The organism is Acinetobacter sp. SA01 (assembly GCF_011319235.1).
GTDB lineage: Bacteria > Pseudomonadota > Gammaproteobacteria > Pseudomonadales > Moraxellaceae > Acinetobacter.
Window position 1 is genome coordinate 1 of record NZ_WXXM01000016.1, and the last position, 57,671, is coordinate 57,671.

52 protein-coding genes and 1 pseudogene (1 of these 53 running past the window's edge) are annotated in these 57,671 nt (G+C 41.7%); 30 read left to right on the top strand and 23 right to left on the bottom strand.

Translation table 11 applies throughout. The features are described 5' to 3' along the window. The 3 genes and pseudogenes from GTU69_RS13205 to rimI form a co-directional block, all read left to right on the top strand. Positions 1 to 91: pseudogene (locus tag GTU69_RS13205) on the top strand (elongation factor Tu); the annotation flags it as partial. A gap of 373 nt (positions 92 to 464) precedes the next feature. Next, positions 465 to 1,346: a metal-dependent hydrolase gene (locus tag GTU69_RS13210; protein WP_166171122.1), complete on the top strand. Its 882-nt coding sequence runs from the start codon at positions 465 to 467 to the stop codon at positions 1,344 to 1,346. Positions 1,347 to 1,448: 102 nt separating this feature from the next. Further along, on the top strand, positions 1,449 to 1,907 hold the full coding sequence (gene rimI, locus GTU69_RS13215; protein ID WP_166171124.1) for a ribosomal protein S18-alanine N-acetyltransferase: 459 nt from the start codon (positions 1,449 to 1,451) through the stop codon (positions 1,905 to 1,907). Between the two features lie 11 nt (positions 1,908 to 1,918). Here rimI and GTU69_RS13220 read toward each other — a convergent pair whose 3' ends face one another. The 3 genes from GTU69_RS13220 to trxB form a co-directional block, all read right to left on the bottom strand. Next, positions 1,919 to 2,734, bottom strand: a complete 816-nt coding sequence (locus GTU69_RS13220; protein ID WP_166171126.1) for an arginyltransferase — start codon at positions 2,732 to 2,734, stop codon at positions 1,919 to 1,921. Between the two features lie 19 nt (positions 2,735 to 2,753). Next, the gene (gene aat / locus GTU69_RS13225) at positions 2,754 to 3,485 is read right to left on the bottom strand and encodes a leucyl/phenylalanyl-tRNA--protein transferase (RefSeq protein WP_166171128.1); all 732 of its coding nucleotides are present in this window, start codon (positions 3,483 to 3,485) and stop codon (positions 2,754 to 2,756) included. Positions 3,486 to 3,599: 114 nt separating this feature from the next. Then, a complete protein-coding gene (trxB, locus tag GTU69_RS13230; RefSeq protein ID WP_166171130.1) occupies positions 3,600 to 4,556 on the bottom strand; it encodes a thioredoxin-disulfide reductase in 957 nt (318 codons plus the stop codon). 285 nt (positions 4,557 to 4,841) lie between these two features. On the opposite strand from trxB, the gene GTU69_RS13235 reads away from it, so the two are divergent. Continuing rightward, positions 4,842 to 7,928, top strand: a complete 3,087-nt coding sequence (locus tag GTU69_RS13235) for a DNA translocase FtsK (protein WP_166171235.1) — start codon at positions 4,842 to 4,844, stop codon at positions 7,926 to 7,928. Between the two features lie 153 nt (positions 7,929 to 8,081). Beyond that, positions 8,082 to 8,984 (top strand): AEC family transporter, encoded by a 903-nt coding sequence (locus GTU69_RS13240; RefSeq protein ID WP_166171132.1) that lies wholly within the window; start codon positions 8,082 to 8,084, stop codon positions 8,982 to 8,984. Between the two features lie 80 nt (positions 8,985 to 9,064). On the opposite strand, the gene GTU69_RS13245 is transcribed toward GTU69_RS13240, so the two are convergent. The 6 genes from GTU69_RS13245 to GTU69_RS13270 all read right to left on the bottom strand — a co-directional run bounded on the left by GTU69_RS13245 (position 9,065) and on the right by GTU69_RS13270 (position 13,597). Beyond that, the gene (locus tag GTU69_RS13245) at positions 9,065 to 9,352 is read right to left on the bottom strand and encodes a PA4642 family protein (RefSeq protein WP_086196432.1); all 288 of its coding nucleotides are present in this window, start codon (positions 9,350 to 9,352) and stop codon (positions 9,065 to 9,067) included. Between the two features lie 241 nt (positions 9,353 to 9,593). Beyond that, positions 9,594 to 9,866, bottom strand: coding sequence for a cell division topological specificity factor MinE (gene minE / locus GTU69_RS13250; protein ID WP_086196431.1), 273 nt, complete (start codon positions 9,864 to 9,866; stop codon positions 9,594 to 9,596). A 3-nt stretch (positions 9,867 to 9,869) separates the two neighbouring features. Continuing rightward, entirely contained in the window at positions 9,870 to 10,682 is an 813-nt protein-coding gene (minD, locus tag GTU69_RS13255) for a septum site-determining protein MinD (RefSeq protein ID WP_086196430.1), read from the bottom strand. A gap of 66 nt (positions 10,683 to 10,748) precedes the next feature. Then, positions 10,749 to 11,480 (bottom strand): septum site-determining protein MinC, encoded by a 732-nt coding sequence (minC, locus tag GTU69_RS13260; protein ID WP_166171134.1) that lies wholly within the window; start codon positions 11,478 to 11,480, stop codon positions 10,749 to 10,751. 122 nt (positions 11,481 to 11,602) lie between these two features. After that, a complete protein-coding gene (locus GTU69_RS13265) occupies positions 11,603 to 12,655 on the bottom strand; it encodes a preprotein translocase subunit SecA (protein WP_166171136.1) in 1,053 nt (350 codons plus the stop codon). Positions 12,656 to 12,673: 18 nt separating this feature from the next. Further along, positions 12,674 to 13,597: an acyltransferase gene (locus GTU69_RS13270; protein ID WP_166171138.1), complete on the bottom strand. Its 924-nt coding sequence runs from the start codon at positions 13,595 to 13,597 to the stop codon at positions 12,674 to 12,676. 248 nt (positions 13,598 to 13,845) lie between these two features. Here GTU69_RS13270 and GTU69_RS13275 point away from each other — a divergent pair, with 248 nt between their 5' ends. The 9 genes from GTU69_RS13275 (at position 13,846) to GTU69_RS13315 (ending at position 23,439) form a co-directional block, all read left to right on the top strand. Next, positions 13,846 to 14,499 (top strand): OmpA family protein, encoded by a 654-nt coding sequence (locus tag GTU69_RS13275; protein ID WP_086196426.1) that lies wholly within the window; start codon positions 13,846 to 13,848, stop codon positions 14,497 to 14,499. A 135-nt stretch (positions 14,500 to 14,634) separates the two neighbouring features. Next, on the top strand, positions 14,635 to 16,674 hold the full coding sequence (locus GTU69_RS13280; RefSeq protein WP_166171140.1) for a UvrD-helicase domain-containing protein: 2,040 nt from the start codon (positions 14,635 to 14,637) through the stop codon (positions 16,672 to 16,674). Between the two features lie 51 nt (positions 16,675 to 16,725). Beyond that, positions 16,726 to 17,178 carry a dUTP diphosphatase gene (gene dut, locus GTU69_RS13285; protein WP_166171142.1) on the top strand — a complete coding sequence of 151 codons (453 nt, stop codon included), beginning with the start codon at positions 16,726 to 16,728 and terminating at the stop codon, positions 17,176 to 17,178. A gap of 464 nt (positions 17,179 to 17,642) precedes the next feature. Continuing rightward, positions 17,643 to 19,067, top strand: coding sequence for a phosphomannomutase/phosphoglucomutase (locus GTU69_RS13290; RefSeq protein WP_166171237.1), 1,425 nt, complete (start codon positions 17,643 to 17,645; stop codon positions 19,065 to 19,067). A gap of 10 nt (positions 19,068 to 19,077) precedes the next feature. Continuing rightward, positions 19,078 to 19,977, top strand: a complete 900-nt coding sequence (argB, locus tag GTU69_RS13295; RefSeq protein ID WP_166171144.1) for an acetylglutamate kinase — start codon at positions 19,078 to 19,080, stop codon at positions 19,975 to 19,977. 194 nt (positions 19,978 to 20,171) lie between these two features. Continuing rightward, positions 20,172 to 21,020: a class II glutamine amidotransferase gene (locus GTU69_RS13300; RefSeq protein WP_086196422.1), complete on the top strand. Its 849-nt coding sequence runs from the start codon at positions 20,172 to 20,174 to the stop codon at positions 21,018 to 21,020. 417 nt (positions 21,021 to 21,437) lie between these two features. Continuing rightward, complete coding sequence (locus tag GTU69_RS13305) at positions 21,438 to 21,893, top strand: bacteriohemerythrin (protein ID WP_086196421.1); 456 nt, start codon at positions 21,438 to 21,440, stop codon at positions 21,891 to 21,893. Positions 21,894 to 22,033: 140 nt separating this feature from the next. Beyond that, positions 22,034 to 23,116, top strand: a complete 1,083-nt coding sequence (locus GTU69_RS13310; protein ID WP_166171146.1) for a hypothetical protein — start codon at positions 22,034 to 22,036, stop codon at positions 23,114 to 23,116. After that, entirely contained in the window at positions 23,116 to 23,439 is a 324-nt protein-coding gene (locus GTU69_RS13315; RefSeq protein ID WP_166171147.1) for an RnfH family protein, read from the top strand. The genes GTU69_RS13310 and GTU69_RS13315 overlap by 1 nt, the downstream gene beginning before the upstream one ends. A 45-nt stretch (positions 23,440 to 23,484) precedes the next feature. Here the strand turns inward: GTU69_RS13315 and bamE are convergent, their stop codons facing one another. After that, the gene (gene bamE / locus GTU69_RS13320) at positions 23,485 to 23,883 is read right to left on the bottom strand and encodes an outer membrane protein assembly factor BamE (RefSeq protein ID WP_166171149.1); all 399 of its coding nucleotides are present in this window, start codon (positions 23,881 to 23,883) and stop codon (positions 23,485 to 23,487) included. Between the two features lie 112 nt (positions 23,884 to 23,995). Between bamE and fur the strand changes: the two genes are divergently transcribed. Beyond that, positions 23,996 to 24,433: a ferric iron uptake transcriptional regulator gene (gene fur / locus GTU69_RS13325; protein ID WP_131274151.1), complete on the top strand. Its 438-nt coding sequence runs from the start codon at positions 23,996 to 23,998 to the stop codon at positions 24,431 to 24,433. A gap of 70 nt (positions 24,434 to 24,503) precedes the next feature. Here the strand turns inward: fur and GTU69_RS13330 are convergent, their stop codons facing one another. Both GTU69_RS13330 and GTU69_RS13335 read right to left on the bottom strand, forming a co-directional pair. Further along, the gene (locus tag GTU69_RS13330; RefSeq protein ID WP_131274150.1) at positions 24,504 to 25,625 is read right to left on the bottom strand and encodes a PilT/PilU family type 4a pilus ATPase; all 1,122 of its coding nucleotides are present in this window, start codon (positions 25,623 to 25,625) and stop codon (positions 24,504 to 24,506) included. A gap of 26 nt (positions 25,626 to 25,651) precedes the next feature. Continuing rightward, positions 25,652 to 26,689, bottom strand: coding sequence for a type IV pilus twitching motility protein PilT (locus GTU69_RS13335; protein ID WP_166171151.1), 1,038 nt, complete (start codon positions 26,687 to 26,689; stop codon positions 25,652 to 25,654). A gap of 122 nt (positions 26,690 to 26,811) precedes the next feature. On the opposite strand from GTU69_RS13335, the gene GTU69_RS13340 reads away from it, so the two are divergent. After that, positions 26,812 to 27,498, top strand: coding sequence for a YggS family pyridoxal phosphate-dependent enzyme (locus GTU69_RS13340; protein ID WP_166171153.1), 687 nt, complete (start codon positions 26,812 to 26,814; stop codon positions 27,496 to 27,498). Positions 27,499 to 27,658: 160 nt separating this feature from the next. Further along, positions 27,659 to 28,456, top strand: a complete 798-nt coding sequence (locus GTU69_RS13345) for a thioesterase family protein (RefSeq protein ID WP_166171155.1) — start codon at positions 27,659 to 27,661, stop codon at positions 28,454 to 28,456. A gap of 67 nt (positions 28,457 to 28,523) precedes the next feature. Here the strand turns inward: GTU69_RS13345 and GTU69_RS13350 are convergent, their stop codons facing one another. Both GTU69_RS13350 and GTU69_RS13355 read right to left on the bottom strand, forming a co-directional pair. After that, the gene (locus tag GTU69_RS13350) at positions 28,524 to 32,120 is read right to left on the bottom strand and encodes an SbcC/MukB-like Walker B domain-containing protein (protein ID WP_166171157.1); all 3,597 of its coding nucleotides are present in this window, start codon (positions 32,118 to 32,120) and stop codon (positions 28,524 to 28,526) included. 9 nt (positions 32,121 to 32,129) lie between these two features. Further along, positions 32,130 to 33,383 carry an exonuclease SbcCD subunit D gene (locus GTU69_RS13355; RefSeq protein ID WP_166171159.1) on the bottom strand — a complete coding sequence of 418 codons (1,254 nt, stop codon included), beginning with the start codon at positions 33,381 to 33,383 and terminating at the stop codon, positions 32,130 to 32,132. Between the two features lie 548 nt (positions 33,384 to 33,931). Here GTU69_RS13355 and GTU69_RS13360 point away from each other — a divergent pair. Continuing rightward, complete coding sequence (locus GTU69_RS13360; protein WP_166171161.1) at positions 33,932 to 34,912, top strand: diguanylate cyclase; 981 nt, start codon at positions 33,932 to 33,934, stop codon at positions 34,910 to 34,912. A gap of 44 nt (positions 34,913 to 34,956) precedes the next feature. On the opposite strand, the gene GTU69_RS13365 is transcribed toward GTU69_RS13360, so the two are convergent. Beyond that, positions 34,957 to 35,928, bottom strand: coding sequence for an MBL fold metallo-hydrolase (locus GTU69_RS13365; RefSeq protein WP_166171163.1), 972 nt, complete (start codon positions 35,926 to 35,928; stop codon positions 34,957 to 34,959). Positions 35,929 to 36,270: 342 nt separating this feature from the next. Between GTU69_RS13365 and GTU69_RS13370 the strand changes: the two genes are divergently transcribed. Beyond that, positions 36,271 to 37,434 (top strand): toll/interleukin-1 receptor domain-containing protein, encoded by a 1,164-nt coding sequence (locus GTU69_RS13370; protein ID WP_166171165.1) that lies wholly within the window; start codon positions 36,271 to 36,273, stop codon positions 37,432 to 37,434. 61 nt (positions 37,435 to 37,495) lie between these two features. Here the strand turns inward: GTU69_RS13370 and metG are convergent, their stop codons facing one another. Next, the gene (gene metG / locus GTU69_RS13375) at positions 37,496 to 39,553 is read right to left on the bottom strand and encodes a methionine--tRNA ligase (protein WP_166171167.1); all 2,058 of its coding nucleotides are present in this window, start codon (positions 39,551 to 39,553) and stop codon (positions 37,496 to 37,498) included. Between the two features lie 307 nt (positions 39,554 to 39,860). Here metG and GTU69_RS13380 point away from each other — a divergent pair, with 307 nt between their 5' ends. Together GTU69_RS13380 and GTU69_RS13385 are read left to right on the top strand one after the other, a co-directional pair. After that, positions 39,861 to 40,583: a hypothetical protein gene (locus tag GTU69_RS13380; RefSeq protein WP_166171191.1), complete on the top strand. Its 723-nt coding sequence runs from the start codon at positions 39,861 to 39,863 to the stop codon at positions 40,581 to 40,583. Positions 40,584 to 40,852: 269 nt separating this feature from the next. Continuing rightward, positions 40,853 to 41,656 (top strand): hypothetical protein, encoded by an 804-nt coding sequence (locus tag GTU69_RS13385; RefSeq protein ID WP_166171193.1) that lies wholly within the window; start codon positions 40,853 to 40,855, stop codon positions 41,654 to 41,656. A 277-nt stretch (positions 41,657 to 41,933) separates the two neighbouring features. Here the strand turns inward: GTU69_RS13385 and GTU69_RS13390 are convergent, their stop codons facing one another. After that, positions 41,934 to 42,128, bottom strand: coding sequence for a hypothetical protein (locus GTU69_RS13390; protein WP_166171195.1), 195 nt, complete (start codon positions 42,126 to 42,128; stop codon positions 41,934 to 41,936). Between the two features lie 560 nt (positions 42,129 to 42,688). Here GTU69_RS13390 and sbmA point away from each other — a divergent pair. The 3 genes from sbmA to GTU69_RS13405 all read left to right on the top strand — a co-directional run bounded on the left by sbmA (position 42,689) and on the right by GTU69_RS13405 (position 46,390). Next, positions 42,689 to 43,885, top strand: a complete 1,197-nt coding sequence (gene sbmA, locus GTU69_RS13395) for a peptide antibiotic transporter SbmA (protein ID WP_166171197.1) — start codon at positions 42,689 to 42,691, stop codon at positions 43,883 to 43,885. A gap of 119 nt (positions 43,886 to 44,004) precedes the next feature. Beyond that, a complete protein-coding gene (locus GTU69_RS13400; protein ID WP_166171199.1) occupies positions 44,005 to 45,075 on the top strand; it encodes a DUF1176 domain-containing protein in 1,071 nt (356 codons plus the stop codon). Positions 45,076 to 45,400: 325 nt separating this feature from the next. Continuing rightward, positions 45,401 to 46,390, top strand: a complete 990-nt coding sequence (locus GTU69_RS13405; protein WP_166171201.1) for a hypothetical protein — start codon at positions 45,401 to 45,403, stop codon at positions 46,388 to 46,390. A 90-nt stretch (positions 46,391 to 46,480) separates the two neighbouring features. Here the strand turns inward: GTU69_RS13405 and GTU69_RS13410 are convergent, their stop codons facing one another. Continuing rightward, positions 46,481 to 47,059: a DJ-1/PfpI family protein gene (locus GTU69_RS13410; protein WP_166171203.1), complete on the bottom strand. Its 579-nt coding sequence runs from the start codon at positions 47,057 to 47,059 to the stop codon at positions 46,481 to 46,483. A 233-nt stretch (positions 47,060 to 47,292) separates the two neighbouring features. Here GTU69_RS13410 and GTU69_RS13415 point away from each other — a divergent pair, with 233 nt between their 5' ends. Beyond that, a complete protein-coding gene (locus GTU69_RS13415; protein ID WP_166171205.1) occupies positions 47,293 to 47,811 on the top strand; it encodes a hypothetical protein in 519 nt (172 codons plus the stop codon). Positions 47,812 to 47,941: 130 nt separating this feature from the next. On the opposite strand, the gene GTU69_RS13420 is transcribed toward GTU69_RS13415, so the two are convergent. From GTU69_RS13420 to gatC, 5 genes are all read right to left on the bottom strand, one after another. Then, positions 47,942 to 48,673 carry a carbonic anhydrase family protein gene (locus GTU69_RS13420; protein WP_166171207.1) on the bottom strand — a complete coding sequence of 244 codons (732 nt, stop codon included), beginning with the start codon at positions 48,671 to 48,673 and terminating at the stop codon, positions 47,942 to 47,944. Between the two features lie 487 nt (positions 48,674 to 49,160). Further along, a complete protein-coding gene (locus GTU69_RS13425; RefSeq protein WP_166171209.1) occupies positions 49,161 to 50,021 on the bottom strand; it encodes a hypothetical protein in 861 nt (286 codons plus the stop codon). 64 nt (positions 50,022 to 50,085) lie between these two features. Continuing rightward, positions 50,086 to 51,561, bottom strand: coding sequence for an Asp-tRNA(Asn)/Glu-tRNA(Gln) amidotransferase subunit GatB (gatB, locus tag GTU69_RS13430; protein ID WP_166171211.1), 1,476 nt, complete (start codon positions 51,559 to 51,561; stop codon positions 50,086 to 50,088). Next, positions 51,561 to 53,039, bottom strand: a complete 1,479-nt coding sequence (gatA, locus tag GTU69_RS13435) for an Asp-tRNA(Asn)/Glu-tRNA(Gln) amidotransferase subunit GatA (RefSeq protein WP_166171213.1) — start codon at positions 53,037 to 53,039, stop codon at positions 51,561 to 51,563. The genes gatB and gatA overlap by 1 nt, the downstream gene beginning before the upstream one ends. 52 nt (positions 53,040 to 53,091) lie before the next feature. Next, positions 53,092 to 53,406 carry an Asp-tRNA(Asn)/Glu-tRNA(Gln) amidotransferase subunit GatC gene (gatC, locus tag GTU69_RS13440; protein ID WP_166171215.1) on the bottom strand — a complete coding sequence of 105 codons (315 nt, stop codon included), beginning with the start codon at positions 53,404 to 53,406 and terminating at the stop codon, positions 53,092 to 53,094. Between the two features lie 132 nt (positions 53,407 to 53,538). Between gatC and GTU69_RS13445 the strand changes: the two genes are divergently transcribed. The 5 genes in view from GTU69_RS13445 to rng are tightly spaced (at most 42 nt apart) and all read left to right on the top strand, a layout consistent with a single transcriptional unit that may run on beyond the window. Then, on the top strand, positions 53,539 to 54,585 hold the full coding sequence (locus tag GTU69_RS13445) for a rod shape-determining protein (RefSeq protein WP_086196910.1): 1,047 nt from the start codon (positions 53,539 to 53,541) through the stop codon (positions 54,583 to 54,585). A 15-nt stretch (positions 54,586 to 54,600) separates the two neighbouring features. Further along, complete coding sequence (gene mreC / locus GTU69_RS13450; protein ID WP_086196909.1) at positions 54,601 to 55,458, top strand: rod shape-determining protein MreC; 858 nt, start codon at positions 54,601 to 54,603, stop codon at positions 55,456 to 55,458. Further along, positions 55,445 to 55,936, top strand: a complete 492-nt coding sequence (gene mreD, locus GTU69_RS13455) for a rod shape-determining protein MreD (protein WP_086196908.1) — start codon at positions 55,445 to 55,447, stop codon at positions 55,934 to 55,936. The genes mreC and mreD overlap by 14 nt, the downstream gene beginning before the upstream one ends. After that, positions 55,924 to 56,490, top strand: a complete 567-nt coding sequence (locus GTU69_RS13460; RefSeq protein ID WP_166171217.1) for a Maf-like protein — start codon at positions 55,924 to 55,926, stop codon at positions 56,488 to 56,490. Before mreD ends, GTU69_RS13460 begins: the two co-directional genes overlap by 13 nt. 42 nt (positions 56,491 to 56,532) lie before the next feature. Beyond that, positions 56,533 to 57,671: the 5' portion of a ribonuclease G gene (rng, locus tag GTU69_RS13465; RefSeq protein ID WP_166171219.1), read on the top strand. Its footprint extends 316 nt past the window's final position; only the first 1,139 of its 1,455 coding nucleotides appear in the window; it begins with the start codon at positions 56,533 to 56,535; its stop codon lies beyond the right edge, outside the window.

Here is a 57,671-nt window from a genome sequence, read left to right on the forward strand (position 1 = left end):
CCCAATCGCAATGGACCCAGGTCTACGTTTTGCGATCCGTGAAGGTGGTCGTACAGTTGGTGCTGGTGTTGTTGCTAAAGTAACTGCATAAGTATTGATTGTGTGAAAAAAGCGTCCCTCTGGGACGCTTTTTTTATGGTTTTTATTTTATTAATTCGTTTTTTAAAATTTATCTTGTATAACCTTACCTTATTTCTTGTATCGAAGAAGTGATTTGACGCATTGTTTTTTCCTGCGTCGAAAAAATAATTTCACTTATCATCAGTTTTTCTCTTGCGTCGGAACAAAGCAGTGCTTGTTCCCTTGCGTCAAGATAAAGCAGTGCTTTATTTTTCCTCATGTCCTAAACTGATATTTTCCTGACCCTATCTGCACTTATAGCAAGTTTTTAAACACGTAATATAACAATCAAGAAAAACAAAAGTGAATCTAGTTATATCGTTGCTAGATAGGAGTAAAGCATCATGAATGCAAAGGTCAATATGAGCAATCGTGCCGGTGCGAGTTTTCCTGTACGCCGCATGAACTTTGATTTTGAACATGTCCCGGAATACTGGATGAATGGTTCAGCCGGGTTGACACACTTTATGACAGCGCTATCAGCGTTGTTTCCTGCAGGCGAAAAATTTTTTATCGACAGTGTTCGTGCCGTACGTCATCATCCTGCCTTAAAAAACAATGTAGAGTTACAAAAGGAAATCTCTGCCTTTATTGGCCAGGAAGCCATGCATACCCAGGAACATGTGGCTTTTAATGCATCAGCACAAAGATATGGGCATGATGTGGAGACCTTAGATCACTATACTGATAAAGTGATTCAGACCACACGTAAATTGATGGCGAAAATAGCTAAACCTGTGGGTATTACTCAGGAAATGGTGGATTTGACTGCAACCACGGCACTTGAGCATTTTACTGCGACCATAGCATCGCAGCTTTTAAGCAATGCCCATATCCAGGAACTCATGACCGATGAAACCATGAAAACGATGTGGATGTGGCATGCAATTGAAGAAAATGAACATAAAGCAGTGGCATATGATGTATTCGAAGAAGTCTTTGGTAAGGGATTGAAGTCATATGCTCTGCGCACTTCTTCATTGGCGATTGCAATGGCCACTTTATTTATCGTACAAAGTTATTTCCTTGCACGTCTTTTAAAACAGGATCAACAGTTTAACCTTGATTCACTGCAGGAGATTTATAGCTATGCCTATAGTCCATCTAAAGGCGTGATTACCGGTATGGGCAAGGAAATGTTGTTGTATTTCAAGCCAGGTTTCCATCCGAATGATGTCGATACCCATGGTTTACTGGAAAAATGGAAGGCTAAATTAGCCTTTTAAGCTGAAAAATGAGAGAGCGATAATGATCGCTCTTTTTTTTACTCGATTTTTATCGCAAAGTTTTTATAATGCGAGGGTTAATTTTATATAAGATGAACGAAGATGATTCGTTTGATGCAAGCTGCGGATGTATCGACTGTAGCAAAGATTGAAAGATTGGTCCAAAGCCATCCCTGGACTGTTAAACAGTTTGAAGAAGCTGTCAGTAGTTATCAGAGCACAGTGATTGAACAAAATGGTCAGGTGGTTGGATTTTGTATTTTACAACCTGTGCTGGATGAAGCGAATTTGCTGTTGATGGCGATTGATCCATCTCAGCAGGGCAAAGGTCTAGGTTTTAAGCTACTGGATGCATCGCTTGCTATGCTGAAAAATAATCCCGTACAAATTTTTCTGGAAGTACGGGAGTCTAACACTCCTGCAATCAAGTTGTATGAAAAAGCAGATTTTCATCAAATCGATTTACGTAAAAATTATTATCCAAAGCCGGATGGATCAAAAGAGCATGCCATCATTATGGTGAAAGCATGCACAGATGATTTTGCAAGTTTGTTTAAATAGGAATGGTGATATTACTTGATGATGGGGTTGTTCCAGCCCGAAGGTAATGTCGTCATAAGGGAGTTGCCCAATTGCTGAATTTCTTCAGGGTTCAGCAAGCGGTTTAAGCGTCGCCATTGCCCATCAATCAACAGTTCCAAAGGTACATATTGCGATTTATAGTTCATTTTATCGGAATGCGGAACCCAATAACCGAGATAGACATAAGGCAAACTTAAAGCTCTGACATGTTCAATCTGTTTGAGTACGGCAAAAACCCCTAGTGAACGGCGACTTTCATCAGGATCAAAGAAGGTATAGACCGCAGAAATTCCATCATCTAGCGGATCGCAGCTAGAAACAGCCAGCAGTTTGTCATCTTTCCAGAATTCGATAAAGAAACTGTCCGTACAGCTATGTACTAAAAATTTTTCGAATTGGTCCAGACTTGGTGGGAACATATCACCATCAGCATGACGTTCATTGATATAGCGTTCATAGAGCTGATAATGAATGTTGGAAGCATCGGCTGTGCGGGTAATTTTGACCGTCAGATCCTGATTACGTTTCCATGCCTTCTTTTGCGTATTGTTCATTTCAAATTCGGAAACAGGTACGCGGCAAGATAAACATTGACGGCAGAGATGGCATTCAGGACGATAGACAAAATCCCCACTACGACGAAACCCCAGACGTGAAAGTTCAGACAGGCTGACCACGTCAATGCGATGGGCAGGATCTAAAAAGACCATCCGTGCCGATTTTTGTTCCAGATAACTACAGTTATGCGGTGGCGTAATGTAATACTGTAAATCGTTAAGTAGGGACTTTGGGTGATATGAATTCATGGCAATCCCTCTTTTATTTTCATTCCATTAAACGCGCTTTTTGCGCTATTGTTTTACTTGAAAATACACCCTCTTGATATTTTTTCCAATCGATAGCGGACTGTTTTACAACATCTTGTAACGAATTAAGATATGCTTGGCGAGAAAGTGTACAGGCTCCCAGGCTGAGTAGATGATCATTGACCAATTGACAGTCAATCCAGGGCAAATTATTTTCCTGTCCAATCAGCATTAAAGTATAAAACGCCATTTTTGAGACATCGGTTTGCGTACTGAACATCGACTCACCAAAACAGCCGTGTCCAATGGTGACGCCATACAATCCACCAACGACTTTGCCTTCATCCCATACCTCAATACTATAGCCATAACCAGCTTCAAACAGCTGACAATATCCCTCAATAATGTCTTCCGAAATCCAGGTGTCATCAGCATAGCTGCGCGGCAGGGCACAAGAGCGTATGACCCGTTCAAAGGCCTGATTGACCGTGATTTGATAATCAAACTTTTTCATGTTGCGAATTAATGACTTACTCGGATGATAATCCTGCGGACGGATAATGCATCGTGGTTCCGGACTCCACCAGCAGATCGGTTCACCTTCAGAAAACCAGGGGAACAGGCCATGGGTGTAGGCTTCAAAAAGTGTAGAAGGGGAGAGGTCAGCACCGATGCAGATTAGTCCCTGGCCATCGGGATCAGCCTCGATGGGGTCGGGAAAAATGAATTCTGAGGGAGCTAATGGATGCATGGGATTCAGCCTGAACGAGAAGAGTAACTTGCAATAAACATTTATGATTTTTATCATACAAAAAAAAACCGCCCCAAGAGGACGGTTTTTTTGAGTTGAATTGATTTATTTAAATCAGTCAGCCAAAGCATCTAGATATTTCTCGGCATCTAACGCAGCCATACAGCCTGAACCTGCTGAGGTAATGGCCTGGCGGTAAATACTGTCAGCAATGTCACCAGCAGCGAAGACACCCGTAACAGAAGTCGCAGTTGCATTACCTGCCGTACCACTTTGGACTTGGATATAACCGTCACGCAAGTTCAACTGACCTTCGAACATTGCGCTGTTTGGTTTGTGACCAATGGCGACGAACATCCCGGTCACTTCAACGTCTTGTGTTGAATCATCTTGGGTTGATTTTAAACGAACAGAAGTTACGCCAGATTTTGCATCGCCCAGAACTTCTTCGACCTGATGATTCCAGATAATACTGATTTTACCTTCTTTTTCTTTAGCAAAAATATGATCTTGAAGGATTTTTTCAGAACGCAAGAAATCACGACGGTGAACCAGGGTCACATGCGAGGCAATATTAGAAAGATAAAGTGCTTCTTCTACAGCAGTGTTACCACCACCGACCACCATCACTTTCTGGTTTTTATAGAAGAAACCATCACAGGTTGCACATGCACTTACCCCTTGACCCATAAATGCAGCTTCAGACTCAAGACCTAAATACTGCGCTGTCGCACCAGTGGCAATGATGAGAGCATCACAGGTGAATTCTTCCATATCACCTTTCAGCACAAATGGGCGAACGCTTAAATCAACTTCATTGATATGGTCATAGACAATGTCGGTGCCAAAACGTTCCGCATGTGCCTGCATGCGTTCCATTAGCGCAGGACCGGTGAGACCTTCAGGATCACCCGGCCAGTTATCTACTTCAGTGGTTGTGGTGAGTTGTCCACCCAGTTGCAAGCCTGCAATCAGGGTTGGCTTCAAGTTTGCACGCGCTGCATAGACCGCTGCGCTATAGCCAGCAGGACCCGAACCTAAAATAATCAGTCTTGAGTGACGTGCGCTCATCCGCTGCATCCTTTTTTATTTAGAAATTTGTGGAATTATACGTGAAACTGTATAACAGTGGTGTGCGATTAAAGTCGATATTATTGATCATGCAAATCGATTTGAGCTATATAGAACAACAGTGCTGTGTTAGATACTCAATCTGGTATATTTCTAAGCAGCAGCCACTACATAATATTGCATCTTTTTTTGTGGAACAGGTGCATAATACGCGTTTATTGTGAAACTATTTTGTCTTAGTTTCTTACAAAAAACATGAATGAAAAATTGGTTACAGGACAGTATATGACTGCGGTGTCGAGTGTTTATGCACAGCGCTTAATAAAGACATTATTTTTAGTCTCATTTGGAATTTATTTATTCCTTGCAACAGTGACCTATACGCCTTTTGATCCGGGCTGGATGCACATTTCCAGTGATACCCAGCATGTATCGAATGCCAGTGGAGTTGCCGGGGCGTGGATTGCAGATTTACTGTTCGGTTTTTTAGGCTGGGCAAGTTTGCTCATTCCAGTTTTTCTCTTCGTTGAGGCAATTCAGGTCTGGTGGCCGTATAGCTTTTTGAATAAACCTTTTCGCTATGCTGCACAGTTCTTTATTTTACTGGCGACAGCAAGTCTGTTGTATCTGTATTGGCAAGTGCCTGCAGATACGCTGGATAATTCGTCGGGCGGTATCATTGGGTATGAGTTGGGGCAAAGCCTGTCCCAGATTTTAACCATTTATGGTGCAACCACTTTTCTGCTGCTGTTTTGGCTGATTTTATTCACCTTTGCATTTGGGGTGAAGTGGAACAAAACCTGGGTTACGCTTAAGGCGACTCCTGCTTATTTACAAGACTTATTTTATAAAAATGTGCCTGAAGCCGAATCTGCATTTGACCGGACCAATCCTGAAGTCAAAAAATCATTGGTAAATAACAAACAAAAAACAACCACAGAAAAAGTAGCAGTAGTAGCCGAACATAAGGAAGTAGAGTTGTCACCAGTCGTTCGTGATCCGGCTGCAGAGCGCCTGTTCGATGACATGGTTGAAAAAGAGCAGTCTGCGCAGCAACAACTGGTGGATGAGGAAGATGAGGCAGAATTTGAACAAATTTTAGAAAAAGCCCATCGTCTGGAACAGAATACACAACGTGTCGTGGCTACAGGTGAAGTGTGGCGTGCATTACATGCAGATGAAAATCAAAATCATAACCAAGATATTGATGCACTGTTAAAAGCTGCTGAAGAATCTGGACCCCATACACCACATGACCATTTTCAGGCATTTGTTGATGAGCAACCTGCAGCAACGACTCCGCAGACCTCGAAGCAAAATCTGGATTGGGATGATGACGAAATTTTTGATGAATTGCTTGCAGCTGTGCCGGGTGGAAAAACTGCAACAGATGTACATACGCCATTTAATTCTGTGAATCCAGAACCAGCAGTAGTCATCCCTGAAGAAAAAATGCTGACAGCATCTGCAAGTATGACTGTATCGCCATCACTGAATCATAATACGCCTAAAAATAGCGCATTGGATGACGAGTTTGATGAGCTGGATGATCTGCTGGTAGATGATTTACCAATAGATAGTTTACCGGTAGATCACTTGGAGCCAGCAGCGCCTGTGGCACGTACTACGAGTAGTTATGCCCAATCCTCAGCCTTTGTGCGTGCAGAAATCAATACTCAATTGCAGCCGCAATCCACCATTTCTGAAGATGAAAAGGCGTTGATTGCTGCCAATAAAGATGCCTTCCGTGAAGTTTGGCAGGAAACGGCTGGAAAACCTGTCGACGAGCTTGAATTGGATGAAGATGATTTTGATCTGGATGCCCCTTTAACCGATGCCATGGGTCGTCCGATGTCTCGTTCCATGCAGGTGGCGCAAAAACGTCGTGATTTGCCGCCATTGCCAGGTCTGGAGCTGCTGGATGAGGTTGACCCTAACAAGAAGGTGAATTTCACTGCCGAGCAATTGGCACGATTATCCGAGTTACTTGAAATTAAACTGCAAGAGTTTAATGTGAAAGCTAAAGTGATAGAAGCACAGCCTGGCCCTGTAGTGACACGTTTTGAGCTGGATTTGGCACCGGGGGTAAAAGCCTCTAAAGTGACCAATATTTCACGTGACTTGGCGCGTTCGATGTCGATGGCATCGGTACGTGTAGTCGAGGTCATTCCGGGTAAACCTTATATCGGCATTGAAGTACCGAACAGTAGCCGTGAAATGGTTCGCTTGATTGAGCTGGTACAGATTCCAAAATTCAATGATCCGGATGGCATTCTTTCCATGGCCATGGGTAAAGATATTTCGGGTAATCCCGTGATTACCGAACTGGGTAAGGCACCGCATATGCTGGTTGCCGGTACAACCGGTTCTGGTAAATCTGTTGCGGTGAACTCGATGATTCTATCGATGTTGCTGAAGTACACCCCTGATCAGCTACGTCTGATCCTGATTGACCCAAAACAGCTGGAACTGGCCAACTATAACGATATTCCGCATTTGCTCACGCCAGTCGTGACCGACATGAAAGATGCGGTCAGCGCCTTGAACTGGTGTGTCAATGAAATGGAACGTCGCTATAAGCTGATGTCTTTCCTGAAAATCCGTAAGCTGAGCGACTATAACCGTAAGCTTGAAGAAGCGATTGCAAATGGTGAAGAACTGTTTGACCCGACCTGGAAAGCCAGTGAATCGGTTGTGGGCGAACGTGCACCGCGTCTGACTCCATTGCCATCTATTGTCATTGTGGCGGATGAATTCGCCGATATGATCATGCAGGTGGGTAAAAAAGCCGAAGAAATGATTACTCGTTTGGCGCAGAAATCGCGTGCGGCAGGAATTCACCTGTTACTTGCGACACAGCGTCCATCAGTGGATGTGATCACAGGTTTGATTAAAGCCAATATTCCAACCCGTGTAGCATTGCGTGTGAACTCGAAAATTGACTCGCGTACCATCCTGGATGCTGGTGGTGCAGAAGACTTGTTAGGTCATGGTGACATGTTGTTCCTTGGCCCAGGTAAGATTGAACCGGAACGTGTGCATGGGGCCTTTATTGCCGATGATGAGGTGAACCGTATCTGTGATGCATGGCGTGAACGTGGTGCACCAAACTATGTCGATGAAATCTTAACGCCATTTGATGAAGAGCCAAGTAGCCGTGGTTTTGAGGATGGTGAGGGTGGTTCCGACCGTGATGCGCTTTATGATCAATGTGTATCTTTTGTGCTGGAAACCCGTAAGGCATCCACGTCTTCGCTACAGCGCAAGTTTAGCCTGGGTTATAACCGTGCTGCACGCATCATTGACCAGATGGAAGAAAATGGCATTGTTAGCGGTATGGGTGCCAACGGTAAACGTGATATTTTAATTTAAGTGTAAATATCTTCCAAGGGCCTGCAAATGCAGGCCTTTTTCTTGAGCACAATTGGAAGATATAAGGTAAATTAAGTGAATATTCATGAAAAACAAAAGTATCATGCAGCTCAGGGAAAGACTGAAATATTTCATTAAGGATACAGATAGAGCATGAATATTGTCATGGCGCTATTTCCATTGATCATTTTGATTGCAATGGGATATCTACTTAAACAGACGCGTTTTGTCACAGATGAATTCTGGGGAAACTCTGAAAAGCTCAATTATTTTATCTTGTTTCCTAGCTTGCTCTTTTTGAATTTATCTCATGTCGAGCTGGAGATGGCTACTGTGTCGAGCATGCTGGGAATCTTGATCCTGGTAATTTTGCTGGCAGCTATGGCTCTTTTTGTGGTTAAAAAAATCTATAACATTCCGGTACAGCGTTTCGGCGTGTATATGCAAAGCCAGGTACGTTTTAATACTTATATCGGCCTGTCGCTCATGGCATCTTTATTTGGGCCGAAAGGCATGCAAATGTTTGCCATGCTGATCGCTATCGCGATTCCTTTGGTCAATATCTTGTCGGTACTGGCATTATCGAGCTTAAACTGGCACACCCTGGGAAAAACAGTTATTTCGATTACAAGAAATCCATTAATTCTCGGCTGTATTGTTGGCGTAGGTTTCAATCTGCTGAATCTGCCCTTAATTGATGGGATAGGGCAACTTGTGAAATTACTCTCGGCAATGAGCTTGCCTTTGGGTTTGCTGTCAGTGGGGGCAGCATTGCAATTTGATCAGTTTAAAACCAATATCTATCGTTTATTGATGAGTGTGTTTGGGCGTTTGCTCATCATGCCCATTTTGGCATTTGCCGTATGCCAGGCTTTTGATTTAAGTCATTTAGAATGCATGATTTTAGTGGTATTTTTTAGTTTGCCGACAGCTTCAGCTTCTTATATTCTGACCCGGGTATATCAGGGTGATCATCGATTAATGGCGGCTGTAATTAGTTTGCAGACACTCTGTTTTGCGGTGACTTTTCCGGCATTGATGCTATTGCTGCCTTAAAATAAAGGTTTAAAAGAAAATTATTTTGATAAAAAAAGCCTGGCTGTTCTATGCAAACAGCCAGGCTTTTTATGTTTTACTTAAGCAAACTTGGCAAGCACTTCCAGAAAGCCTTCGCTTTGACGCGGGTACTGTGCAATCACATCATGAATGCGTTGACCTTCAGGATTGGTGGCATTGACATCACGGCCATCGGCAACGAATTGAGTCAGTAAACGCTCATAATCATTTGGACGCATGTGCTTGAATGCATGATAAAGCACATGAAAATCAGCATTAACGCCTGCAGGAGGTAGCTGGGTTAAGTAGGCAAATACACGCTCATCTGACCATTCTTCATTGAACGTTGCTGGCTGAGATAATGCCATCGCAATCTCCTTGGTATACTGATTAAAATAAAAAAGGCAAAATATGAGGCTAGACAAAGCGGTTTTGCTCGACCCTGCCAACTTGAAGCACAGCTTCTCGTCTTGCGGCTGACTAAAGCAGTACCTAAATCGTTCAGGCACTTCGAAGCAAAGCTTCTCGTCTTGCGCCTGAACAAAGCAGTGCTTTGTTCAGGCTCATATTTTGCCTTGATTCAATTTGCTTGACTAATCAAAAATCAAATTATCGCTCTTCAGGCAAATTGATATTCATTTCTAACATTTCAATATTGGCTTCAGAACGAACCGACATTTGAATGTGTTGTTCATCTACACCACGGACATAGCGGTTGACCACCTGCATGATTTCTTTCTTCATGAGGTCAATCTTTTCCTGACTTAAGCGTTTGCCTAGACCTTGTTCAGAGGCGACAATGACTTTTAAGCGATCTTTAGCAGTCTGTGCACTTGATGGTTTATCCTCACTACTAAAAAGTTTACTCCAGAATCCTGCCATTTCTTACGCTCCAAATAGTCTTGCTAACCAGCCTTTAGGTTTGACTTCAATATGACGGTAAGGACGTTCTTCACCCAAAAAGCGCGCTACAAGGTCATCATAAGCCTGACCTGCAGCTTCTTCAGTAAACAGAATAACCGGTTTACCTTCATTAGACGCTTGCAGTACGCTCTTACATTCAGGAATCACACCTAGTGTAGGGACACGTAAGATATCTTTAGAAATATCGTCAATAGTTAACATTTCTTGTTTATCGGCACGTTCAGGGTTGAAACGTGTAATACAAAGATGCTTACGGATGCGACCTTCGTTCTGTTCTACCTTTTTGGTTTTGCTGTCCAGCATACCAATAATGCGGTCAGAGTCACGTACAGAAGAAATTTCCGGGTTAGTCACAATGATCGCTTCATCTGCATGATACATGGCCATGATGGCACCACGTTCAATCCCTGCAGGCGAATCACAAATAATGTAATCAAACTCTTGAGAAAGTTCATCCATAACGCGTGCAACACCTTCATCGGTCAAGGCATCTTTGTCACGGGTCTGTGATGCAGGCAAAATATATAAATTTTCAATATCTTTGTCACGAATAAGTGCTTGTTGAAGACGCGCTTCGTTATTCAATACATTCACAAAATCATAAACAACGCGACGTTCACAACCCATAATTAAATCAAGGTTACGTAAACCCACGTCAAAATCGATCACAACAGTTTTGTGACCACGAAGGGCTAAACCTGTTGCAAAAGATGCACTTGTAGTAGTTTTACCTACACCACCTTTGCCTGATGTTACGACAACAATTTTCGCCACCGAATCCACTCCTGTTATGGTTCAAACCCCTTTTTAAATATGGGGCTTTTGGTGTTTATTTATACATTAAAACTCGAGAACTTCAAAGACAAGTTCTTGATGATCATTCAAGTAAATATGGACAGATTTTTTCAGGACATGTTGTGGAATGTCATCTGCCACACAATATGTCCCTGCAATCGATACCAGTTCTGCTTCCAGTGAATGACAGAAAATACGCGCTGCACCATTCCCGCCTGCGCCGGCGATGACTCTACCACGTGCGCTACCATAAATATGTATATTTCCTGAAGCAATAACTTCAGAGCCGCTATTGATTCCGGCGTTAAGAATAATATCGCCATGATCCTGAACTAGGCATTGACCGGTGCGCAAAATTTCATCGTGATAAGACGTCACATGGCTGATGACACGACTTGGTTTAACTGGTACTTCTTCAGCATCTTGGGGCAAGGCAGAGTCAACTTCAGGTTTGGCCTCAACCACTTGTTCTTTGGTCGCTTTAATACGCTGTAAGGGTTTGTTGTCTGCGGGCAGAATAGGAAACTGAATGGCCCGGGCTTCATCGGAAAGAATGCCGTCAATCACGCCCATCGGCTGTAAGTCCAGACTGATCAATAGCTGAATCAGTGCAATCAGTTCCTGTTCTACCGTGCTGTCAATAATGACCAGCGTGCCATGAGAAGCAGTTTCTTGGAGCATTTGAGTCAATTGCTGGCGGATTGCATTGTGATCATTGGTGTCAAAAGTTAATCGGGTAAAATTAACCATTCTGCCTGTAATCCGTATATCAGCCATAATTATTCCTTAAGACTTCTGACTCATTAATTTTATGTCGAAGTGATGTTGTAAATAGAGCAAATGCTAGAACAAATTGCAGCTTTTCTCTAGCCACGTTTTCAATATTTTTAATCTCATGATCATTCTTTAACTTGATCATGCTGTTCCAGGATTTGTTGCCATTGTTTTACTTTTACCTGTTTGCGAATGGCTTCTAAACTCTCAAAAACAGCCGATTCCACCAGTTTTTCCACATAGGTATTATTTTTAAATTGTATTTGACTGATTTTATTTGAAATTTCTAAATATGCCAGATTTTTTTCATTTTTATGACCGTATGCAAAAGGTTCAATCAGCCCCAGCGTAATATTTTCTCCCAAACGTTGTCCAATGCTCTGGATTTGTTGCTCGATGCGTCCCCCCACAATCGGAATCAGGCGCAATAATTGGGTCAGTTCCGGGGTGTCTTCAATGGCACGATTGACAATGTCGCCGACATTGTCAGCAATCATGATTTTTTGTGCCTGCAGTTCTTTGCCTAAAGACTCTTGCAAAATATCCGCTAGGGCAGCAGCAAACATGTCACGGTGATGGGCAACCAGATCTTCAATCAGTTTTTTATGTGTGGTACTGGTCGAGAGTTCACGTTTTATGCCATCTAAGACCGTAAGTACAATACGGCTGGTGAGTTCTTCAAGCACCATGTGGTAATAGAATTTAGCCCGCCGATACCAAGCGTCTGGAATGACTTTATAACCATGCTGGTGCAGGTTGTAGCCGATGGCCCCGGCACGTAATAAACGTAAGAAACGCAGCTGCGGAATAATGGAGAGAATTTCGTACCAGTGAATAAAGGGAAAGAAAAACCAGCGCTTATGATGTTGCCCAATGACCGCAATTACCCAGCGGGCCAGCAGTTCAATGACCAGAAAACTGGTAAACCAGCTTTCGGTAATGATGACCCAGGGACGCAATGAGTTACGGTAAAACTCCAACAGATCGGGAAGATGAATGAAGTCAAACAGCCAGCCGCCAAAATCACTCATCAGAATGGCATTGGCACTCAGGCAGAACAGGTTGATGATGATCAGAATCATCATAAAAATGTCATAGCCCAGTGCGATTTTCCATCCCCAGGTGCCTTTTTTTACAAAAGAAAAGGTGGGGGATGTGACCTGGTCGTCTTGCTTCATTTTTTTCCTTGTGTTCGCTTAAGCTTTTGCTGCCAACTCTTGCTGCATGCGTTCAATCAGCTGGTCTTTTTCAGTCCATAGTGCATGAACCCATTGCTGAAAACGTTCACGATATTCAGCATCATCTTCATAATTACCACCTAATACCCAGTCTGGAATCTCGATTTTACGCAAATTCACCGCAATGCGATTGACCTCTCCTAGCCAGAAATCGCCATAACCTGGGACACCATCCGGATAAACAATAGTCATGTCGACCAGCGCATCAATTTTGTCACCTAAAATGTTGAGGGCCAAGGCTAAGCCACCCGCTTTAGGTTTGAGTAAATGCTTATAAGGTGATTGCTGCTGTGCATGTTTCTCTAGTGTAAAGCGCGTACCTTCCAAATAGTTCAATAAGGTAAAAGGTTGACTTAATAGCTGCTCGCAGGCTTTACGCGATTCTTCCATATCACGTGTTTTAAGTTCCGGATTTTTGGCTATCTGTTCCTTACTATGACGCTTCATCATCGGGAAGCCCAAAATTTTAAAGGCTTGCCCGACGAAAGGAATAAAGATCAGTTCCCACTTGGTAAAGAAACGGGTAAGTGGCATGCGGGTTAAACCAAAGTATTGATTTACCGTAGTATCCACCCAGCTTTGATGGTTGCAGGTCATCAGGTAACGACCTTGCATACTGAGCTCTAAACCCTTCTCAATGGTGATATCCCACTTTAAGTTGGGCAATACATGGTCGATCAGCCAATTATTGACACTGAGCCAGCTGTTGGTAATTTGAATGTTGGTTTCGTCTACTTTACGTGATTTTTTAATGAGTTTGGTTAATCCCAAAGCGAGTACAGGTGGTCCATGAAAAAAAGTGCTTCCAGTAATGACCGATCCGACAGTAAGCCCGCGAGATATTTTTTTTAATATCGGTTGCTTGGTATTTTGAGATGACATATAAAAAAAGGCCTTAAAAGAAAATCATCAAATGTTTTTATGCAGTATTTAATATAATTGCAGAATTTAAAATAAAAAAGTCTATTCATACAAGTATGAAGAAATTGTGCGTAAGTTATTCTGAAGATCGATAAGAAATATTACAAAATGTAACTAATCAATGTATTATTTACAAAAAATCAATGGTATGCCGATTTTTTTTAATTCATTATTCCAGCATACGATAAAACACAAGAAGGAGGCATGCGATGCGTGCACTAGTCATTTCAGCAGCAGTAGCAGGGGCATTGGCACTATCAGGCTGTCAAACAACTGGCAACAACATTGGCGGTATGGAATACGATAAAACAGCAATTGGCGCAATAGTGGGGGCAGCTGCGGGTTATGGTCTTTCTAAAAGTAACGCAAACACAAGCGCTCAAAATAACCGTGCTGCAGCAATCGGTGCTGTATTAGGCGGTGCAACAGGTGTATATCTGGATAATAAAGAGAAAAAATTACGTCAACAAATGGCGGGTACTGGTGTAGATGTTACACGTAATCCGGATGGTTCTGTTGGCCTGATTATGCCAGGTAACATTACCTTTGATACCAACAAATCAAATATCAAACCGAACTTCTACGCGACTTTGAACAAAGTTGCGCAAACACTGACTGAAGACAACAAGAGCGGTATTCTTGTAACAGGTTATACAGACAGCACGGGTAATGACTCGATTAACATTCCATTATCTCAAGCGCGTGCTCAATCAGTAGCTAACTATCTGGCCGGTCAGGGCGTGGCACGTACGCGTATTAATGCACAAGGTCAAGGTTCAGCGAACCCAATCGCATCAAATGCGACAGCTGAAGGCCGTGAACAAAACCGTCGTGTAGAAATCAGCATTTACGCGGTTCAATAATTCTTCATGCGTTAATGATGAATTGAAAAGACCACCTTCGGGTGGTTTTTTTATGAATGTCAAATCTGTATTTTAGGTTATGCAAGTTGGGCGGAGATGACTATAATCGAGCTCCAATTAACACGAGGAAATCCTATGTCGTCGGCAAGTCAACTGAATGACAAGCAACTTGAAGCTATGAAATACACTCAAGGGCCCTTGTTAGTACTTGCAGGGGCAGGTTCGGGTAAAACCTCAGTAATTACGCGAAAAGTCGCACATCTAGTCAAGAATTGCGGTATACCGGCACATCGGATCACGGCCATGACCTTTACCAACAAAGCAGCACGCGAAATGAAGGAGCGTGTCGGTAAATTATTGTCTCGTGAAGAAGCCAAAGGTCTGTCTGTTTCAACTTTCCATACCTTTGGTCTGAATTTGCTCCGATTGGAACTCAAACATACCCCATTAAAAAATAATTTTTCTATTCTGGATGCCGATGATTGTAAGCGTATCCTGATGGATTTAATGCACCGTGATAATTTATCCGGCGCGGAAAGTAAAGAACTCATTGCCAAGGCAATGAAGATGATTTCGGACTGGAAAAATGACCTGATTCCACCGGAACAAGCACATACCACCTGTGAAACCGCTGAAGATGTCCAGTTTGCGCATTTATATCAGCTTTATGAACGCAACTTGCGTGCCTATAATGCCGTGGATTTTGACGACCTGATCGTGATGCCGACCCGTTTGTTGCAGGAAAATGCTGAAGTCCGAGATAAATGGCAGAATCGGGTACGTTATCTGCTGGTGGATGAATATCAGGATACCAATACCGCACAGTATATTCTGGTGAAACTGCTGGTCGGTGTGATGGGACAGTTCACTGCGGTAGGCGATGATGACCAGTCCATTTATGCCTGGCGTGGGGCAAAGCCTGAAAATATGGCTTTGTTGAAGGAAGATTTTCCGAATTTAAAAGTCATTAAATTAGAACAAAACTACCGTTCCACCAGCCGTATTTTGAAAGCGGCGAATACGGTGATTGGCAATAATCCGCATATTTTTGATAAAAAGCTCTGGTCAGATAAAGGCCACGGTGAGGTGATTCGCGTGATTACCTGCCGTAATGATGATGATGAATCCGAACGCGTAGTGAAGGATCTGATCACCCATAAGCTGATGAATGGAAAAAACTGGAAGGATTATGCGATTTTGTATCGTGGTAATTTTCAGGCCCGTATTTTGGAAACACAGCTGCGTCAAATGCAGATTCCATACAAGCTTTCTGGTGGCCAGTCTTTCTTTGCTCGTGCAGAAATTAAAGACATCATGAGTTATTTGCGTCTGATTATTAATCCTGAAGATGACAGTGCATTTTTACGGATTATTAACACGCCGAAACGTGCCATTGGACCTGTAACCTTAGAAAAGTTAGGTCTATTTGCACAGGAAAATCATTTGTCATTGCTGGCAGCGGCAGGTGATCAGCGCCTGACCATGGTAATGCCGAAAAAAGCGACTACACAACTGGCTGAATTTTCTGATTTTATTGGAAATTTCACCCGTAATTTACTGGATGATGACGAGCCTGTACCAATTATTCGCCAGATGATGCAGGAAGCAGGCTATATCGATTACATCAAGGAATCCGCAGCAACGCCAGCGCAGGAAAAAACCAAGCTGGATAATATTGAAGTGCTGTATAGCAGTATTCAAAGTCTGATTAACCGTGCTGAAGATGTGGATGACAAGAATATTGAAAGCGTGATTCGTAAAATGGTACTGCTGGATATGCTGGAGCAGCAGCAGGAAGAAGAAGATACCGATAAAGTGAATTTATTGACTTTGCATGCATCCAAAGGTCTGGAATTTCCATATGTGTATTTGATTGGGCTGGAAGAAGAAATTCTGCCGCATAAAAACTCGATTGCAGCCGAAACCGTGGAAGAAGAACGCCGTTTGATGTACGTGGGTATTACCCGTGCCCGTCAAGGTTTGACCATTACTTTGGCCGAGCAGCGTAAAGCGGGCGGCCAGATGAAACAGATGACACCAAGCCGCTTCCTGGATGAATTGCCGCAAGATGAACTGGAATGGCTGGGTCGCAAGAAAAAATTGGCAGGCAATATTGATCCAAAATTGCAAGCCCAGCATTATCTGGAAAATTTACGTGCGTTGATTAAGCGTTAATTCACGATTTAAACCATGCAACATTTAAACTATGCAATTAGGAAAAAACAAATGAAAGTTCAAGTGAAAGTACTCGATACACGTTTAGGCAATGAATGGCCGATGCCTACCTATGCGACTTCGGGTTCAGCAGGTTTGGACTTGCGTGCTTGTGTCGATGAAGCGACTGTCATTGAACCGGGTCAAACAGTATTGGTGAAAACCGGTTTGGCTATTTATATTGAAGATACAAATTTTGCTGGCTTAATTTTGCCGCGTTCAGGTCTGGGCCATAAACATGGGATTGTTTTAGGCAATCTGGTCGGCCTGATTGATTCGGATTATCAAGGCGAGTTGATGGTATCGGTTTGGAATCGTAGCCAAACAGCATTTACCTTGCAACCGGGTGAACGTTTAGCACAATATGTACTTGTTCCTGTTGTCCAGGCGCAGTTTGATATTGTGAATGAATTTGAAGCGACTGAACGCGGTGCTGGCGGTTTTGGCCATACGGGTAAAGGCTAAGTTTGATTTAGCATAAAAATGACAAAACCTGATGCCTAAACAATATTATTTGTTTGTGTCAGGTTTTATTCTTTCTTTAATTTGAACAGGCTTTTATTTAAGATTATTAGCTTTTTTATAAAAAAGTACAAATAAACAATGAATTATATTATTAAAGTGCAAAATAATTTTTAATGTATGGATCAGTTAAAAATATTTTATTGTTTTTGTAAATAATTGTTTTAAATTAAAGTTATTTGAATACTTTTGTTTTCTAATTTCACAAATGATTTATTTTTCAATCAAATAAAGTATTTTGAAAACAAAATTGTAAGAAACTTTTACCGTTGCTTAATAACACGAAATGCTTTTAAATATTAATCTTCTTATTTCATCAGATGATGCACTGGTTGTGAATACTGAGCTAATCCAGCATGCCATGAAATTCTCATTTCATGGGTTATTCTAAAGTAGAAGATGTCATCATGAATTTTAAAAATAAAAAATTTCCTCTACAAATTTTTCGTGCCTATGATATTCGTGGAAAAATATCACTTTTGACGCCTGAAATTGTACAAGCGACTGCCTATGGATTGGTTGAGCAATATCACAAGGCTGGGCAAACACAGCTGGCTATCGGCTATGACGCACGTTTAACCAGTCCTCAATATGCAGAAATTATCAGACGGGTATGTGAAGAAAAAGGACTGCATGCCACAATCATTGGCTGTTGTTCGACACCCCTTTTATATTTTATTGCCCGTCAGTTTGGCGGTAATGGCATTATGATTACCGCCAGCCATAATCCTAAAACTGACAATGGAATTAAATGGATTGTTCAGGGTGAACCGCCGTGTCCAGACATGATTCAACAGGTCGGTCAGAGCGCGAGCGCGGCTTTTGATCTATTACATAATCTGGTAATTCAACCGGTTCAGCATGAAATTGTGGTGAAATACTGTCTTGAATATCAACAGGCACTCCTAAACGATATCCAGTTAAAGCGACCATTTAAGGTGGTTCTGGATGGCCTGAATGGCTCAGCTGGACGCTGTGCAGCCCTGGTATTAAAAAAACTGGGCTGTGAACTGACCACTATCCGTTGTGAAGCCAATGGCCATTTTCCTGACCATGCACCCGATCCGTCACAAGAGAAAAATCTGGCAGAGTTAAAGCAGACCGTGCTTGAACAGCAGGCTGATATTGGTATTGCTCTGGATGGCGATGGCGACCGAGTGGTGTTGATTGATGAATATGGCACCACAATCTCCGCAGACCGGTTGTTGTCGCTATTTTCAGAAATGTGTCTGAAAACCCATCCTGGTCATGAAGTGGTTTTTGATGTCAAATGTTCCACCATGGTGGCGAATACTGTGCGTCATCTAGGCGGACAGGCCAAAATGATCCGTACCGGAAGCTCTTTTTTACGGACTTACATGTCGCAGTCCAAAGGCAGAGCTGTATTTGGTGGAGAATATGCAGGTCATTATGTGTTTAATGACGGGCGTGGTTTTGGCTATGATGATGGCTTGTATGCGGCATTACGGGTACTGGAATATCTTGGTCAGCAGGCGGATTTAACTCTATCCCAGGCCTTAAAGGCTTATCCGGAACGTTATTGCACTGAAGATACTTATATCAGTACGTATAACATAGAGCCCAAAGCAGTATTGCATGATGTCGAAATGCAAAGTCAGGATTTTGGTGCCCGGTTAAGTAAAATTGATGGGGTACGACTTGATTTTAAAGATGGATTTGGCATTATTCGGGCATCGAATACCGGGGAGTATTTTACCGTACGCTTTGATGCGGATAATCCTGTAAGATTAAACGATATTCGACATACATTTGTTTCCATGTTAAGTGACCGATATCCTCAAATCGCACAAGACATTTTAGATGCTCAATAAGGAGAGGTGAATGCCATATCAACATACCGGCCTCGACAAAGCACAAGTTTTGACTGAAGCTTTGCCGTACATTCAACGTTTTTCAGGTAAAACGCTGGTTGTGAAATATGGTGGCAATGCAATGACCGACCCAGAGCTGGAAAGCTCGTTTGCGCGTGACATTGTATTGTTGAAAACGGTCGGTTTGAATCCGATTGTGGTTCATGGTGGCGGCCCGCAAGTCGATTCATTTTTGAAACAGTTAGGCCGAGAATCTGACCGTATTGATGGCATGCGTGTCACTGACCCTGCAACCATGGAAGTGGTGGAAATGGTCCTGGGTGGTAGCGTAAATAAATCCATCGTTAATCTGATCAATCAGCACGGCGGTCGTGCCATTGGTTTGACCGGTAAAGATGGCAACCTGTTACGTGCCCAGAAGTTATTGATGGAAAAAACCGCTGAAGATGGCACGGTCAAGCAGATTGATCTTGGTCTGGTGGGTGAAGTCGTTGGTGTGAAAACCGATGTATTGGAAATGTTTACTCAAGGTGATTTCATTCCTGTGATTGCACCGCTGGGTGTAGATGAAGAAGGCAATACCTATAACATCAATGCCGATTTGGTGGCAGGTAAAGTCGCTGAAGCTTTAGGCGCAGAAAAACTGATTTTGCTAACCAATATCACCGGTGTGCTGGACGAAAATAAAAACCTGCTGACGGGTTTAACAACCCAGGAAGTGGACCGTTTAATTGAAACTGGTGTGATTTATGGCGGCATGATTCCAAAAGTGGGCTGTGCACTAGATGCAGTCAAAGGTGGCGTGGTCAGCGCACATATTGTTGATGGCCGTGTTCCACATGCCACTTTATTGGAAATTTTTACCGATCATGGGGTAGGAACTTTAATTACCAACCGTGCCAAGCATTAAACCGTGATTTTAAAAAGCCTCCTTGTGAGGCTTTTTTATGGCGACTATTTTGACCCGCTCAATAGACTGATGATTGAAATCTCAATTTTGTCCTAATACATAAAATCGTGATGACTATCGTGAATTGAGATTTGCAACCCTCTGCCCAGTCATGCAAAATAGAAAAATCATGTATTTGCTATTTGATCAAGATTATGTGCCAGTTACTCGGAATGAATTGTGCTACGCCAACGGATGTGACTTTCTCATTTCGTGGCTTTTCTCAGCGTGCTGGCATTACATCAGACCATTGTGATGGTTTTGGCATTGCTTTTTTTGAAGATAAAGCCTGCCGACTTTTTGTCGATAATCAATCCGCAGTTGAATCGCCGATTGCTGAACTGATCCGTAATTATCCAATTAAGTCGCGCAATGTGATTGCACATATCCGTAAAGCCACTCAGGGTAAAATCAATCTGGAAAATTCACATCCTTTTAGCCGTGAGCTTTGGGGACGGCAGTGGATTTTTGCCCATAATGGTGATTTACATGACTTTAATCCAACTTTATCGGGGCGTTTTACTCCGGTTGGCAATACCGACAGTGAGCGTGCATTCTGTTATTTATTAGATCAACTGGTACTTAAGTTTGGTTATCATGAACCCAAACTCGATCAGGTGTTCGATTTATTGGCTGAAGTTTCTCCAAAAATAGCCGAACATGGCACCTTTAATTTCTGCCTGTCGAACGGTCAGGCACTCTTTACGTATGCAATTACCAAATTGCACTGGCTGGTACGTGAATATCCTTTTAAACCTGCACAATTGATTGATCTGGACGTTGAAGTTGATTTCAGTCAGGTGACGACTCCAGAAGATCGTGTCGCCGTCATTACCACAGAACCTTTAACCCAAAATGAAACCTGGAATGCTTTTGTACCAGGAGAGATGATTTTATTTCAGGATGGCCGACCGGTTCGGAAACAGCAGACTCATGTTGAGCGTTTAGAACGTGAACGCTTGAATCCGGCATTGAAACGAATCACTAAAGCCGATCAATATTGATTGCAATTTCAGATAAAACTTTAGTGTCAGATATTTATTAGATAAATGTCTGGCTTTATTATTTATAATCAGTTGAAATATTTTAAAATTTTATCGCCAGATTTTAATCTTAAGGGCTTCGGGATATTTTTATATAATCGTACTATATTTATCTAATATAATTAAAAAATGACTTCTAAAAAATATAGTTTATAAAATCATGTTAACTCCTGAATAAAGCATTTTTTTAATGAAGCTGGTTAAAAAATACTTTATCCTTTTAGTAGGTATTCTATCATAATTAAATATATATCAATGGGTTATGTTTGTTTTATAAAAAAAACTAAAAGTCGACTGTTTTGGTGCATTTTTATTTGTTTAATATCAATATATTATGAATTTATGTGATTAATCGTTTATATCTGATAGGTGGTCGTAATGAAAATGAAATGGGTTCCAGAATATAATACTGGCATCGATGTGATTGACGATCAACATAAACGAATTCTGGATTACATCAATGAAATTGATGATATCGTTGAAAATACCGACCGTGCGCGTATTAAACAGATTCTTGAAAATATTATTGATTACACTCAGTCGCATTTTACTTTTGAAGAATCTTTGCAGGAAGAGGCGGGTTATAAATACCGCGTACCGCATAAACGTGTTCATGATTTATTCATTAAAAAGATTGAATCTTATCGTGATCGCTTTGAAATGGGACAGGCGATTGAAGGTGAATTGCATGAAGTACTGGCGAAATGGCTGATTAACCATATTCAGCACGATGATGCTGATTATGTCGGTGCTGTAAAACAAAACATGATGGGCATTATTAAAGAAAAAGAACAGAAAAAAGGTAAAAACTGGTTTGCTCGGTTTTTCTCATAAAAGATAAACGAGATAACTACAATTAAAAAAAGATAATAATCTTGCGCTGCAAATCATTAGGCATAATGGTTTGCTTTTTCTTTTTGATTTTCACTTATGAGAAAGGCAAAATAGCGAAAGACTTTTTTTAGGAACGCATCATGCAGGACAATGCTATGACACGATGGCTATCACCGCTGATGGCATTTTGTTTATCTTTTATCATCATTGCCACTTTAGCACCGATTGTAGGGATTCAGCTTGATCGCCAGCTTGATTTTTGGCTGTTATGGTTAGGTACCATGCTTATTTTGGCTTTACCGATCTGCTATTTAGAAATTGCCTTGGCAAAGCGTTCTAAAACCACAGCTTTAAATGCCTTGTCCAGTTTGACCCGTGATGCGGATGCCTCGCAAAAATGGCGTATCGTTGGCTGGCTGGCAGTGGTCTTTATTCCTTTCCTAGCAGGCGGCATATTGTCGAATGCGGGCCAATTGCTGGGGCATTTTGCTGTTAATGGAATTGCAGCTAATCTTTTATTTATTGCTCTTGCGATAGTTGCAGTTTTACTTTCATTTGCACCACGAAAAATTATTCTGCTTTTAACGGTGATTGGTGTTTTTGCTGCTTTAATTCTGGCCAATGTTATGGGAACCCCTTTACCAGCTTGGCATGTTACAGCGGTTGAATTTAGCGAGTGGGGCAGTGCTACCGTTTTGGCAGTGGTAGCAGGTGGTTTAGGCATGGGCTTGTACTGGCAAAGTAGTCTGCCTGCTGTTCAGCAGCAAGATACTGCAAGTAAAATAGTATTGCCGATCTGGATTGCACAGTTACTCGCGGTAATTGCTTTTGGTTTCTTTGCTGCCAATGCTCAAATCCCGAGTTTGGCTTTTGTGGTTGCCGTGGTGAGTGCTGCGGCCTTGTTATTGCAAATGGCGCGTGAACAGCTGTTACACCGTCAGTTGAATATCGTGATTCAATGGTTGCTTATTTTAGCTGCCGTATTTGTCTGGGCAATTCCAGCCATCACTCCAGTCTTCAATAGCCTGCTGATGCTTTGGGGTTTAGCAATTTGCCTGATCTATGCCATTTTTGCCGGATGGATCATGAAAATTAGCCATCTGCGTAAAGCGATGAATTTCAGCAATGAGTTATTTTATAACCTGTGGCGTATTGCTGTTCGTGTGGTGTTACCTGTTTCGATTATTTTGGCGATAATCGCAATTATTGGGCAATTGTTCTGATGAGTGAGACACAACAGGTTTGGGTCGCCTATGCAGCACCCGAGCAACAGTTTCATATTACGGTGCCCTTTCAGCAAGGGATGACCGCTTTAGAGGCGATTGAACAAAGTGGTATTCGGGTACAGGTTGATTTGGCGGAACCGCTTGCTCTGGGAATTTTTGGCGTGCGCCTGAAAGATCTGCACCATATTTTACAAGCCGGTGACCGTGTCGAGATTTATCGACCGCTAACTATCAATCCGAAGGATATTCGACGCAAACGTGCAGCAGCCAACCCGGTTGGGCGATATTGTCGTGGAAATCGCTTTAAACAATTGAAGTGATAAGAAAAACCCCTCAATGAGGGGTTTATTTTTATTTTAAAGCGTCTATAGTGGTGGCGCAGTTAAAATCGCTTCCTTTGAACCTGGTAAGCCGGGTTGAGATTCTGGAATAGTTTCTAGACCTTCAATCTTTTGCACTGTACCGGTTTGATCGAAGTAAATTTTTAAATGTTGACCATGTGCTGCAGGAATCTTGGCTTTTTTAGCATAAGTTCCTGGGATGTAGTTGTAGATATAGTCCCAACGTAAAGGATTCATTGGATCTGTGACCGTTGGACTGCCTAGCAAAAAGCGAACTTGTTGGTGGCTCATGCCGACTTGAATTTTTGATGCTTGTGCTTGAGTTAATGGTGTTCCTTGAGGAATATCAACTTTATAAACGCCCAAGGTCGAACAGCCTGCGAGCAGTGAAGTGACGAATAACGTCAACATGATTTTTTGCATTTTGCTACACTATCCCAAATTAATTATGATGCATTTGATCCACGGATAGATCATACTGCATCTTAACTTTGTTGCATATTCCAACTTTAAATTTGTTGAGAGACCCTTTTACATGCCTATTTCAAATCAAGATTTACGCAAAGCTGGACTTAAAGTTACGCTTCCACGAATAAAAATATTAGAATTATTAGAAAATTCAAGACAACATCATTTAAGCGCAGAAGATATTTATAAGACTTTACTTGAACAGGGTGAAGATGTCGGTTTAGCAACTGTGTATCGCGTGTTAACACAGTTTGAAGCTGCAGGTATTATCCAGCGTCATCATTTTGAAAATAATCATTCAGTTTTCGAAATTATGCAAGAAGATCATCATGATCATATTGTTTGCCAAAATTGTAATAAAGTGGTCGAATTCACCAATGACGTGATTGAACATGAACAACATGAAGTAGCTGAAAAATTTGGCTTTACTTTAACTGGTCACTCTCTAAATCTGTATGGTTATTGTGATGCAACGGAATGCCAGGACGCATTACGTAAAAAATAATACTGACTTGGAATCAGTTAAAAAAACAGGCTTATTTGAAGCCTGTTTTTTTTGCATCTTAATCTGGGCCTTAAGCCTGACCATCGAAAGTAATATTCGAACTGGCGCGCATTAAGCGATCGCCACCTTCTTCCGACAACTTGATTTGCAAGCGCAGATCGTTTGGTGAGTCGGCATGCTTAAGCGCATCTTTATAGCTAATTTGCTTGGCTTTGTACAAGTCAAACAGGGCTTGGTCAAAGGTTTGCATACCCAGTTCACGTGAACGTTTCATCAGGTCTTTAATTTCATGCACATCACCTTTACGGATCAGGTCTGAAATTAAAGGTGAATTGATCAGAATTTCAATTGCAGCACGGCGTCCAGTGCCATCCAGCGTTGGAATCAGTTGCTGGGCCACAATCGCTTTCATGTTTAAAGACAAATCCATAAACAACTGGTTATGCCGGTCTGCTTCAAAGAAGTGAATAATCCGGTCAAGTGCCTGGTTGGCGTTGTTAGCATGCAGGGTGGCAAAGACCAGATGGCCGGTTTCGGCAAAGGCAATCGCATAATCCATAGTTTCGCGCGAACGGATCTCACCAATCAGGATCACGTCTGGTGCCTGACGCAGTGTGTTTTTCAAGGCTACTTCAAAAGAGTCAGTATCAATCCCGACTTCACGCTGGGTAATGATACAGCCTGCATGTTCATGGATAAATTCAATCGGGTCTTCAATGGTAATAATATGACCCTTGGAGTTCTGATTACGGTATCCAATAATAGAAGCCAAGGAGGTCGATTTACCGGTACCTGTTCCGCCCACAAACATGATGATACCGCGCTTGGTCATCGCCAGTTCTTTCAGAATCGGTGGTAATTTCAGCTGTTCCATGGTTGGAATAACGGTTTCGATACGACGCAATACCATACCGGGTTCATCGCGTTGTTGAAATGCACTGACACGGAAACGGGCAGTTTTGTCGCGGTTACTGATGGCAAAGTTACATTCGTGAGTTTCAGCAAATTCTTTACGCTGCTTATCACTCATAATCGAGTTTAAAAGCTGTCCCACAATTTCACCAGTCAGCTTGGTTTTGGCGATGGGCACAATCTGACCATTAATTTTCATGGATGGTTCAACATCGGCCGTAATAAATAAGTCCGATGCCTTCTGTTGAATCATCAAATTGAGCAAGTCATTAAAATCCATAATAAGAACCCCAATCCGTTTTCAAATTATAAGAATGCTTCTGGCTGTTTTGCCATTGTGCGGGCAGTTTGCGCACTGATCACACCTTTTGCAACCAGGGTTTTTAAACTTTGATCAAGTGTGGTCATGCCATAGTTGGCACCGGTTTGAATGGCAGAATACATTTGTGCCACTTTGTTTTCACGGATCAGGTTACGAATGGCAGGAATACCAATCATGATTTCGTGTGCAGCGACACGACCGCCACCGTTTTTCTTCAGCAGGGTTTGCGAGATCACGGCTTGTAAGGATTCAGACAACATGGCACGTACCATGTCTTTTTCTTCAGCAGGGAATACGTCAATCACACGGTCAATGGTTTTTGCCGCAGAGGTGGTATGTAGTGTACCGAACACCAAGTGACCTGTTTCAGCAGCAGTCAAGGCCAAACGGATGGTTTCAAGGTCACGCATCTCACCGACCAGAATAATATCCGGGTCTTCACGTAGTGCTGAACGAAGAGCTTCATTAAAGCCGTGGGTATCGCGATGTACTTCACGCTGGTTGACCAGGCATTTTTTAGATTCGTGTACAAATTCGATCGGGTCTTCTACAGTCAGGATATGGTCATAACGCTGATCATTAATATAGTCGATCATGGCCGCCAGCGTAGTAGATTTACCTGAACCTGTAGGTCCGGTCACCAGTACGATACCGCGCGGGTAATTACAGATATCTTTAAAGATCTGACCCATACCCAGATCTTCAATGGTAAGTACTTTTGAAGGAATGGTACGGAACACGGCACCTGCACCACGGTTCTGGTTAAATGCATTCACACGGAAACGTGCTACCCCTGGAACTTCAAATGAAAAGTCGGTTTCTAACTTTTCTTCAAAATCACGACGCTGTTTATCATTCATAATGTCATACACAAGTTTGTGTACTTCTTTATGTTCTAAAGCAGGCAGGTTAATACGGCGAACTTCACCATCGACACGGATCAGTGGCGGCATGCCCGCAGACAAGTGTAAATCTGATGCCCCGTTTTTAGCTGAAAACGCTAAAAGTTCAGTGATATCCATAATTTCCCCGAGTTCATTTAAATGTTATTTATTTTGATAGAATAATAAGGCTTTCCCAAAACTTAACCAACAGTTAGTTGTAAGGGAAGCCAAAAAAGATGAATGAAATGAGAACCTCGTCAATGAATAGTCTTCAACAGTCACGAAATCAAGTTATACAGCAAATAGAAGATGCCTGTAAACACGCCCGGCGCAATGTAGCAAGTGTCCAGTTGCTGGCTGTTTCAAAGACCCATCCAAGTGGGTCTTTGCGCGAGATGTACCAAACTGGACAACGTGCATTTGGAGAAAATTATTTACAGGAAGCTTTAGATAAAATTGAGGCTTTAAGTGATCTGGATATTGAATGGCATTTTATTGGTCATGTGCAGCGCAACAAGACCAAGCATCTGGCAGAAAAGTTTGCCTGGGTGCATGGAGTAGATCGTTTGATTATTGCAGAGCGCTTGTCGAGTCAGCGTGAGGCGAATCAGGTGCCACTGAATATTTGTTTGCAGGTCAATATTGATGCACAAGACACCAAAGATGGCTGCCAGCCGGGTGAAGTTGCTGAGCTGGTGAAGCAGATCAGCCAGTTACCGCATTTAAAATTGCGTGGCCTGATGGTAATTCCTGCACCGAATAATCCACAGGCGTTTAGCGATGCCAAAGCCCTGTTTGAAGCTGTAAAAACTGAACATGCCCATCCTGAAGATTGGGATACCTTAAGCATGGGCATGTCGGGGGATATGCAGGAAGCCATTGCCGCAGGTTCAACCATGGTCCGTGTCGGCACTGCATTGTTTGGCGCACGGGATTATTCGAAATAAATCGCAGAACCACCAATTTTGCTGGTTTGGAAAACTGAACCTTAGGGTTCAGTTTTTGTTTTTAAAGTTGAATTTTCCACTAAAGTTGAGTACAAAAAACAATCTAAACAACCACTTTAGATAAGAAATTATTTATTAAACCAGGGAAATAGGGACGTGTATGGCGGCATATTATCAACTGATCGGGCGCAATACAGATGCGACAGGTATCGTTACGGCACATTATCAATCCACATTGCTGGCACAGGGTGCATGGAATGAGCACGAGCAACACATGGCACCCGCAACAGGCATTATCTGTGCAGAGTTAGACCGTTTTATGCCACGTCAGGGGATGCGGATTGGCAGGATCAGTCTGGATATTTTAGGTCTGATTCCTGCTGGAGAGTTTAGCATCACCACCAAAGTGATTCGTCCAGGCAAAACCATCGAGCTGATTGAGTCCGAAATGCAGACTCAAGGGAAAAGCTGTATTGTGGCACGGACCTGGCGCATGATGACACAAAATAGCCATGAAATTAAAGGCTTGGAAGATGCCCATGGCGAAAGTCCTGAACATGCGCCAGTGTGGGAAGGAATTCGTCAGTGGCCGGGTGGGTATATCCAGTCGATAGAAGCAAGAAGCCATGAGCGCCGTGCTGGAAAGGGCATTGTTTGGTTGCGAACGCCACATGACATGGTTGAGGGTGAACCTACCAGTGATTTTGTCCGCTTAATGGGCATGGTTGATACCGCCAATGGTGTTGTACCACGTCAAGAAGTACCTTTTAGCTGGGGCTTTCCTAATCTGGATTTACAGATCCATCTGCACCGCTTGCCGCAAGGTCAGTGGCTGGGTCTGGAAACTGTGCAGCAGTATGGCGAAGATGGTATTGGCCTGACCAGTTCCGTGTTGCATGATCTTTCTGGACCATTCGGCCGCAGTGAGCAGATTCTGACCTTACGTCCCATGGCATAGATATCTTGTTGATAAAAGCCTGGAGCATCTTCCAGGTTTTTTATGCTTTCTTGAATGAATTTTTAAATTAACCGACCACTTCAATGGTACTTGCACCAGCACCCAAAGGCTTGACCTGAATCTGTACCGGAATGCGTTCGTGCATTTCCTGAATATGCGAGATCAACACCACTTTACGACCCTGATTCTGTAATTGATCCAGCGCATTCATCACCATATATAAAGATGAGGCATCCAGCGTGCCAAAGCCTTCATCAATAAACAAAGATTCAATTTTCATGGAACCTGATGCCATATTGGCAATCGCCAGGGATAAGGCCAGTGCAGTCAGGAAGGATTCTCCGCCTGAAAGCGAAGCGACCGAACGGGTTTCACCATCCATATCGTGGTCAATAATCGCCAGACTCAAGGAGTTGTCCAGACGTTTTAAGGTATAGCGCTGCGAGAGCATGGCCAGTTGCTGGTTGGCATGCTCAATCAAGATATCCAGATTATATTGCTGCGCATAATCGCGGAATTTTTTGCCGTTTGCATCGCCCATTAGTCCTGAAATTTTACTCCAACGGTGTTCTTCACTTTGAATGGCTTGAATTTGATCTGCAAATTGCTTTTGCTTTTCAAGATTACGTTGATGCATTTCAATTTTGAGTTTCACTTGATCCCGATGTTCAATCAATTGCTTGAGCTGTTCAGTAACGGTCGTCAGTTGTGAAGATAGGGTTTCAGCATCAATTTCAGGTTGATGTTCCATATGTTGTAGAAGCTGTTCCTGAATGGCTTTAATACTTGCTAGAGCATCTGAGTGCGCTCGTTCAACATCGACCATACGCTGTTTAAGTTGCTGTTCTTGTTCATGTGAAATTTCGCTCAGTTGTTGCAATAACAGCGCATTGAAATCTGTATGCTGACTTAACCACTGTTGAATATTGTGTTCAACATTTTGCTTTTGGGTTTGAAATTGAGTTTGCTGAGTTTGACATTCTTTTAGCGTGCTTTGAGCGCTTTCAAAAGCTTGACGTACTTGGTCAAACTGCTGACGAGCTTGATTAAATTGAATGTGCAATTGTTGTCTGTTTTGATCGAACTGCGCTAACCATTCATGTGGTTTTTCAACATTGCTTTGTGTCATGTCAAAAATGGCTTGAATGGCTAAATCGCTATTTTGTTTGCCTTCTTGTGTAAGGTTTTCTATGCGAGTTTCTGTCGTCTTAATTTTTTCCTGACTAAATTTTAGATTTTGAACAGCTTGATCGCGCTGTTGCGATTTTTGATTCAGCTGAGCATTTAAATCGTTCAGTTGTTTTAAGGTATTTTGACGCTGTAATAACATGACTTGAACTTGTTCAGCCGTACTCAGCATATTGTGACTCCATGCTTGACGTTGGGTGTCATTCAATAAACCTACAACATCTTGAATATTTTCTTCAGCCTGTTTTAGGACAGAAAGTTGCTGGCTGGTTTGTTGAATTATTTGAAGAAGTGCATGACGCTGTTTTTGTACTTGCTCATGCGTACTGAGTGTAGCTTCAAGTTGTTTTTGCGTATGTTGAAATTCAATAACCTTTGTCGCCAGGGCTTGATCTAATACCAAATGATCTTGCGAGAAATCAAAGGGGATATTCAGCGTATTAAGTTGTTGTTCAAGCTGAGTTTGAGCAGGCTGCAGTCGTGATGACAGTGTTGCTAGTTGGCGAGCATTTGCTTCCGATGATGCTATTTGTTGAGCATACATTTTTTGCAAATGTTGCCATGCTTCGAAAGCCGTTTTTTCTTTTTCAAGTTCTTGTTGTTCTTGTTGCTCTTGCAGTTTGAACAATTCGTTTGAAAGTGCATCCTGATTTTGTATATACGGATGATGTGTACTACCACAAACTAAACATGCTTCGCCGTCGACCAAGCTCGCTCTTAAATGTTCAATATTTTCAGTATGGAGTAAACGTTGCTTTTGCAACATCTGTTGTAATTTTTCACGTGCAATTTTTTGATCCTGATAGGTTTTTTCAGCAGATTGAAGTTGTGCATGACTTTGGTCAATTTGTTGTTGCAGCTTATTTTGTGCCGAAACTAGCTTGCAGTTTTCAGCACTAATATTTTGGAAGTTTTGCCAATGCGTGTGTGTGACATCAAGTAGATTCAGCTGTTGTAAATGATGTTCACGCTCAGTGCGGATAGCGGCAATTTTTTGATTGAGTGCATCATCTTGCCCATATTGCTGCGTCAGTTGTTCAAGCTGTTGCTGTTGTTGCATTACATTTTGATGCGCTTGACTCACATTGCCATGGTTTTTTGCAAATTGAGTATAGCTTTGAATAAAGCGTTGTAACTGGCTCAAATGTGCCGAAAGCCCATCATCCAAAGGATTGAAATGTGCAGATTCAGCCAAAAGTGCAGTGTGTTGTATAATGTCATGTTGTAATTGTTGAAGCTCATTTTTGACTTGCTGTTCAGCATTTACAAAAGGAGAGTGCTGCTCCCGTAAAGTCTTTAGTTCATCTTTAATTTTAAGCAACTGATCACCCAAAACACGTCGATCGGCAATGCGAGCACGAACCATCTCAATGTTTTGCTGATGTTGAATTTCAAATTGATGTTGCTGTTTTTGCGCGTTATCTATTTTTTCAAAGGTCAATTTTTCAGTATTGAATTGTTGTTCAATCACCGTGAATTGCTTCTGAACGTGTTCTAATTTGGGTTGAAGTATTGCAATGTCAGCATTTAAATTTTTCTGCAGAATGACGCTAGGCCGAATAGAGGAAAAACGTTCAAGTTGTTGCAGTTGTGCTTTTTGCGGAGCAAGTGCATCTAGATATTGTTGCTGAGCCTCCAAATATTGTTGACGTGTTTGTATATCAGCTTGAAGTTTATGTTTTTGTTCAAACCATTGTTGTTGCTTTTGTAGATTTTGCTTTTCAATATCCAGTTTTTGATGATCTTGGTTTAGTTGTTGAAGTTTTGAGGAGTAGGCAGTGAAATCTTCTTCAGACAGCAACTCAATATGACCTAAAACGTTTTCGAGCTCTTTACGCTGATTGGCAATCTGTTTGGTTTTTTCATAAGCCAGTTGGCCAATTTTTCCGAAAATACTCGAATTGGTCAGATATTCCAGCAGTTCACCGCGTTCATTATCGCGGGCTTTTAAAAATGCCGTAACTTCCGATTGTGCCAATAACACTGCGCGGGTAAATTGCTCAAAACTGAGCTGGCAGATTTGATGAATATGTGCATCGACCGCTTTGGCTTTATCGGCAATCACCACGCCGTCGGTCAGGCAAGTTAAATAACGCTGCACACTTTGCAGTTTGCCATCTACTTTTTCACGTGAACGTTTCAGTTCCCAGCGCGCAAGATAGCGTTTCTGATCCTGAGCGACAAAGCAGACTTCGGCAAAGCCATGCGCGGTGCCCCGGCGCAAAACTGTCAAAGGTGAGTTGGTCAATAACTCTGAACCATCGACATCCTGCAATTTTCCGTCGCTGTCTTTTAAACGTGGAATCTTGTTGAACAGTGCCAGACACATGGCATCCAAAATGGTCGATTTCCCGGCACCGGTTTTGCCGACGATGGAAATCAAACCCGCACTGGCCAAAGGTTCACTTTCAAAATCAATAAAATGTTCACCTGCAAGCGAAGCTAAATTTTTTATACGAATGGATAGAATTTTCATGGACAGTTCTTAACGTATTTGTTGTTCTGCAAGTGATTTTTCTGCCTCTTGCATTAGACTGATAAAATCTTTTAAGACATTTTCATCATTGCTATAGCCCTGTTTTTCCCAGATTTGCTGAAACAGTTTTTCCGGTGTTGGCGGTTCCAGGCAAATTTTTGTAATTGTTGTACTGTCATTTTCCGCAGATAAATATTGCCGTGAAATTCGTACCAGACGATAGCGATTTTTAGGCAGCGCGTCTTCAAACTGTTGTCTTAAATTGGGCAAGGGCGGTGTCAGGGTGTGATATTCGATATCAATATATTCACGCTGATCAATCTGTTCAATTTCACCTTCAGGCAGGTTTTTGAGTTTTTGCATCACTTCATTCAGCTCGCCACGAATTTTATGCAACTGAATACAGCGCGGAATGGCAATTGCTTCAAACTGAAAGCGTGATTCATCCTGCTTTAGCGGATCAATCTGCACATCTACAACCTGATGTTTGTAGTTGATTTCACTAAAAGACAAAGGGATAGGCGAGCCACTATAACGGATGTGCGGATGCTGAACTTTTTGCGGTTTGTGTAAATGCCCCAGCGCCACATAATCAATACAGTCATCAAATAATGCAGTCGATAAGGCTTCTTCATTGCCAATAATAATTGGACGTTCCGAATCAGATGTTTCACAGCCTTGCATATGCGCATGTGACATCAGAATAAGCGCCTGATTATCCGTTTTACGTTTTTTGGCTTCGGCAATCAGTTGCTGGTGCAAATAGGCAATCGCATTTTGGCTATTACTGGTGTGTTCATTCACACCGGTAATTTCTGCTGGACGTAAAAACGGTAGTGCCAGACACCAGGCCACAATCTGTTTTTGCTGATCGTAAATAGGCAGTAGCAAACGGTCTAAATCAATCTGGCCTGCCGCATTTTTATGAATCACCCCCACTGTTTTAGCATTATATTTTTCCAGTAAAGGTTCGACCTGTTCAATGCGATAACCCGAATCATGATTACCGGCGATCATCAGCGTTTGCATATGCGGGGCAAGGGCATGGGCATCGGCTAAAAATTGATAAAGCTGTTTTTGCGCGCTAGATGCAGGGTTGATGACATCAAAAATATCGCCAGCAATCAGCAGCGCATGGGGCTGTTTTTGTTGAATTTGTTGAAGTAGCCAGCTTAAAAACTGTTCATGTTCATATTGGCGTGAATGGTTATAAAAGAACTGTCCCAAGTGCCAGTCAGATGTATGCAAAAAATGAACAGCCACGAATGCCCCAAATCACAATGGATAAAATGAGCTTATAAATTACCATAAATGATGTAGCTGATTCTGTCATTGATTATAGAAAGAACCATTAAAATTAAAGTAAGTCTTTAGAATTAAAATATTTAATTTTTTGTTTCAGCAAAATATTTTACTTTACCAAATTTCCGGTCAAAACAATTTGTTGAATATGAAGGTCGCTAGATAGGTGCAAGGTTTGGACTGCAATCTAGACAATCTTATTCGCTCTTTGATCTAAACATAATGAATTCTGCATATTTTAGAAAATTTATAGGAGATATTTCGGATAAGAAATTTTTGACTACTTTTTAAAATATATTAAATGATCTGAATGATATACTTTTTTTGGAGAGAAATTGTAGAATAAATAATCATCTTGAAATGTAAAAATGTTCAGTTGTGAAAAAGCAGTTTTTATTGAGTAACCGGCTTCAAGCAGGTTACTCATCAAGAGCGTATTGAAATGTCGTGTATGGTAAAACCAGAACATGCGAAGATATTTTTTTGCCCATTCAAATTAGAGTAGCCCTATGCCGAAAAATCCGTTCGATGAGCAGCAATTGTCGAATGACATGTTTTATAAAACATTATTAGAGTCGACTTTGGCCATACCCTGGAGCATAGACTGGGCCACGAAACAGTTTAGTTATATTGGTCCGCAAATTGAAAAGTTACTGGGCTGGGAACAGGATTCCTGGAAATCGGTGCAGGACTGGGCAGACCGTATGCACCGGGATGATCGTGATCATGTGCTGAATTATTGTGTGTCGCAATCCATAGCCGGTATAGATCATGAAGCGGATTATCGTGCCTTAAAGGCAAGCGGTGGATATTGCTGGATTCGTGATGTGGTTCATGTGGTACGCAAGGAAAATGGTGAAGTTGAACGTTTAGTCGGTTTTATGTTTGATATTTCTGAACGTAAGAAAAAGGAAGAGGAACTAAAAGCATTGCACCGCAAGCTGGAAGAATTTTCCTATAAAGACGGTTTAACTGAAATTGCCAACCGACGCTTATTTGACGATTTTTATTCACGTGAATGGAACAACGCAATACGTGAACAAAAGCCACTGTCGGTCATTTTGATCGATATCGATTTCTTTAAACAATACAATGATTTTAATGGGCATATTATTGGCGATGCCTGTATCAAGCAGATTGCACAGATGTTGGAAAGTTGCTGTGTACGTCCACGTGACTTGGTAGCGCGTTATGGGGGCGAGGAATTTGCGATTGTATTGCCAGAAACGGATTTAGAAGGTGCAATTCAAATTGCAAACAATATACTTCGTATGATAGATCAGGCAAATCTACCCCATCGGGCATCTCCTATTTCAGAAAATGTCAGTTTAAGTCTGGGGGTGAAATGTATTTGTCCGACAGAGAAAAATGACAAAATACACTTTTTAAATATGGTCGATAAAAACCTGTTTAAAGCGAAACAGACCGGACGTAAACGTTTTGTTGCCGATGAAATATCAAATTCAATTTTAAGTTCAGCGAACAATTGAAACGCAAATAAAATCAAAAATCCCCTCAAGCGAGGGGATTTTTTTTAATCTTTAAAGTGAACTGGAATCCACTGATAACTCTTCCCATCTTTGGAATAAATATGTCCAAGACCCGGGAAAGGTAAGTGCGGTGCTGCGATCAGCTGACCCTCTTTGGCATATTCGGCAAAGTGTTTTAAACGTGTCTGTACTGCTGCTTTGGGATCAGTATCAAATTCAATCGAGGTTTCAGGTTTGTCGAATTGCAAAGTGTGTGAATGCACGATGTCGCCAATAAACACAACTTCCTGACCATCAGCTTTCAGTTTAAAGCTGTAATGTCCCGGTGTATGACCAAAAGAAGGTTTAAATTGAATATCGCCAAAGGCTAAAGATTTATCTGAGAAGACTTTAATCTTTTTAGCTTTTTCATAGGGTGCTAAAGCAGCCTTAATTTTCTCAACCGTACCCAAGAAACCTGCTTGTTTGTCTTTTGGCAGTTTATTCACGGTATTGGGATTTAGCCAGTAATCATATTCGGTTTTGGCAATGTGCAGTGTGGCATTTGGATAATTCGCGATGCCATTGTTGGAAATACCGCAGACATGGTCAGGGTGTAAATGGGTCAGGAAAATCTCGTTTACTTGTTCAGGCTGATAACCCGATGCTTTGAGGTTGTTATAGATCGAACCTAAATGTGCGCCAAAGCAGCTTGCTGCACCGCTATCCACCATCAGCAATTGCTTGCCTGTATTGATGAGGAAGGCATTGACTGAAGTTTGGATTCCTTGGGCTTGATCAGCATAATATTTTTTGAGAATCTCGGTTTTTTCGGTGTCGCTTAAGCCTTTAAACATAGATGGGTTGAGGTAAAGCGTGCCATCAAGTAGGGCTGTGATTTGGGTATTACCGATTTGATGATGGTAATAGCCTGCGACTTGTTTTGGGGCTGTGATGGTGGTTGGTTCAGCCGCTTGGGTAGTAAGGGTTGCTGTACCAAGTGTGAGTGCGATTAGGAGGGGTTTTAGGTTTTTCATGGGGTTCTTATCAGTTTTAAAGGATTACTTATTTTTATCATATTTATTGTGGAAGTTTAAAACTAGTTGAAAGCTCCTTCTCTTGCGCCATATATGGCTCAGGGAGAAGGTTGGGATGAGGGTATTCTAATAATTAAAATGTTTGCCTTACTTTTGAAGGATCAAAAGTAACAAAAATCCTTTGTTCGTTAGAGGGCACTTCCGTGTGCCCCTAACGAACGGACGACATCCATGTCGTAGGTCATGTGATTTTAAATTTTTGTATTTATAGAAAAATATGTAAAATAATTTCCAGCAAAATTATGAATTTATAGATTGTATAAGAAGGTTAGATAAACGAGCATGCAAGAAAATTATGAAGAAAAAATTAAGCTGATACACAATATTTTAATTGCTGTTTCTACAGGTACTAATATAACTCCAATTTTAAATCAAAATTATTCTCAACTTAGAACTGAATTGTTATCTTCTAAGTATAAGGATTCATTACCAATATATGTAAAGAGTAGTTTGGACTTAAAACAGTTTTGGTCAGTAATTAAAAATGAAAGCCCGACTTATCAAGGTCGTAGAGATATTTTGAACAGCGATTTTCTAAAATTAGAAAGTTTATTCACTCATAATATTTCTGAAAAATATCATCTTAAAATTTTAACCAAGTCTAAAAAGAAATTTTATAAATGTGATATGACATTTGAAGAATTACAAAAAATTGTAAATTCATATCATTATGCTGAAGATATGGTAATACAAGGAAATACAATACTTGCCTCTGATATTGAATCGATTTCCATTAAAGAGAGTATTCAAGATTTCGAAATATTTGAAATAGAAGCCAGGGTCAAATTAGATAATAAACGTGAACAAGATTTAAATAATGGTTTAATGATTGTAGGAGGATACGACGCTAAAAGTTATGCTTTTAGTAAATTGAAAAATGTTACTGATAAATTTATCGTACATCCATTAGGTGCTTTAAGAATAAAAGAACAACCTATGCCCTCAGCAGAAAATAAAGGAAATGCATTGAAGAAAATTTTTATTAGTCATGCAACAAAAGATAAAGAAATTATAGAAGAATTAATAGATTTGTTGGAAAGTATCGGTGTAAATTCTACTCAAATTTTTTGCTCTTCTTTTGAAGGATATGGAATACCTTTAGGTGAAAACTTCCTAGATAAAATTAAACAAGAGCTATCCTCGGAAGTGCTTGTGCTATTTGTGATTACTAATAATTTTTATGAAAGCAAAGTTTGTTTATGTGAAATGGGTGCAGCTTGGGCTTTATCTAAAGGCCATATTCCAATTGTTGTACCACCATTATCATATTCGGATATAAAAGGTGTAATTCCTTCAACACAAGGTATGCTGATTAATGATGTACCGAAATTAAATAGCCTAAAAGAAAAATTAGAGGAATACTTTAATCTTGAAGTAAAAATAAGTTTAAATACTTGGGAAAGAAAGAGAAAGAAATTTATTGCAAGCCTAGAAGAATTTATCTAATTGCTAATTTTGATAAAAGCCCCTACATCGTAGAGGCTTTTTCCAATCTTAATTTTAAAAATTAAGACACTTTATCACCTGGTTTAGCACCAGATTCAGGTGAAATCACCCAAACACCTTCGCCATTACCAGCCGCAAGTACCATACCGTTTGAAATACCAAAACGCATCTTACGTGGAGCAAGGTTCGCAACCATTACCACCAATTTACCTTTTAAGTCTTCAGGTTGGTAAAACTCACGAATACCGCTAAACACGTTACGTGGTTCAGCTTCACCGACATTTAAAGTCAATTGAAGTAGCTTGTCAGAACCTTCAACCGTCGCAGCTTCAAGAACTTCTGCTACACGTAGGTCAACTTTCATAAAGTCTTCAATGCCAATTATTTCAGCTTCGCCCACTTTAGGCTCAGCTTTCTTCTCTTTAGCTTTCTCTTTTTTCTTTTCCGCTTTTGGTGCTTCAGCAGGAGCAGCTAAAGAATCTTTAGATGCATCAACCATTGCAGCCACAGCTTTCGGATCTACACGTTGCATCAATGGCTGGAACAGCGCAATTTCATGAGCCACTAATACAGTTTTACGTGATTCAAAGTTGAAGCTGTCTAACTGTAAGAAAGCTTGAACTTGTTCAGCCAAAGTTGGAAGTACAGGTGCTAGGTAAACCGCCAATTGACGGAACAGGTTAATACCGACAGAACATACATCGTGAACTTGCTGTTCTTCACCTTCAATCTTCGCAAGCGCCCAAGGCTTTTTCTCATCAATGTATTGGTTGGCTTTATCAGCCAATGCCATGATTTCACGGATTGCTGCTGAAAACTCACGGTCTTCATAAGCTTTGGCAATTGAATCACCGGCATCAATAAAGCTTTGTACCAATTCAGGTTCTGCACATGTTGCAGACAATTTATTGTCAAACTTGGTGTTAATGAATTTCGCACAGCGACTGGCAATATTCACCACTTTACCGACCAAGTCAGAGTTGACTTTCTGAACGAAATCTTCAAGATTCAAGTCGGAATCTTCAACTTTGTCCGAAAGTTTAGATGCGAAGTAGTAACGTAAATATTCAGGGTTCAAATGCTCTAAATACGTTTCAGCTTTAATGAATGTCCCACGAGATTTCGACATCTTCTGACCATTCACTGTCAAGAAACCGTTGACGAATAAGCTTGTTGGCGTGCGGTAGTTTGCGCCTTCCAGCATCGCAGGCCAGAACAATGCGTGGAAGTAAACGATGTCTTTACCAATGAAGTGATACACCTCATTTTCAGAATCTTTTTTCCAGTAATCGTCAAAGCTTAGGTCAGGACGTTTGGTCTTGATGTAATTTTCAAAGCTCGACATATAGCCGATCGGTGCGTCTACCCAAACGTAGAAGTATTTGTTTGGTGCATCTGGAATTTCAAAACCGAAGTAAGGCGCATCACGGGAAATATCCCAATCTGACAAACCTGCTTCAAACCATTCATCTAACTTGTTGGCAATCGACACAGGTAAACGACCTTCGTCACGGGTCCATTTTTGCAGGTATTCACCAAAATTTGGCAGTTTAAAGAAGTAGTGATCTGAAGATTTTTCGACAGGCGTCGCACCGCTCAATGTCGATTTTGGATTGAGCAGTTCAGTCGCATTGTAGGTTGTACCACACACTTCGCATGAGTCACCGTATTGATCTTCCGCTTTACATTTCGGGCAGGTGCCTTTAATAAAACGGTCAGACAGGAACATGCCTTTTTCAGGGTCAAACAATTGTGTAACAGGGCGAACGGCAATGTTGCCGGCTTCACGGTTCTTGATATAAATCTCAGATGCACGAGCCTGGTTTTCAGTGCTGTTGGTTGAGTCGTAGTGGTCGAAGTCCACTTTAAAACCGGCAAAGTCACGCTCATGTTCTTTTTGTACATTGGCAATTTGCTGTTCCGGAGTAATGCCATTCGCTTCAGCACGCAGCATGATCGCTGTGCCGTGAGCATCGTCCGCGCAGACATAAGTCACGTTATGACCCATTGCACGCATGGCACGAACCCAGATATCTGCCTGGATATAACCGAGTAAGTGACCCATATGGATCGGACCATTGGCGTATGGAAGGGCGTTAGTGACTAGGATATTACGCACGGATATGACTCTCTCATTCGTATTTTATGCAATGGGTCATAATTTTACATGATGCAGAGGGGATTACAAAGAAATGCTTTAGCTGAAGCGCAATGAATAAAACAACTTGAATATTCAAATATAAAATTCGATATCATCCGATGAGCGAATATTAAATAATTGATCGAGCTAGGTTGACGCTACTTTCTCTAATCAATAGCAACAACATGTACAGGCTTTGTTGCAGTTTGCTTAATTCGTCCGCTGGATTGCATGCTTTGTGCTAAAAAATTGTCTGATCATTTTATGACACCTCAGGAGGGTAATCATGACTCAGAATAACCAGACAAGTACTTCTACTTCAAAGCAAAACCAGGATAAAGAACCACATACACAACAACTGAATGAGCAATTGGAAAAAGAGCAAAAGCAGAATGAAATTGATAAACAGCACAAGCAGGAACATCAGGACGTTTTAGAAGCCCACAACAACAATACTGATGAAAAGTCTGCACTGAAGCAAGGTGCTCAGCCCAATGGCGAACATGCAGAGCAAGAAGATAATTCTAAAGAAGCTCAGTCTGGCAAGTCGGATAATAAAACTGAAACTATTAAGATGGATGACTTAAAAGCCAAGGCAATCGCCATTGGTGAGGATCTACTGAAAAAAGCCGAAAAGATTCTGAATGAGCTAAAAAATGGCAAGTCAGACAGTCAGCAAACTGGTGAACAGGGTTCTGGTGACACGAAAAAGGCGAAAGCGGATTATACATCGAAAGATAAATCGGCAAATCAGTCAGATCAGCAGGACCGTATGGCACATTTCAAAGATGAGGCCTTGCATAAGTTTGAAGACACCAAACAGAAGATTACGGAGTTGGTCAATGAAGCCTCTGTCAAACTGGGAGAACTGAGACAGATGGCGACAGACACAATGAGTAAAATGAAAGGTGAAGATCAATCTCAGTCAGGTGAGCCGAAAAAGCAGGATCAAGATAAAACCGATCAATCTGAGCAAAACAAGCCTGACCAAAATAAAAATCATCAATAATGGTTTGAGCTTTAAAGATACTTCAGTCAGGCCAGGGTTGAAGGGGGGAGAGCGGCCGAAAAATTTAAGATTGTTCAGATGCCATCAAAACATGCTCCATCTGCATATTGGGAATCTCTAAATCAGGCACACTGTTATTGAGCGTCTATGACCTTGATTGAATCTCGATTGCGGTTCCATCAAGGTCAGTATTTATTTTATAGCGCTATCTGCTGTATTGAATACCTGTGATAATGGGCACTTAAAGCAATGTGCCTAGAGTAAAGATCATGATTGACGAAGATGATTTCGATTTCGACCAACCCGTTACCCGTATTAAACAAAATACTGCGAGTCAAAAACAATTGGGCAGTCAGATTTTAAAAGAGGCTGAGCAATATATTGAAGAGATCTCGGCAGATGAGCATGCACTTTTAATCAACACCCTATTGGGCTTTGCAGAGCAAGATGCTTACTTCCAAATCTTGGCAGATGAACTTGATCAACCGATTGGTGCCAAGTTTGCCAATGATGCCTTAAACCTGATGCACTTTTGGCCTGCTATTCACCAGTTTGAAGATTTAGAACAATTTAATTTACTCGACATTATTAACAGCGAACATTTCCAAATCGAAATGCTTAAAGCTTTTGACGCTTTAGAGATTGATGAAAATATCAAAGTGAAGCGCCGTCTTGTGTTGCTTGAAAGTTTTAAAATGTACAAACTCGGCTTCTATAGTGGTTGCATTCCAAATGTTTACGCACAACTAGAAGGCATTTTGACCGATGTCCTGATTGAGGCGGGTTTTTTAAAACAAAATGCAACCAAGTTTGTGGATGTTTATAAAATTGTCCCAGGCTTAAAGGGCAATGAAATAAAAAGCTTGTGGCACAAATCTAAAATTGCGAATGAAATGAATCCATACTTTGCTGAACTTGCCGCTTATAAAAAGGATAGCAGTTCAACCGTGAGCATGACCCGGCATAATATTCTGCATGGTACCGATCTGAATCATTTTAATCAGGGACGCAGTTTTGTCTTGTTTATCTGGCTGTTTTCTGCGCTGAGTTTTATGGGGACGCTTAAGTACTGAATAAGCTAATCTAAACAATATTCGGCTTAAAGCCGCTGGGTTTAGGTGAGCTTATATACTGGATGGATCGCGGAGATAGAGGGAACTTTTAACGTTCATAACAGATAAAGTATTTATCTCTTTTCTATGGCTTTGATCAGCAGCAGGGACTGTTCAGCCAAATTTTATTGTTGTTTATGGCACATCGAAATTCTCGAACTTGAGTTTAGGGGAGTTATACTCAAGTTGAGGATTCCGTAGCCAAATTTTTTAAATCACTATAAAAATCTCATGAAGCTTATAGTTCACGCCAGACTTTATTTTCATCTTGCAAAGAAACAGTAAAATTAAAGTCGGTATCGTCTGATACCAGCAGGCTGGTCGGTGTTTGCATAACGACTTTTAAGATGGTGCCTTGTTCAAAAACCAGAGGACTGCAGTTCTCTTTTTCTAAGGTCACAGGTTTTAATAATTCGATCGCTAATCTTTCCATAGCACTTCCCCCTTTATATTATAAATTAGGTTAATAGTATCATAAATTGGTAAATATTTAATCAATCCTATCAGTCTAGAGAACTAAATCCAAAAACAAACGGATGAAAAATACGATATAGTTCACATATTGTATATTAAAATGAGATAGAATTAAAACTTATATTTTGATTTAGCTCCGGTTTTTCAAATATTTCCATAAAATTTATAGGGATTTAATGGTTGGATTATTTTTAAGCAAATTTTAATTTGTCCCGGCTATGCTGGGGCAAAATCTGACAAAAAGTCACCTCTGCTGCATTGGATGCGATATGCAGCAGATTTTAGGCTGAACTGGCGTGATAAAAACCTCATCACAGGGCGAATGAAGCATACAACTTGATTATAAGAGGCATCATTCAAAGAAAATGAATTCACCTGAAAAAACATTTCACAAACAGTCTATAAGTTGCTACAAAGATGAAAAGACGAGAATAATAGCCGCTTCATCCATCCAGCCTAAATGGGTCGGGTGGTTGATTGGCAAGTTTGAAACTAAAAATAAAGGAATAACCCTAACTGATGTTTAAATCTTTTTTTCCTAATCCAAAGTGGTTCTTTTCATCGTTGGTACTCTGGTTTGTCATCAATATTGCATTGTGGTATTCCGGTGGAAGTGGCTGGGGAACATTTTTAGGTTTTGCACCGGGTTATGCCACTTTGGAATTACCGATTGGAGTAAGCCGTTTTTGGGCACCTTCATTTTTATGGTTCTATCTGTGGTTCATCGTTTCTACCGTTATTTTTGCGATGTTCTGGCGCTTTAAATCCAGCAATCCATGGCAGGGCTGGTCGGTCTGGGGCTCAGCTTTTATCCTGTTCAATATCTGGTTTGCGGTGCAGGTCAATGTCGTGGTGAATGCCTGGTACAGCCCATTTTATGACCTGATTCAGAAAATGCTGAGTAGTGGTGGTGGAGATGTCAATTTACTTTATAGTGAAACCCTGACCTTCCTGTATGTCGCCATGGTCTATGTGACGATTGCCGTGTTTAACCTGTTCTTTGTCAGCCATTATATCTTCCGGTGGCGTACGGCGATGAATGACTATTACACTGCGCATTGGGAACAGTTACGTTATATTGAAGGGGCTTCGCAGCGTATTCAGGAAGATACCATGCGTTTTGCCAAAACCACCGAAAGTTTGGGGGTAAGTTTCATTCAGGCCCTGATGACACTCATGGCATTTTTACCGGTGTTGTTACAGTTATCATCGCATGTGAAACAGCTCCCGGTGATTGGTGAAATTCCTTATGCACTGGTCTGGGCTGCCATCAGCTGGGCGGTGCTGGGTACTGTAGTGTTGATGCTGGTAGGTTATAAATTGCCGGGTCTGGAATTTAACAACCAGAAAGTTGAAGCTGCTTACCGCAAAGAACTGGTTTATGGTGAAGATTATGCTGATCGTGCCGATCCGCTCACCTTAAAAGAACTGTTTAGCCGCGTGCGTTTTAATTATTTCCGCCTGTATTTCCATTATGCCTATTTCAACATGGTGCGGATCTGGTACATGCAACTGGACAATCTGTATGGCTTGTTTGTGTTGTTTCCAAGTATTGCCGCAGGGGCGATTACTTTAGGTTTGATGATGCAGATTGCCAATGTCTTTGGCAAGGTACGCGAGTCCTTCCAGTATTTAATCGAGTCTTGGCCGACCATTATTGAATTGCTTTCGATTTATAAGCGTTTACGGGCATTTGAATCGACTTTGCATAAATAAGGTATACTCAAATTGAGCAACAGAACCCGCATAATGCGGGTTTTTTTATAATGCTTTATATTTAACAATCATGAAAATGCTGAAGTATAGTAATTAAAAAGGGAAAGGGTCAGAAAAAAATGAAAAGGTTTTATGCATGGACTTCGCTTTGCTGTCTGGCCGTGACCAGTCCTCTAACATTGGCCAAAGAAATTCAAGGCATGTCTTTTTCTCATCAGGATTGGGAAGTGTATTGCAGTAATACCGGCACCTGTCGGGCAGCAGGCTATCAGGATGATTATCTGGAAAGCATGCCCGCCACAATCTTGTTGACCCGTAAAGCTGGAGCAAAACAAACTGTACAAGGGACATTTGCCTTATCCAGTTTTGATCAAGCTTTAGATAACAAGAAACTGAATAATTTAAACTTTTTTATAAATCATCAGGATTATGGTCGAGTCAGGATTAACATTTCAGAGCAACTGCTCACAGGAGCGCTAAACAGCAAACAGCTCAATGCACTGTTACAACAGACCCGGAAAAAAGCCAATATCGTATTTAAAAATGCCTATTACACCTGGCAGGTTTCTGATGCAGGCATGACGGCTTCATTGTTGAAAATGGATGATTTTCAACAACGTATGGGTACGGTAGGTGCTTTGGTCAACCCCGGAACTACAGGTGAGTCGAAAGTATTGGCAGCACAGCCCAAATTAGTGGTCAATAAAGTAAAAACAGCAGCAAAACCTTATTTAACACTACAGCCCAATAGCAGACAGTACCAAAACCTGCATAAGTTACTCATGGCTGCCCGGCCGACACAGTCAGATGTAGCTGAATTTTGTGAAGGCATTTATGATGGAGAGGGTGCCAAACCACAAGCGATTGAACTCTATAAGCTTACCAATAACAAAATTCTAGCTACCACTCTATGCTGGCGCGGAGCCTACAATGAAGGTTATGGGGCTTGGGTAATGAATCAATCTTTAACAGGCAAAGCCAGCTTTGTGACCGAATCTGCATCGGATTTTGCAGCAGGCGAAATCAGCAGTGCGCAAAAGGGTCGTGGTATTGGTGATTGTTGGAAGATCAGCGAATGGATTTGGCAGGGACAAGCTTTCGTTCAAACTGTAGATCGCTGGTCTGGCATGTGTAAAGGTTTTGCCGGTGGTGCCTGGGATCTTGATTCAATTGAAGCCGTGGTGAAATAACCTATTTCATTTTTGCTTTTGAGTACGCCAGTTAGCTATTTATATAAAAGATTAAATTTTCATCGGTTTATGATGGAAATTGCCGAATAGTTTCAGGGATAACTAAAGCTTCACCAATCATAAAAAATTTTAAACTGGCTAAAAAGTGTTATCCCATTCGGATTTCTGTACTAAAACTTTTAAAAGATTGGCAGTTATTTTGCATTTTTAGGCAAAAATCTATTATTTAACTTGAAGGGAATTAATAATAAAATCAAAGTGCTATATTTGTGATTTTCCCAATTTTGATATATTTTTGAGTTACAGCATCAGTGAGCATTAACACGTGAATTTCAAAACATTCATCTTGATTGTCGGAGTGGGCATCACTTTACATGGCTGTACCAGTTTTAATGCTTTGAGCTCAGATGATTCTGTTAAAAATTATGCTTCAGCACAGGAAATGATCGTTCAAAAAAATATCAACCAACCCAATGGACAGGCCAAAGAATATGTCTATTCATGGGGAGCAAAACAGAATAACAAAGAAACGCAATCTTTATATCCCAGAAAATATTTAAACAATTACTGTTCTGCCAAGCAGGGTAAATTCACGCTGCTGTATAAGAGTTCCATGGCTCTGGTGAAGGATGTATCGGATAAAAAACGCTTATTTTCCTCCGGTAATGTCAAACAGGGCATAGGCGCCTATAAGTGTGTACAAAAGAATGGACAGAGCTGGATTGCCTCTATTGAACCGGTGGCTGAACGTAAACTCAATGATGGTTCGGATGCACGGGCAGTCAGCTTACAGACCAGACTCATGTCGGCGGATGAAGCTAAAAAGTTTTATAAAAATATAAGTACAAATATTGCTGATAAAAAAATCAGTTCCAATGATCAGGGCAACAAAAAAGCGTTAAATAAAACTGCCCCTCAAAAAGAGGCTGAAGCCAAAAAAGAAGCAGATTTTAAAAAAGAAACCAAACTAACTCCGGAGTTGCCAGCAGCACAGCCGCTAAAAGTCGTGGAAAGTCCGCAACAGCAACAGATGAAATTTTACGTCGCTGCACGTCGTGATTTAAATAGTGGTAAAAATCAGATCTCTGCCTGTAATAATGCCCAGCGGGCTTATAACTATGGCAAGCTGCAAGGAACTGAGGGAACCCGGGTCTATACTGAATCGGGGATGCTGGTTGCACGTTGCTTAACCAGTGTACCCAGTTATAGCAACCGTTTTTCTAATTCTAAAGCTCAAGCAACGCGAGTCTTGCAAAATTTAGCTGTGAACTATAATCACAGTGGGGCGAAAAATATGCTGAGGCAGATGAAGTAAAAAGCCATTTTGCTCATCTTCATCCATTCATGTTCCATCATCATGGATGGAACATGAATGTTGAAATCTTCAAATCTGAATGAGTCAGTATTACAGGCTAATCGTTGCACCTAATGCTTTCACAAATTGTGCCATCCAAGCAGGGTGTGCAGGCCAAGCCGGTGCAGTCACCAGATGTCCGTCGGTGACTGCTTCAGTCACGGCGATATCGGCATATAAACCACCTGCAAGTTTGACTTCCGCAGCACATGCAGGGTAAGCAGAACAGGTTTTACCTTTAAGCACATCGGCAGCCGCTAAAAGCTGTGCGCCGTGACATACGGCTGCAATCGGTTTTTGAACAGCATCAAATTCACGTACAATTTCCACCACGCATGCATTCATGCGTAAGTATTCAGGTGCACGTCCGCCCGGAATCACCAGTCCGACATAATCTTCGGTATTGACCGAGTTGAAGTCATAATTAATAGCAAAGTTATGACCACGCTTTTCACTATAGGTTTGTTCGCCTTCAAAGTCATGAATAGCGGTGGCGATGCTGTCACCGGCTTTTTTATCCGGGCAAACCGCATGTACGGTATAGCCCAGACCCGTTAAAAACTGGAATGGCACCATCGTTTCGTAGTCTTCGGCATAGTCGCCAACGAGCATCAAGATTTGTTTAGCCATGATTTTTCCCTCTGTTTGGATATGATTTATATAAAGTTTTATTTTCATTCACCATAGCATAAGCAGATGTCATTTTTAAAGGTGGGGTGGATTTCTTTAGTCGAAGCCAGAAAACGTTCAAATCATCAGGTGGATAGACAAGCTGAAAAGAAGTTTTATTTTACAGAGTCATAACAGGCTGTACCCGGTAATTTATGATAAAAAGACAGCAGTTCAGAATGGAAGTTCACTTTATGTTTTACTCTATTTTTACCATCTTGGGTCGTCGCTTTACTCGAATGGGTTGTTCTGTTTTGATGGCAACTGCGGTTATGGGAACAACACAAGTCGCAATGGCCGGGCCAACGGTGGATCAGCTGAGTAACTGTCTGGTGAAATCCACCACAGCAGCAGATAAAACAACAGTGTTGCAATGGACCTTTGTTGCGTTATCTGCACATCCGGAATTGAAAAAATTCAGTAATGTGAATGAAGAGCAGAGAACCCAACTGGATAAAAATTTAGCTCAGGTCTTGCAGCGCATACTGGTAGATCAATGCTCAAGTCAGACCAAAGCAGTCATTGCTGCGGAGGGTGTGCAAGCGGTGGGCAATAGTTTTCAGGAACTTGGACAAATTACGGGTGACGAAATTTTAGAAAATCCTGAAGTTAAAAGTCAGTTGAAAGGTGTATTGCGTTATGTTGACCTGAATAAAATGGTGATGACCTTTTTGACGCCAGATGTGTGGAATAAGCTCGGTAAAATAAGATAAAACAATCATAAAAAAGACCTGCATTCAGGTCTTTTTTTATTTTTTAAGCTTCTAAAAAATCGTAAAACTAATTTTACATTTCAGTTAGATCACATGAAATATAAATCAGATAAAACTGAAATTTATCAACTTATTCCAAGACCACACGAGCATTTTGTGCTTGTACAGGACGATTGTTCGGATGCTCCATCAGCTTTGAAAAAGCCTCAATTTGTTGTCTAGATGCCTGTTGAATGTCTTTTAAAACAATCCAGCGGACGCCTTCGGTACAGGGTGGTGTAGTGAGTGAACCATTAAATTGATAATACTCCAGGTTGTCAGGTAAAAATGCAGAGGCCAAGTCCTGTTGTTTGAGTGGAATGGCATCACCGGCTTTTTGAGGTAACTCTTTCCAAAGTTTGGCCAGTTTTGGGTTCTCTTTTCCTTCATCAAACATTACCGCAACTACAGCAAGTTCACCCGTGGCTGATGCATGCACCAGATGCATTTCCATGGGGTAGGATTTGCCTTGAATCTGGTTTTCACTTGGACTATGCAAATGGAATTGTTTGAGTTCAAACTGTTGATTGTCCATGTTTAAGTCATTGCCTGGCTTGAAATTAATTTGAACGGTGTGTCCATTATGAATAATATTTTGAGCCGATGTGCTGTAGTTAAACTTGAGTGGTGGAAGTTTTGCTTCTACGGTTTGACGAATATTAATAGGTGACTGGTTTGCACCAGCACAGCTTTGATAGTTTGTGTTTAAGTTAGCCCAATGTTCAGGGGCTTTGTGACTGGTATAACCCCAATCGTGATTTGAGCCAGCTTGAGCTGTGTGAACCGTGGCTAAAGTTAAAAGTGCTATTGTTCTAAAAATCATTATTTACTCTACATTTCATGCTTTATAGTTGGGCATGTATAGTCTAAAAAATCAGTATTAACTGCAAAAGGAAATGAATATAAAACATACAATTAATGTTGTTTTTTTGAAATTTAGATTTTTATAAAGTTTTATTTTTTAAGGTGAAATTGGGGTAGGGAATTGGTAATTTACAAACTTCTCCCTTGCGAACTCAAAATATATTTTAAGGATGCTCATCACTTGGACTTTCAAATAAATCCTCTCCCTAGCCCTCTCCTGAAAGGAGAGGGAACCACGCGTATCCAACAAATCACATGACAAAGCCTCCTTTTCTAAAAGGGGGGTCTAGAGGGATGGGAATTTGTAATGAAAGCTCCTTCTCCCACTGGGAGAAGGCGGGGGATGAGGGTAATTAGAAGTCAGGTATAAATGACTTTGATAGTTGGATGCGTCCTAGGTCTTCAAGTTTGGCGATAGAGGATACTTTTTTGATGGTCATTTATATTTAACCAAGATATTTGATTAGTTCTGTTAAAATTCCAGCTGATCCAAACGCTCCAAGAATTGTTAAATGATTTGATAAAGCACTTGTTAATTTTGTATAGGCATCTTTGAAGGTCGATGAGCTATTAGTTCCCTCAACTTCAGCAACAATATTTTTTAGATTTTGCTTTGCTTCAGGAGTTTCAGATGATTGATCAATAATTTCACGCATTTGATTACATACTTGTTGTAATGCTTGGTTGTTAATTTGATTGATAGTCATGGTGCTATTTGCACCTGTTTGAATTTGAGATTGTTGAAAATTTCCGGAAAAATTAATTTGTTGTGTGCGAATTTGATCATCAATGTCCTGCATTGTAATTTCTCCTGCTAGATATCTGTATGTGTTTGTGCTTTTTAAAATCAGAAGTTGACGTAATATTTGATCTATATCATTAACCATTCTCTTGTGGATTTTAATCATATGTTCAATTGACCATTTATAAAATTTTAGATCGGCTATTGTTTCTTCTACAAAATGTGCAACTTTTTCACTATCATTTCTAAAAAAATATAATTGAGGCTCTAAATAGTCGATAAAAGATTTTAAATCAGTGTATCTATGATCAAATTTAATATCGTTGAAAATTGCATTTAAAGTTATTGAGTTGTCACGTCCATCGTCATAAATTATTTCGATTTGGAATTTTTGTTGAGGAACCTGTCTTTCAAGCACATCTCTGAAATTTTCTTCAGTTTTGTGATGCAAAAAATTTTTATCATACTTTGCAAAATTTCCAAAAATTTGATGGATATGATTCATTATTACATCTATATTAATCCTCTCAGGCACGATATCAAAAGTTCTATTAAAATAGTTCATATACAAAAAAACCCCGCATTAAGCGAGGTTTTTATAACATGAAATCAATTAATTAGTGAATAAATCAACCAATCAATTTCTTCATCAATTCATTGACTTGAGCAGGATTGGCTTTGCCCTTAGATGCCTTCATCACTTGACCAACTAGACCGTTGAACGCTTTCTCTTTACCAGATTTATACTCTTCAACCATCTTCTCGTTGGCAGCAAGTACTTCCTTAATAATCGCTTCAATCGCGCCTGTATCAGTTTCCTGTTTCAAGCCTTTCTCAGCAATAATCTCGTCCGCAGTTTTGCCTTCATCCCACATAAAGCCGAATACTTGTTTCGCGATCTTACCGCTAATCGTGTTGTCCACAATACGTGCGATCATACCGCCAAGTTTCTCAGCAGAAACAGGAGAGTTAGCAAGGTCAAGGCCAGCTTTGTTCAGCGCACCTGAGAATTCACCCATCACCCAGTTAGCCGCAATCTTACCTTGCGCAGCACCGCCAGCAGCAGCGACTACTTCTTCATAAAATTCTGACATTTCACGAGTCAATGTAAGAACGTGAGCATCGTACTCAGTCACACCAAAGTCCGCCACAAAACGTTCACGACGTGCAGCAGGAAGCTCAGGCATGGTCGCTTTAATCGCTTCGATTTGTGCATCTGCAATGATCACAGGCAACAAGTCTGGATCAGGGAAGTAGCGGTAATCGTTCGCTTCTTCTTTAGAACGCATTGAACGCGTTTCCATTTTCACAGGGTCGAACAAACGCGTTTCCTGATCAATTGTGCCGTCCCATTCCAGAATTTCCATTTGACGTTCAATTTCAACATTGATCGCCTGTTCAATGAAACGGAATGAGTTCAGGTTTTTCAGTTCACAACGTGTACCGAATGGTTGACCCGGACGACGTAAAGACACGTTACAGTCAGCACGGAACGAACCTTCTGCCATGTTACCGTCAGAAATACCTAACCAGCGCACCAGCGTGTGAATCGCTTTAATGTAGGCAACCGCTTCTTCAACCGAACGCATATCTGGTTCAGATACGATTTCAAGCAGCGGCGTACCTGCACGGTTTAAGTCGATACCTGACATACCCTCAAACTGGTCATGAATCGATTTACCAGCATCTTCCTCTAAATGTGCACGGGTTACGCCAATGCGTTTAGTCGTACCATCTTCAAGTTGGATGTCGATATGACCCAAGCCCACAATCGGGTTGTCCATCTGGCTAATTTGATAGCCTTTAGGCGAGTCAGGGTAGAAATAGTTTTTACGTGCAAATACAGATGCTTTGTCAATATACGCATCGATACCCAAACCAAAACGAATTGCAAGATCAACCACTTCTTTGTTGAGTACTGGCAATACGCCTGGCATCGCTAAATCAACCAGGCTGGCTTGTGTATTTGGGTCTTGACCGAAAGTGGTTGAAGAACCAGAGAAAATTTTAGTATTGGTCGCCAGCTGAGTGTGAATCTCGATACCAATAACGACTTCCCAACCATCAATCAGGTTTGACTTTGGTTTCTTTTGAGCTTGAGCCATTATGCGTTCTCCTCAGCAATTGCAGCGCGTTTTGTATGCCAATCTGTTGCTTGTTGATACTGGTGTACCACAGACAACAATTGAGATTCTGACCAGTAGTTACCAATCAGCTGTAAGCCAACCGGTAAGCTGTCTTTGTCAAAACCAACAGGCGCATTAATTGCAGGCAGACCTGCCAAGTTTACCGCGATAGTGTAAATGTCACCTAGGTACATTTCCACAGGAGACAGGTTGGCACCGATTCTGTAAGCAGTTGTAGGGGCAGAAGGGGCTGCAATCACATCAACTGATTCGAATGCTTTGAGGAAGTCTTGTTGAATTAAACGACGGACTTTTTGTGCTTTCACGTAGTAAGCATCGTAGTAACCCGCAGAAAGCGCATAAGTACCGATGAGGATACGTTGTTGAACTTCTTTACCAAAACCTTCTGAACGAGAGCGTTTGTAAAGGTCCATAATGTCTTTCGGTTCTTCACAGCGGTAGCCATAACGCACGCCATCAAAACGTGACAAGTTTGAAGATGCTTCAGCAGGGGCAATCAGGTAATACGTAGGAACATAAGCTTCTGTCATGTTGAGGTCAATCTCAACCAACGTTGCGCCCATCTCTTCCAATTTTTTCAGTGATTCTTCAACACGTGCTTTTACGTCTGCATCCAAGCCGTGAACATTGAAGTACTGTTTCGGAATACCAATGCGTAAACCTTTCACCGATGTGCCGTTCAGGTTTGCCACGTAGTCATCAACATCTTTTTCTACAGAAGTCGAATCTTTCGCGTCATGACCCGCCATCACGTTCATCAGGTAAGCACAGTCTTCCGCCGAGCGCGCTATTGGGCCACCCTGATCCAGAGATGATGCATAGGCAATCATACCGAAACGTGATACACGGCCATAAGTTGGTTTCAGACCAGTCAAACCACAGAAAGACGCAGGCTGACGGATTGAACCACCAGTATCGGTGCCGGTTGAAAATGGTGCAAGGTCAGCCGCTACAGCCGCAGCAGAACCACCTGAAGAACCACCTGGAACGTGATCCAGTGCCCAAGGGTTTTTGGTCGCGCCAAAGTAAGATGACTCGGAAGTTGAACCCATGGCGAATTCGTCCATGTTCACTTTACCTAAAGTCACCAGGCCCGCAGCCTTACCTTTCGCTACAACGGTCGCGTCGTAAGGAGAGATAAAATTGTCCAGCATTTTAGAACCGGCAGTGGTCTTAATGCCTTGGGTACAGAAAATATCTTTATGTGCAATTGGAACACCTGTTAAGGCAGTTGCATTGCCGGCTTTAATTGCAGCATCAGCAGCATCGGCTTGGGCCAATGCCTGCTCGGCGGTTACGGTCACATAAGATTGTACTTGAGCATCGATTTTTGCAATGCGTTTTAAATAATGTTCAGTCAATTCGCGAGACGAAAATTTAGCCCCAGCTAAACCCTCGGAAAGTTCACGAATCGATAAGCGATGTAAATCTGTCATGAGAAATATTTCTTTACGTTTAATTTAATAAAATGGTTTAACTGAATAAAGATTATTCAATCACGCGTGGAACAAGGTACAAGCCATCTTGTGTTGCCGGTGCAACAGCTTGATATTCTTCACGATGATTTTGTTCAGAAACCACGTCTTCACGTAAGGGCTGTGGATGGTCAAATGGACTTTTAAGCGGCTCGACATTTTCAGTGTCAATGCCTTTTAAGGTTTCCATCATGCCTAAAATTTTATTTAGACTTTGAGCATATTCAGCAGATTGCGTATCATTTAGCGACAATCGGGCCAGATGTGCGATTGCTGAAACTGTTTTTGCATTTAAATCTGCAGAATGCTGTGCATCCGATGTAGACATAATATTACCTAATCAGTATTAAAAAAATTCAAAATATCGTGCGTTATAATAAGCGATTGACTTGTCCAAATCATCACATTTAGTTAAAGTTGCCACCTTGCGTCCACATAAAGTTTAATCGAGAACGTCTCCGTGATTCTAAAAAGACTAATTGGCTTGTTTTCGCCCGATCTAGCCATTGATTTAGGTACAGCAAATACACTTATTTATGCACCAGGACGAGGCATTATATTAAATGAACCGACGGTTGTGGCCATCCGTCACAGCGGTTCACAGAAAATCGTTGCCGCGGTTGGTCTTGATGCTAAACAAATGCTCGGTCGTACACCTGCAAATATTTCTGCAATCCGCCCGATGAAAGACGGGGTGATTGCCGATTTCGAAGTGACCGAAACCATGTTGAACCAGTTTATTGGTAAAGTACATGAAAAGCGTCTATTCCCGCCTGCACCGCGTGTTGTAGTGTGTGTACCGTGTAAATCAACGCTGGTTGAGCGCCGTGCCATTCGTGAAGCGGTATTCAATGCTGGCGCACGTGATGTCCGCTTAATTGAAGAGCCGATGGCTGCTGCAATTGGTGCCGGTATGCCGGTTGAACAGGCCTGTGGTTCGATGGTGGTCGATGTGGGCGGTGGTACCACTGAAATCGCAATTATTTCATTGCAGGGCTGTGTTTACGCAGACTCGCTCCGTATTGGTGGTGATGTCTTTGATGAACAGATCATTAACTACGTGCGTAAAGCGCATGGCTGTGTGATTGGTGAAACCACTGCCGAAGTGATTAAAAAAGAAGTGGGTATGGCACTTCCGGATGAAGGCGCGAAGCCGCTGGAAATTGAAGTGCGTGGCCGTAACCTGGCTGAAGGTGTGCCTCGTGCCATTACGGTGACTTCAGACGAAATTACCCAGGCGATTTCAGACCCATTACAAAATATTGTCTCTGCGGTTAAATCTGCACTTGAACAAACCCCGCCTGAACTGTCTTCTGACATTGCAGAACGTGGCATTGTGCTGACTGGTGGTGGCGCACTACTTCGTAACCTCGACAAACTTCTTGCGCAAGAAACCGGTTTGCCTGTGGTTGTGGCTGAAGATCCGTTGACTTGCGTGACTCGTGGTGGTGGCAAGGTGCTGGAATTCTTCGACAATCCAAATCACGACATGTTATTTGTAGGTTAAGTTAGGGACCAGGCGGTGCAAACACAACTGTTTTCTCGACAACCGCCATCTTTTCGCTCATTTATCATTGCGGTGATTACATGTCTGGTGGTGCTGTTTTTTAACTGGCGCATGCCGCATGTGATTCAGCCCGCACGTGATGTCTTGTATGCGGCATATAATCCTATTTATGCCCTTGCAAGTTATCCGGTGTTATCGCGAGAATGGCTCAATCAACAAACCAAGTCTGAAGCCCAGTTACGTCGTGAAAATACCGCGATGCAAGCCGAGTTATTACAGGCTCAGGTTCGTTTGCAAAAATTATCTGAACTTTCTGCCGAAAATACCCGTTTAAGAGGTCTGCTGGATACGCCTTTGATTATTGATGGGCGCATGGAAATTGCAGAAGTCATAGGTACCGATGCCGATCCATTACGACATATTATTGTGATTAACCGTGGTTCCAACAGTCAGCTCAAGGTCGGTCAAACCGTACTGGACGATAAAGGAATTATGGGGCAGATCATCAATGTCAATTCGCATAGTAGCCGTATTATGTTGCTGTCCGATAAAGAACACTCTCTCTCTGTGCGTTTGGAACATACCGGGATGCGTGCCATTGTCTCGGGTACAGGTGATTTAGGTCATTTGAAGATGGAATATGTTCCGACCAGTGCCAATGTCAAGGTGGGTGAAAAAGTGTATAGCTCAGGATTGGGCGCACATTTCCCTGCAGGCTATCTGGTCGGCACAGTGTCTAAAGTTAACCGGCATAATTCGGGTGAATTTGCCCAGATTGAAGTCATTCCAGCCGCACAATTGGCCGGTGGACATCATGTCGTTGTCCTTTTTTCTGATTCATTAGCGATGGAGCAGCCGCATGCCACTCGCTAAATTAAGGGCTGAAAGCAATCGGGATCCTTTAATTGCGATTATTGTTTCAGTCATTGTCTGTTCGGTGCTGATGGTTTATCCATTGTCTTATGCCGTGTCAGGTGCACGTCCCTTATTCATGTTGCTGCTCATGCTATTTTGGGTGATGTGCCAACCTACATGGTGCGGAATCTGGTTTGCCTTTGCCACTGGCATGTTTACCGACTTGCTGGTGGATGCCCCTTTAGGCATGAATGCACTAAGTTTTGTGTTGATTACCTTTATTGTCCGGTTTTTAACCCGTGAACGACGCATCATGACCTTTGGCAATCTCTGGGTGATTAGCTTTCTGGCAGTAATGGCACATTTATTTGTGATCTGGATTGCCCAAACGATGGGTGGCTTGCAATTTTCCATTACCCGACACTGGCAGCCTTTATTGAGCAGTGTGCTGGTTTTCCCGGTCATGTATTTTATGCTTAAAAAATGGCGCGTTTAATTCTGGCTTCGAGTTCTCCACGGCGTCGGGAACTGCTGCAACAGTTAGGTTTAGAATTCGAGATTTATGGTCCGGATATTGATGAATCTATTCTTGACGGAGAAGATGTTGCCAGCTATGTCGAACGTTTAGCCTGTAGCAAGGCGCAAGCGGTTCTGGAGCAGTTTCCAGATGCCATCGTCATCGCCGCTGACACCAGTTTAGGTGTGGATAATCAGATTTTAGGTAAACCTGAATCAAAACAACATGCTTTTGAAATTTGGCAGCGCATTTCCGGTCGAAAACATGATGTATTTTCAGGTGTTTGTGTGCGTACAAGTACAAAAAAATCAAGTATAGTGGTACGAACACAGGTTGAGTTTCAAAAATTAAGTCTCAATGATATGGAAAGTTATTGGGCGACAGGGGAGCCCTTAGGCAAAGCGGGTGCTTATGCCATTCAAGGCATCGCATCGCGTTATATTCCCCGTATAGAAGGCAGTTATAGCAATGTCGTGGGCTTGCCTTTACATGAAACCGTACAGTTATTACAGGCAGTTAAGGCACTAAATTAACTGACCTCAAAAAAGAATTTTTATAATGTTTTGAGTTTTATTATGTCTGACGAGTTGTTGATTAACGTCACACCTATGGAATGTCGTGTGGCCTTAATCCAGAACGGCACGGTCAATGAATTATTTGTTGAGCGTACGGTTAAGCGTGGATTGGTGGGCAATATTTATAAAGGTAAAGTGGTGCGTGTACTTCCGGGTATGCAGGCTGCTTTTGTCGATATTGGTCTTTCTCGAACCGCTTTTCTGCATATCAACGATATGGTCTGGCCCCGCAATCAACCAACCCCTAATGTTTTTGAACTGCTGCAACCCGGTCAAATTCTCACGGTGCAAGTGATGAAGGATATGCTGGGGACCAAAGGGGCACGTCTTAGTACCGACCTTTCCATTCCTTCACGTTATCTGGTGCTGATGCCTTATGGTCATCATATTGGTGTATCACAACGCATTGAATCTGAAGAGGAACGGGACCGTTTACGTTCGATGATCGAACGCATTCAAAGCGAGCATAAATTACCCGGCAGCGTCATTGTCCGTACTGCGGCAGAGGGGATTCCTGAAGCTGAAATTGCACAGGATATGGCGTATTTGGCCAAACTTTGGGAATTTATTCAGCGCAAGCAAAAAAGCATTGCTGTCCCTTCTCTGATTTTTGAAGAACTGCCGCTGCCACAGCGCGTGATTCGTGATTTGGCCAATGAAGATACTTCTAAAATCTCTGTCGACTCACGTGAAATACATGCCAAGTTGCAAGAATTTGTACTTGAGTTTGTTCCCAGTATGCAAGATCGACTGGTTCACTATCCGGGTGAACGTCCCATTTTTGACTTGTACAATGTTGAAGAAGATATTCAGAAGGCCCTGCAAACCCGCGTAGCATTGAAATCGGGTGGCTATTTGATGATCGACCAGACTGAAGCCATGACCACTATAGATGTCAATACCGGCTCCTATGTCGGTGGCCGGACTTTAGAAGACACCGTATTTAAAACCAATATGGAAGCGACTCAAGTCATTGCCCGTCAGCTACGCTTACGTAATTTGGGTGGCATCATCATCATCGATTTCATTGACATGCAGGAAGCCCAGCATCGTGAAGAAGTCATGAGCCAGTTTGAGCGTATGCTGGAGCGTGATCATGCCAAAACCAAAATTACCCAGGTTTCCGAACTGGGCTTGGT

Excerpts from the sequence above, each read along its gene's own strand:
- GTU69_RS13330 (WP_131274150.1), bottom strand. The coding sequence starts at position 25,625 with ATGGATTTTAATGACTTGCTCAATTTGATGATTCAACAGAAGGCATCG.
- GTU69_RS13310 (WP_166171146.1), top strand. The coding sequence starts at position 22,034 with ATGCAGGACAATGCTATGACACGATGGCTATCACCGCTGATGGCATTT.
- GTU69_RS13400 (WP_166171199.1), top strand. The coding sequence starts at position 44,005 with ATGAAAAGGTTTTATGCATGGACTTCGCTTTGCTGTCTGGCCGTGACC.
- GTU69_RS13265 (WP_166171136.1), bottom strand. The coding sequence starts at position 12,655 with ATGAAGCAAGACGACCAGGTCACATCCCCCACCTTTTCTTTTGTAAAA.
- GTU69_RS13365 (WP_166171163.1), bottom strand. The coding sequence starts at position 35,928 with ATGAAAAACCTAAAACCCCTCCTAATCGCACTCACACTTGGTACAGCA.
- trxB (WP_166171130.1), bottom strand. The coding sequence starts at position 4,556 with ATGAGCGCACGTCACTCAAGACTGATTATTTTAGGTTCGGGTCCTGCT.
- GTU69_RS13410 (WP_166171203.1), bottom strand. The coding sequence starts at position 47,059 with ATGGCTAAACAAATCTTGATGCTCGTTGGCGACTATGCCGAAGACTAC.
- GTU69_RS13290 (WP_166171237.1), top strand. The coding sequence starts at position 17,643 with ATGAATTTTAAAAATAAAAAATTTCCTCTACAAATTTTTCGTGCCTAT.
- dut (WP_166171142.1), top strand. The coding sequence starts at position 16,726 with ATGAAAGTTCAAGTGAAAGTACTCGATACACGTTTAGGCAATGAATGG.
- GTU69_RS13210 (WP_166171122.1), top strand. The coding sequence starts at position 465 with ATGAATGCAAAGGTCAATATGAGCAATCGTGCCGGTGCGAGTTTTCCT.
- GTU69_RS13235 (WP_166171235.1), top strand. The coding sequence starts at position 4,842 with ATGACTGCGGTGTCGAGTGTTTATGCACAGCGCTTAATAAAGACATTA.
- GTU69_RS13305 (WP_086196421.1), top strand. The coding sequence starts at position 21,438 with ATGAAAATGAAATGGGTTCCAGAATATAATACTGGCATCGATGTGATT.
- GTU69_RS13360 (WP_166171161.1), top strand. The coding sequence starts at position 33,932 with ATGCCGAAAAATCCGTTCGATGAGCAGCAATTGTCGAATGACATGTTT.
- rimI (WP_166171124.1), top strand. The coding sequence starts at position 1,449 with ATGATTCGTTTGATGCAAGCTGCGGATGTATCGACTGTAGCAAAGATT.
- GTU69_RS13275 (WP_086196426.1), top strand. The coding sequence starts at position 13,846 with ATGCGTGCACTAGTCATTTCAGCAGCAGTAGCAGGGGCATTGGCACTA.
- GTU69_RS13345 (WP_166171155.1), top strand. The coding sequence starts at position 27,659 with ATGGCGGCATATTATCAACTGATCGGGCGCAATACAGATGCGACAGGT.
- GTU69_RS13220 (WP_166171126.1), bottom strand. The coding sequence starts at position 2,734 with ATGAATTCATATCACCCAAAGTCCCTACTTAACGATTTACAGTATTAC.
- GTU69_RS13240 (WP_166171132.1), top strand. The coding sequence starts at position 8,082 with ATGAATATTGTCATGGCGCTATTTCCATTGATCATTTTGATTGCAATG.
- bamE (WP_166171149.1), bottom strand. The coding sequence starts at position 23,883 with ATGCAAAAAATCATGTTGACGTTATTCGTCACTTCACTGCTCGCAGGC.
- GTU69_RS13315 (WP_166171147.1), top strand. The coding sequence starts at position 23,116 with ATGAGTGAGACACAACAGGTTTGGGTCGCCTATGCAGCACCCGAGCAA.
- GTU69_RS13340 (WP_166171153.1), top strand. The coding sequence starts at position 26,812 with ATGAATAGTCTTCAACAGTCACGAAATCAAGTTATACAGCAAATAGAA.
- GTU69_RS13415 (WP_166171205.1), top strand. The coding sequence starts at position 47,293 with ATGTTTTACTCTATTTTTACCATCTTGGGTCGTCGCTTTACTCGAATG.
- GTU69_RS13420 (WP_166171207.1), bottom strand. The coding sequence starts at position 48,673 with ATGATTTTTAGAACAATAGCACTTTTAACTTTAGCCACGGTTCACACA.
- GTU69_RS13335 (WP_166171151.1), bottom strand. The coding sequence starts at position 26,689 with ATGGATATCACTGAACTTTTAGCGTTTTCAGCTAAAAACGGGGCATCA.
- argB (WP_166171144.1), top strand. The coding sequence starts at position 19,078 with ATGCCATATCAACATACCGGCCTCGACAAAGCACAAGTTTTGACTGAA.
- GTU69_RS13350 (WP_166171157.1), bottom strand. The coding sequence starts at position 32,120 with ATGAAAATTCTATCCATTCGTATAAAAAATTTAGCTTCGCTTGCAGGT.
- gatC (WP_166171215.1), bottom strand. The coding sequence starts at position 53,406 with ATGTCTACATCGGATGCACAGCATTCTGCAGATTTAAATGCAAAAACA.
- GTU69_RS13385 (WP_166171193.1), top strand. The coding sequence starts at position 40,853 with ATGATTGACGAAGATGATTTCGATTTCGACCAACCCGTTACCCGTATT.
- gatB (WP_166171211.1), bottom strand. The coding sequence starts at position 51,561 with ATGGCTCAAGCTCAAAAGAAACCAAAGTCAAACCTGATTGATGGTTGG.
- GTU69_RS13370 (WP_166171165.1), top strand. The coding sequence starts at position 36,271 with ATGCAAGAAAATTATGAAGAAAAAATTAAGCTGATACACAATATTTTA.
- GTU69_RS13380 (WP_166171191.1), top strand. The coding sequence starts at position 39,861 with ATGACTCAGAATAACCAGACAAGTACTTCTACTTCAAAGCAAAACCAG.
- GTU69_RS13280 (WP_166171140.1), top strand. The coding sequence starts at position 14,635 with ATGTCGTCGGCAAGTCAACTGAATGACAAGCAACTTGAAGCTATGAAA.
- fur (WP_131274151.1), top strand. The coding sequence starts at position 23,996 with ATGCCTATTTCAAATCAAGATTTACGCAAAGCTGGACTTAAAGTTACG.
- aat (WP_166171128.1), bottom strand. The coding sequence starts at position 3,485 with ATGCATCCATTAGCTCCCTCAGAATTCATTTTTCCCGACCCCATCGAG.
- GTU69_RS13425 (WP_166171209.1), bottom strand. The coding sequence starts at position 50,021 with ATGAACTATTTTAATAGAACTTTTGATATCGTGCCTGAGAGGATTAAT.
- GTU69_RS13460 (WP_166171217.1), top strand. The coding sequence starts at position 55,924 with ATGGCGCGTTTAATTCTGGCTTCGAGTTCTCCACGGCGTCGGGAACTG.
- minE (WP_086196431.1), bottom strand. The coding sequence starts at position 9,866 with ATGGCAGGATTCTGGAGTAAACTTTTTAGTAGTGAGGATAAACCATCA.
- GTU69_RS13300 (WP_086196422.1), top strand. The coding sequence starts at position 20,172 with ATGTGCCAGTTACTCGGAATGAATTGTGCTACGCCAACGGATGTGACT.
- minC (WP_166171134.1), bottom strand. The coding sequence starts at position 11,480 with ATGGCTGATATACGGATTACAGGCAGAATGGTTAATTTTACCCGATTA.
- GTU69_RS13390 (WP_166171195.1), bottom strand. The coding sequence starts at position 42,128 with ATGGAAAGATTAGCGATCGAATTATTAAAACCTGTGACCTTAGAAAAA.
- GTU69_RS13270 (WP_166171138.1), bottom strand. The coding sequence starts at position 13,597 with ATGTCATCTCAAAATACCAAGCAACCGATATTAAAAAAAATATCTCGC.
- sbmA (WP_166171197.1), top strand. The coding sequence starts at position 42,689 with ATGTTTAAATCTTTTTTTCCTAATCCAAAGTGGTTCTTTTCATCGTTG.
- GTU69_RS13245 (WP_086196432.1), bottom strand. The coding sequence starts at position 9,352 with ATGGCATTATCTCAGCCAGCAACGTTCAATGAAGAATGGTCAGATGAG.
- gatA (WP_166171213.1), bottom strand. The coding sequence starts at position 53,039 with ATGACAGATTTACATCGCTTATCGATTCGTGAACTTTCCGAGGGTTTA.
- mreD (WP_086196908.1), top strand. The coding sequence starts at position 55,445 with ATGCCACTCGCTAAATTAAGGGCTGAAAGCAATCGGGATCCTTTAATT.